The 55,576-nt window shown below is 66.7% G+C and carries 55 protein-coding genes and 1 tRNA gene; 21 read left to right on the top strand and 35 right to left on the bottom strand.

What is annotated here, in order from left to right:
* Window positions 1-79 precede the first annotated feature (79 nt).
* Window positions 80-562, bottom strand: coding sequence for an SET domain-containing protein (locus tag ACPYOD_RS11860; RefSeq protein ID WP_167021922.1), 483 nt, complete (start codon window positions 560-562; stop codon window positions 80-82).
* 156 nt (window positions 563-718) lie between these two features.
* Between ACPYOD_RS11860 and ACPYOD_RS11855 the strand changes: the two genes are divergently transcribed.
* The 3 genes from ACPYOD_RS11855 (at window position 719) to ACPYOD_RS11845 (ending at window position 3,585) form a co-directional block, all read left to right on the top strand.
* A complete protein-coding gene (locus ACPYOD_RS11855) occupies window positions 719-1,219 on the top strand; it encodes a hypothetical protein (protein ID WP_481301935.1) in 501 nt (166 codons plus the stop codon).
* Window positions 1,220-1,251: 32 nt separating this feature from the next.
* Window positions 1,252-3,027, top strand: coding sequence for an acyl-CoA dehydrogenase C-terminal domain-containing protein (locus ACPYOD_RS11850; RefSeq protein ID WP_481301934.1), 1,776 nt, complete (start codon window positions 1,252-1,254; stop codon window positions 3,025-3,027).
* Between the two features lie 81 nt (window positions 3,028-3,108).
* Entirely contained in the window at window positions 3,109-3,585 is a 477-nt protein-coding gene (locus ACPYOD_RS11845; RefSeq protein ID WP_481301933.1) for an N-acetyltransferase family protein, read from the top strand.
* Between the two features lie 150 nt (window positions 3,586-3,735).
* Here ACPYOD_RS11845 and ACPYOD_RS11840 read toward each other — a convergent pair whose 3' ends face one another.
* Window positions 3,736-4,494 (bottom strand): SapC family protein, encoded by a 759-nt coding sequence (locus ACPYOD_RS11840; RefSeq protein ID WP_481301932.1) that lies wholly within the window; start codon window positions 4,492-4,494, stop codon window positions 3,736-3,738.
* A 272-nt stretch (window positions 4,495-4,766) separates the two neighbouring features.
* Here ACPYOD_RS11840 and ACPYOD_RS11835 point away from each other — a divergent pair, with 272 nt between their 5' ends.
* Together ACPYOD_RS11835 and dxs are read left to right on the top strand one after the other, a co-directional pair.
* Window positions 4,767-5,369 (top strand): HNH endonuclease, encoded by a 603-nt coding sequence (locus ACPYOD_RS11835; RefSeq protein WP_481301931.1) that lies wholly within the window; start codon window positions 4,767-4,769, stop codon window positions 5,367-5,369.
* 123 nt (window positions 5,370-5,492) lie between these two features.
* A complete protein-coding gene (dxs, locus tag ACPYOD_RS11830; protein ID WP_481301930.1) occupies window positions 5,493-7,388 on the top strand; it encodes a 1-deoxy-D-xylulose-5-phosphate synthase in 1,896 nt (631 codons plus the stop codon).
* Between the two features lie 3 nt (window positions 7,389-7,391).
* Here the strand turns inward: dxs and prmC are convergent, their stop codons facing one another.
* Complete coding sequence (prmC, locus tag ACPYOD_RS11825; protein ID WP_481301929.1) at window positions 7,392-8,207, bottom strand: peptide chain release factor N(5)-glutamine methyltransferase; 816 nt, start codon at window positions 8,205-8,207, stop codon at window positions 7,392-7,394.
* A 38-nt stretch (window positions 8,208-8,245) separates the two neighbouring features.
* Between prmC and ACPYOD_RS11820 the strand changes: the two genes are divergently transcribed.
* Window positions 8,246-9,136, top strand: a complete 891-nt coding sequence (locus ACPYOD_RS11820; protein ID WP_481301928.1) for an alpha/beta hydrolase — start codon at window positions 8,246-8,248, stop codon at window positions 9,134-9,136.
* A gap of 126 nt (window positions 9,137-9,262) precedes the next feature.
* Here ACPYOD_RS11820 and ACPYOD_RS11815 read toward each other — a convergent pair whose 3' ends face one another.
* The 4 genes from ACPYOD_RS11815 to ACPYOD_RS11800 form a co-directional block, all read right to left on the bottom strand.
* Window positions 9,263-11,947 carry a M1 family metallopeptidase gene (locus ACPYOD_RS11815; RefSeq protein WP_481301927.1) on the bottom strand — a complete coding sequence of 895 codons (2,685 nt, stop codon included), beginning with the start codon at window positions 11,945-11,947 and terminating at the stop codon, window positions 9,263-9,265.
* A gap of 107 nt (window positions 11,948-12,054) precedes the next feature.
* Window positions 12,055-12,414, bottom strand: coding sequence for a DUF1428 domain-containing protein (locus tag ACPYOD_RS11810; RefSeq protein ID WP_481301926.1), 360 nt, complete (start codon window positions 12,412-12,414; stop codon window positions 12,055-12,057).
* A 76-nt stretch (window positions 12,415-12,490) separates the two neighbouring features.
* Window positions 12,491-13,033, bottom strand: coding sequence for a carboxymuconolactone decarboxylase family protein (locus tag ACPYOD_RS11805; protein WP_481301925.1), 543 nt, complete (start codon window positions 13,031-13,033; stop codon window positions 12,491-12,493).
* 184 nt (window positions 13,034-13,217) lie between these two features.
* Window positions 13,218-13,766, bottom strand: coding sequence for a peroxiredoxin (locus tag ACPYOD_RS11800; protein ID WP_413624141.1), 549 nt, complete (start codon window positions 13,764-13,766; stop codon window positions 13,218-13,220).
* A 132-nt stretch (window positions 13,767-13,898) separates the two neighbouring features.
* Between ACPYOD_RS11800 and oxyR the strand changes: the two genes are divergently transcribed.
* On the top strand, window positions 13,899-14,858 hold the full coding sequence (oxyR, locus tag ACPYOD_RS11795; RefSeq protein ID WP_481301924.1) for a DNA-binding transcriptional regulator OxyR: 960 nt from the start codon (window positions 13,899-13,901) through the stop codon (window positions 14,856-14,858).
* A gap of 16 nt (window positions 14,859-14,874) precedes the next feature.
* The gene (locus ACPYOD_RS11790) at window positions 14,875-15,480 is read left to right on the top strand and encodes a hypothetical protein (protein ID WP_481301923.1); all 606 of its coding nucleotides are present in this window, start codon (window positions 14,875-14,877) and stop codon (window positions 15,478-15,480) included.
* A gap of 19 nt (window positions 15,481-15,499) precedes the next feature.
* Here the strand turns inward: ACPYOD_RS11790 and ACPYOD_RS11785 are convergent, their stop codons facing one another.
* Together ACPYOD_RS11785 and ACPYOD_RS11780 are read right to left on the bottom strand one after the other, a co-directional pair.
* Window positions 15,500-16,018: an adenine phosphoribosyltransferase gene (locus tag ACPYOD_RS11785; protein WP_481301922.1), complete on the bottom strand. Its 519-nt coding sequence runs from the start codon at window positions 16,016-16,018 to the stop codon at window positions 15,500-15,502.
* A gap of 54 nt (window positions 16,019-16,072) precedes the next feature.
* Window positions 16,073-16,345, bottom strand: a complete 273-nt coding sequence (locus ACPYOD_RS11780; protein WP_481301921.1) for a putative signal transducing protein — start codon at window positions 16,343-16,345, stop codon at window positions 16,073-16,075.
* A gap of 90 nt (window positions 16,346-16,435) precedes the next feature.
* On the opposite strand from ACPYOD_RS11780, the gene ACPYOD_RS11775 reads away from it, so the two are divergent.
* The 10 genes from ACPYOD_RS11775 (at window position 16,436) to ACPYOD_RS11730 (ending at window position 26,278) form a co-directional block, all read left to right on the top strand.
* A complete protein-coding gene (locus tag ACPYOD_RS11775) occupies window positions 16,436-18,163 on the top strand; it encodes a glutamine--tRNA ligase/YqeY domain fusion protein (protein ID WP_481301920.1) in 1,728 nt (575 codons plus the stop codon).
* Window positions 18,163-18,720, top strand: a complete 558-nt coding sequence (locus tag ACPYOD_RS11770; RefSeq protein WP_481301919.1) for a nucleoside deaminase — start codon at window positions 18,163-18,165, stop codon at window positions 18,718-18,720. The genes ACPYOD_RS11775 and ACPYOD_RS11770 overlap by 1 nt, the downstream gene beginning before the upstream one ends.
* 16 nt (window positions 18,721-18,736) lie before the next feature.
* The gene (locus tag ACPYOD_RS11765) at window positions 18,737-19,444 is read left to right on the top strand and encodes a TVP38/TMEM64 family protein (RefSeq protein ID WP_481301918.1); all 708 of its coding nucleotides are present in this window, start codon (window positions 18,737-18,739) and stop codon (window positions 19,442-19,444) included.
* A 75-nt stretch (window positions 19,445-19,519) separates the two neighbouring features.
* Window positions 19,520-21,433, top strand: a complete 1,914-nt coding sequence (locus ACPYOD_RS11760) for an ATP-binding response regulator (protein WP_481301917.1) — start codon at window positions 19,520-19,522, stop codon at window positions 21,431-21,433.
* 88 nt (window positions 21,434-21,521) lie between these two features.
* Window positions 21,522-22,208 (top strand): LuxR C-terminal-related transcriptional regulator, encoded by a 687-nt coding sequence (locus ACPYOD_RS11755; protein WP_481301916.1) that lies wholly within the window; start codon window positions 21,522-21,524, stop codon window positions 22,206-22,208.
* 2 nt (window positions 22,209-22,210) lie between these two features.
* A complete protein-coding gene (phnD, locus tag ACPYOD_RS11750) occupies window positions 22,211-23,206 on the top strand; it encodes a phosphate/phosphite/phosphonate ABC transporter substrate-binding protein (RefSeq protein ID WP_481301915.1) in 996 nt (331 codons plus the stop codon).
* 105 nt (window positions 23,207-23,311) lie between these two features.
* Window positions 23,312-24,697, top strand: coding sequence for a sensor histidine kinase (locus ACPYOD_RS11745; protein WP_481301914.1), 1,386 nt, complete (start codon window positions 23,312-23,314; stop codon window positions 24,695-24,697).
* Window positions 24,698-24,776: 79 nt separating this feature from the next.
* The gene (locus tag ACPYOD_RS11740) at window positions 24,777-25,721 is read left to right on the top strand and encodes a DedA family protein/thiosulfate sulfurtransferase GlpE (protein WP_481301913.1); all 945 of its coding nucleotides are present in this window, start codon (window positions 24,777-24,779) and stop codon (window positions 25,719-25,721) included.
* 64 nt (window positions 25,722-25,785) lie between these two features.
* A tRNA-Lys gene (locus tag ACPYOD_RS11735) sits at window positions 25,786-25,861 on the top strand.
* Between the two features lie 108 nt (window positions 25,862-25,969).
* A complete protein-coding gene (locus tag ACPYOD_RS11730) occupies window positions 25,970-26,278 on the top strand; it encodes a hypothetical protein (RefSeq protein WP_481301912.1) in 309 nt (102 codons plus the stop codon).
* Window positions 26,279-26,340: 62 nt separating this feature from the next.
* Here ACPYOD_RS11730 and queC read toward each other — a convergent pair whose 3' ends face one another.
* The 20 genes from queC to clpB all read right to left on the bottom strand — a co-directional run bounded on the left by queC (window position 26,341) and on the right by clpB (window position 45,603).
* Window positions 26,341-27,027 (bottom strand): 7-cyano-7-deazaguanine synthase QueC, encoded by a 687-nt coding sequence (gene queC / locus ACPYOD_RS11725; protein WP_481301911.1) that lies wholly within the window; start codon window positions 27,025-27,027, stop codon window positions 26,341-26,343.
* A 16-nt stretch (window positions 27,028-27,043) separates the two neighbouring features.
* Window positions 27,044-27,736, bottom strand: coding sequence for a 7-carboxy-7-deazaguanine synthase QueE (gene queE, locus ACPYOD_RS11720; protein ID WP_481301910.1), 693 nt, complete (start codon window positions 27,734-27,736; stop codon window positions 27,044-27,046).
* Window positions 27,737-27,740: 4 nt separating this feature from the next.
* Window positions 27,741-28,601: a tol-pal system protein YbgF gene (ybgF, locus tag ACPYOD_RS11715; RefSeq protein WP_481301909.1), complete on the bottom strand. Its 861-nt coding sequence runs from the start codon at window positions 28,599-28,601 to the stop codon at window positions 27,741-27,743.
* Between the two features lie 3 nt (window positions 28,602-28,604).
* A complete protein-coding gene (pal, locus tag ACPYOD_RS11710) occupies window positions 28,605-29,114 on the bottom strand; it encodes a peptidoglycan-associated lipoprotein Pal (RefSeq protein ID WP_481301908.1) in 510 nt (169 codons plus the stop codon).
* A gap of 244 nt (window positions 29,115-29,358) precedes the next feature.
* Complete coding sequence (gene tolB, locus ACPYOD_RS11705) at window positions 29,359-30,675, bottom strand: Tol-Pal system beta propeller repeat protein TolB (protein ID WP_481301907.1); 1,317 nt, start codon at window positions 30,673-30,675, stop codon at window positions 29,359-29,361.
* Between the two features lie 121 nt (window positions 30,676-30,796).
* Window positions 30,797-31,741, bottom strand: a complete 945-nt coding sequence (locus ACPYOD_RS11700) for a cell envelope integrity TolA family protein (protein WP_481301906.1) — start codon at window positions 31,739-31,741, stop codon at window positions 30,797-30,799.
* Window positions 31,728-32,171 (bottom strand): protein TolR, encoded by a 444-nt coding sequence (gene tolR / locus ACPYOD_RS11695; protein WP_481301905.1) that lies wholly within the window; start codon window positions 32,169-32,171, stop codon window positions 31,728-31,730. Before tolR ends, ACPYOD_RS11700 begins: the two co-directional genes overlap by 14 nt.
* Window positions 32,172-32,186: 15 nt before the next feature.
* A complete protein-coding gene (gene tolQ, locus ACPYOD_RS11690) occupies window positions 32,187-32,870 on the bottom strand; it encodes a protein TolQ (protein WP_481301904.1) in 684 nt (227 codons plus the stop codon).
* Window positions 32,871-32,902: 32 nt separating this feature from the next.
* Window positions 32,903-33,307 carry a tol-pal system-associated acyl-CoA thioesterase gene (gene ybgC / locus ACPYOD_RS11685; protein WP_481301903.1) on the bottom strand — a complete coding sequence of 135 codons (405 nt, stop codon included), beginning with the start codon at window positions 33,305-33,307 and terminating at the stop codon, window positions 32,903-32,905.
* A complete protein-coding gene (gene ruvB / locus ACPYOD_RS11680) occupies window positions 33,304-34,344 on the bottom strand; it encodes a Holliday junction branch migration DNA helicase RuvB (RefSeq protein WP_481301902.1) in 1,041 nt (346 codons plus the stop codon). Before ruvB ends, ybgC begins: the two co-directional genes overlap by 4 nt.
* A 59-nt stretch (window positions 34,345-34,403) precedes the next feature.
* Complete coding sequence (locus ACPYOD_RS11675) at window positions 34,404-35,198, bottom strand: hypothetical protein (protein ID WP_481301901.1); 795 nt, start codon at window positions 35,196-35,198, stop codon at window positions 34,404-34,406.
* A gap of 344 nt (window positions 35,199-35,542) precedes the next feature.
* A complete protein-coding gene (locus ACPYOD_RS11670) occupies window positions 35,543-37,444 on the bottom strand; it encodes a potassium transporter Kup (protein WP_481301900.1) in 1,902 nt (633 codons plus the stop codon).
* Window positions 37,445-37,446: 2 nt separating this feature from the next.
* Complete coding sequence (gene ruvA, locus ACPYOD_RS11665; RefSeq protein WP_481301899.1) at window positions 37,447-38,043, bottom strand: Holliday junction branch migration protein RuvA; 597 nt, start codon at window positions 38,041-38,043, stop codon at window positions 37,447-37,449.
* Window positions 38,040-38,561, bottom strand: coding sequence for a crossover junction endodeoxyribonuclease RuvC (ruvC, locus tag ACPYOD_RS11660; protein ID WP_481301898.1), 522 nt, complete (start codon window positions 38,559-38,561; stop codon window positions 38,040-38,042). The genes ruvA and ruvC overlap by 4 nt, the downstream gene beginning before the upstream one ends.
* Window positions 38,562-38,575: 14 nt before the next feature.
* Complete coding sequence (locus tag ACPYOD_RS11655) at window positions 38,576-39,319, bottom strand: YebC/PmpR family DNA-binding transcriptional regulator (RefSeq protein WP_481301897.1); 744 nt, start codon at window positions 39,317-39,319, stop codon at window positions 38,576-38,578.
* Between the two features lie 172 nt (window positions 39,320-39,491).
* Window positions 39,492-40,121, bottom strand: coding sequence for an esterase/lipase family protein (locus ACPYOD_RS11650; protein WP_481301896.1), 630 nt, complete (start codon window positions 40,119-40,121; stop codon window positions 39,492-39,494).
* Between the two features lie 13 nt (window positions 40,122-40,134).
* The gene (gene aspS / locus ACPYOD_RS11645) at window positions 40,135-41,907 is read right to left on the bottom strand and encodes an aspartate--tRNA ligase (protein ID WP_481301895.1); all 1,773 of its coding nucleotides are present in this window, start codon (window positions 41,905-41,907) and stop codon (window positions 40,135-40,137) included.
* Between the two features lie 73 nt (window positions 41,908-41,980).
* Window positions 41,981-42,538, bottom strand: a complete 558-nt coding sequence (locus ACPYOD_RS11640) for a DUF3011 domain-containing protein (RefSeq protein WP_481301894.1) — start codon at window positions 42,536-42,538, stop codon at window positions 41,981-41,983.
* 87 nt (window positions 42,539-42,625) lie between these two features.
* On the bottom strand, window positions 42,626-42,940 hold the full coding sequence (locus ACPYOD_RS11635) for an FmdB family zinc ribbon protein (RefSeq protein WP_481301893.1): 315 nt from the start codon (window positions 42,938-42,940) through the stop codon (window positions 42,626-42,628).
* Window positions 42,941-43,020: 80 nt separating this feature from the next.
* Complete coding sequence (gene clpB, locus ACPYOD_RS11630; protein WP_481301892.1) at window positions 43,021-45,603, bottom strand: ATP-dependent chaperone ClpB; 2,583 nt, start codon at window positions 45,601-45,603, stop codon at window positions 43,021-43,023.
* Between the two features lie 170 nt (window positions 45,604-45,773).
* On the opposite strand from clpB, the gene otsB reads away from it, so the two are divergent.
* Both otsB and otsA read left to right on the top strand, forming a co-directional pair.
* Window positions 45,774-46,559 (top strand): trehalose-phosphatase, encoded by a 786-nt coding sequence (gene otsB / locus ACPYOD_RS11625; protein WP_481301891.1) that lies wholly within the window; start codon window positions 45,774-45,776, stop codon window positions 46,557-46,559.
* Complete coding sequence (gene otsA / locus ACPYOD_RS11620; protein ID WP_481301890.1) at window positions 46,556-47,974, top strand: alpha,alpha-trehalose-phosphate synthase (UDP-forming); 1,419 nt, start codon at window positions 46,556-46,558, stop codon at window positions 47,972-47,974. Before otsB ends, otsA begins: the two co-directional genes overlap by 4 nt.
* Here the strand turns inward: otsA and pgeF are convergent.
* Together pgeF and rluD are read right to left on the bottom strand one after the other, a co-directional pair.
* Entirely contained in the window at window positions 47,971-48,747 is a 777-nt protein-coding gene (gene pgeF / locus ACPYOD_RS11615) for a peptidoglycan editing factor PgeF (protein WP_481301889.1), read from the bottom strand. The genes otsA and pgeF overlap by 4 nt on opposite strands.
* Window positions 48,748-48,749: 2 nt before the next feature.
* A complete protein-coding gene (rluD, locus tag ACPYOD_RS11610) occupies window positions 48,750-49,724 on the bottom strand; it encodes a 23S rRNA pseudouridine(1911/1915/1917) synthase RluD (protein WP_481301888.1) in 975 nt (324 codons plus the stop codon).
* 69 nt (window positions 49,725-49,793) lie between these two features.
* Here rluD and ACPYOD_RS11605 point away from each other — a divergent pair, with 69 nt between their 5' ends.
* Window positions 49,794-50,621: an outer membrane protein assembly factor BamD gene (locus tag ACPYOD_RS11605; RefSeq protein ID WP_481301887.1), complete on the top strand. Its 828-nt coding sequence runs from the start codon at window positions 49,794-49,796 to the stop codon at window positions 50,619-50,621.
* Window positions 50,622-50,726: 105 nt separating this feature from the next.
* Here the strand turns inward: ACPYOD_RS11605 and ACPYOD_RS11600 are convergent, their stop codons facing one another.
* From ACPYOD_RS11600 to ACPYOD_RS11585, 4 genes are all read right to left on the bottom strand, one after another.
* The gene (locus ACPYOD_RS11600; RefSeq protein WP_481301886.1) at window positions 50,727-52,343 is read right to left on the bottom strand and encodes an NAD+ synthase; all 1,617 of its coding nucleotides are present in this window, start codon (window positions 52,341-52,343) and stop codon (window positions 50,727-50,729) included.
* Between the two features lie 153 nt (window positions 52,344-52,496).
* A complete protein-coding gene (locus ACPYOD_RS11595; RefSeq protein WP_481301885.1) occupies window positions 52,497-53,534 on the bottom strand; it encodes a serine hydrolase domain-containing protein in 1,038 nt (345 codons plus the stop codon).
* 2 nt (window positions 53,535-53,536) lie between these two features.
* Complete coding sequence (locus tag ACPYOD_RS11590) at window positions 53,537-54,235, bottom strand: M15 family metallopeptidase (RefSeq protein WP_481301884.1); 699 nt, start codon at window positions 54,233-54,235, stop codon at window positions 53,537-53,539.
* Window positions 54,195-55,576, bottom strand: a 1,382-nt coding sequence (locus ACPYOD_RS11585; protein ID WP_481301883.1) for a serine hydrolase domain-containing protein, incomplete at its 5' end; no start/stop codon positions are given. The genes ACPYOD_RS11585 and ACPYOD_RS11590, both read right to left, overlap by 41 nt.

Genomic DNA, 55,576 nt, shown 5'->3' with positions numbered 1-55,576 from the left:
TCCGCACAGCTTGGTCGGCGGGCCATCAGGGTGATGTCGCGATGGCGTCGGCGGCCCGTGGGCAAAGGTGAAGGCGGGATCAGTCCGCCTTCTTGCGCTTCGGCTTCAGCATGGTGCCGATGCACTTGGGCGAACCGCAGCGGCAAGCCCAGATCTTCTTCAGCCGGGCCGTATGCGGCATGTCCAGCGTAATGCCGTAGTCGTAGACCAGCTCTTCGCCGGGCGCGATGTCGCGGATGGCCTCGATCAGCACGCGGTCGTGCTTGGACGGCTTTCCTTCCACGGCTTCCTCGATGAGGGCCTGGCAGTTCGGATCGCAACCGTGGTTGATCCAGCGGGCCACGTTGCCGTGGCTGTTGCCGTCGACGATGTAGCGTTCGTTGAGCGTGAAGAGGAACGTGTGCCCCGTTTCGCCGCCGTCGCCATAGCGTTTGTCGGCCTGCGCATGGGTAATGCGGTCGCCCTTGTATTCGATGATTTCCTCACCGGCCTTGATCGGTGCGGTGGCGAAGACGCCATTTCCATGGATGGGCGAACGTCGTGCGGCGATGCGTCGGGTCATTGTGAAATCGGATGCGAAGGAATAATCCCGGATGATGCCTGCTCGCCCGCCGCTTGGGAACCGCGTTTGAAACGCATGGCTCGCGCGCACGCCCCGCCGGGCGCTACCATCGAACGACCGTTCGACCTTCAAGGGCACTCACCGGAAGCCATGGGAATGACTCCGATCGTCCGTCATCCGCTCGTCCGCGCCGCGCTGGTCGCGGGCGTCGCTCTCCTCGCTGCCTGCGGCCCCGCCAAGAAAAGCGTGTTTCCGCCCGCGGTCACCCTGCAGGAAGTGGCCGCGAAGCCCGGCGGCCCATGGCACGTCACCCTGCGCATCCGGAACAACAGCTACGGCGGCATGTCGTTCGACACCTTCCAGGGCACGCTCCGGGTAGGCGACCTGGGCGGTGTGCTGCTGGACGCGAAGATCGACCAGGACATTCCCTCCTTCGCCGCCGACGTCGCCACGATCGACCTGCTGCCGACGCCGGAGATGTCGAAGGCGCTTGCCGAACTCGCCACCAAGGGCAGCTCCGGTGCCCTGCCCTACAGCATCGACGGAAGCATCACCGCCACGCCGGAGAAGGAAAAGGAATCGCACGCCTATCCCGTGCGCGGCAAGAGCTGGCTCTCGCCGGTGCCCGGCATTCCCGACACCTATCGCTCGCCCTGACCCCTGCCACCGACCGTCGCACAGGATTCACCATGACGCTTTACAAAGCCCCGCTCGACGACATGCGTTTCGCGCTCTACGACGTACTTGGCGCCGAGGCCGTGCTCGGCCGCCTGGAGGGTGGCGAGGCGCATACGCGCGACCTCATCGATGCCGTGCTGGACGAGGCCGCCCGCTTCAACGAGCAGGTGCTGGCCCCGTTGAACGCCTCCGGCGACGCCGAGGGCTGCCACTACGACAAGGAAACCGCCACCGTCACTACACCGGCAGGCTTCAAGGAGGCCTACCGCCAGTACGCGGAAGGCGGCTGGGCCGGCCTCACGGCACGCGAGGCATTCGGCGGACAGGCGCTGCCCGCGGTAGTGGGCGCGCTCACAAAGGAAATGATCGACTCGTCCAACCTGGCCTGGGGCATCTACCCGCTGCTGTCGCACGGGGCCACCGATGCGCTGGAACACCATGGCGACGACTGGCAGAAGGACGTGTTCCTGAAGCCTTTGGTGGAAGGCCGTTGGACCGGCACCATGTGCCTCACCGAGCCGCAGGCCGGTTCCGACCTCGGTCTGCTGAAGACGCGTGCCGAGCCGAACGGCGACGGCAGCTACCGGGTCACCGGCACCAAGATCTTCATCAGCGCGGGCGAACACGATTTCGCCGAGAACATCGTGCATCTCGTGCTGGCGCGACTGCCCGATGCACCCGCCGGCAGCCGCGGCATTTCCATGCTGGTGGTGCCCAAGTTCAAGGTGGGCAAGGACGGCAGCATGGGCGAGCGGAACGCCGTCGCCGCGGGGGCCATCGAGCACAAGATGGGCATCAAGGGCTCGGCCACCTGCGTCATGAACTTCGACGACGCCGAGGGCTGGCTCATCGGTCCCCCGCACAAGGGCCTGATGGCGATGTTCACCATGATGAACGCGGCGCGCCTCGCCGTGGGCATCCAGGGGCTTGCCGTCTCCGAGCGCGCGCTGCAGAACAGCCTCAATTACGCACGCGAGCGCCTGCAGATGCGTGCGCTGTCCGGCCCGAGGCTTCCCGACAAGCCGGCCGATCCGCTCACGGCCCACCCGGACGTGCGGCGCATGCTCCTGACGCAACGCGCGTTCGTGGAAGGCGGCCGTGTGCTTGCCGCCTACGCGGCCTTGCAGGGCGACATCGAAGCGCGCGCTCCGGACGCACAGGAGCGCAAGACGGCCGGCGAGTTGCTCTCGTTCCTCATTCCGATCGCGAAGGGCCTGCTGACCGAGGCGGCGCAGGAATGCACGAAGGAGGCGCTGCAGATTTTCGGCGGGCACGGCTACATCGCCGAGCACGGCATGGAACAATTCGTGCGCGACGCACGCATCATCACGCTGTACGAAGGCACCACGCAGATCCAGGCGCTGGACCTGCTCGGGCGCAAGATCATGCAGCTGCAGGGCGCCGGCCTGAAGCACTTCCTCGGCGAAATCTCCGCCTTCTGCCAGGCCAACCAGGCCAACGATGCCGTGAAGGCCTTCGTGGGCCCGCTGGCGGTGGCAGCGAAGGCCTGGGGCGACCTCACCCAGGCCGTGGCGCAGACGGCCCAGGCGAATCCGGAGGAACTTGGCGCCGCGGCGGTCGACTACCTGTACTTCTCCGGTTACGTCACGCTCGCGTACTTCTGGGCACGCAGCGTGCTGGCCGCGGAAGGCTCGCGCCTGTCACCGGAGCGGCGCCAGGCCAAGCGCGACACGGCCAGTTTCTACTTCGCCCGCATCCTGCCGCGCATCCACGTGCACAAGGCCGCGATCGAAGCCGGGGTGGCCACCTTGCCGGAAATCCTCTGAAAGGCGGGACTTTCCCCCGCCCGCGCGAAGGTGTAGAAAAAGGCTCTGCACGGACCTTCGACCGAGACGGTGCCCGATACGATGAGTGATTCCCCGTTCCTGATCCGTCTCGCCGAGAGCGACGACGACGAATTCATCCTCGGCCTGCTCCACCGTTTCGTCGACTTCCCGCTTCCAAACGGGCGCACGCGCGCCGACTGCCTGAGGGGCATCGAGACCGACCTCGTGAAGCACCTCGACGAGCAGCCGTCGAACAGCTACATCTTCGTCGCGGAGAACGAGGATGGGGAGCCTGTCGGTTTCGTCCATCTGCAAAAGACGAAGGACTTCTTCACCCATCGCGACAACTGCCACATATCTGACATCGCGGTGGCGGAAGAATTCGAAGGTGCGGGCGCCGGCAAATTCCTGCTCGACCATGCCTACGCATGGGCCAAGGAACACCGCTGCCAGTTCGTCACGCTGGCGGTATTCCCCGGCAACGAGCGAGCTCGCGAGATGTACGCGAAGCACGGCTTCGACACCGACCTGATGCGCCTGGCCAAGCCGGTACGATGAGGTTGTGGGAGCCGGCTCTGCCGGCGATCCCGCGGTAGCGGGCAAGCTTGCCGCTGACGCCCGTCGCCGCTGAAGCGGCTCCCACACAAAGCACACAAAAAAAGCCGCCCGAGCAAGGGCGGCTTTCCTCGGCATGGGAAACCCGAAGGCTCAGGACTTCGCCGTCGCCGCTTCCTGCTGCTCGCGGGCGTCGAGGCGCGCGGCCATGCGGTCGATGTTCGCCAGCGACACGAGGTGCGCGTAGATCCAGCCGAGCGCGCCTTCGCGCAGGAATTCCTGGGCGGTCTTCTCGTCGAGGGCGCGCAGCTTTTCCTCGTTGATGACGAAGAGGCCGTTGAGGTTGATGCCCTTGCCTTCCTTCTGCAGGGTGATGGTGCGCGGCTCGAGCAGGTCGTGCTCGCGCAGCTTGCCCATGAACCACTGCGTGCGGGCCACGTGGTCCTGGAATTCGCCCAGGAAGTTCACGGCGTTCGTAAGGGCCGGCGCATCGGTGCCGTCCTCGTTGAACAGGCGCTCGCCTTCCTCGTTGTTGAAGCCTTCATAGGCCTCGTCGAGGAACACGGTGAAGTCGTCGCCTTCCGTGCCCGCCGGCTTCTCGGCCAGCACGAACGGATAGCGGCGCACGAAAGCGGGGATGTAGATGCCCTGCTCCCAGAAACCGTTGTCGCCGACGAGCAGGTTCTCGCCCTGGCGCAGGCCCAGGAGGGCCATCGGACCGGCTTCCTCCATGGAGTTGCCGGCGAAGAGGATCGGGAAGTCGCGCGCGGCGGGTGCGAACTCGACGCCCGTGAGCGGGACGGAGTGCGCGGCGGCGGCGAAACGGATGTTGTTCACGGCCTTGAGACGCAGGTCGCGGTGGGCGGTGCGGTTCAGCGGAACCGGACGCTCGTAGAAAAGCACTTCTGCCACTGTGTAACCCTCATGGACCCGTCGGACCTGGGAAGCCACCCCGGCCCCCCTTCCAAACCCGCCGGGCTCGAATGCGAACCCCCACTATAGCAGTGGCCGGTGACAGTAAAAGCCCCGCAAGAACCATACCTGCCGAATGCTTTTCCTTCGCGATTATCGGCTATGCTCGGGCCAAAGCCCCTACCAGGGGCCCGGGTCGGACAGCCGATCCGCACGGAGTTCGGCTTGCTGGAACGCTCTTTCGCTTATGTGAAGGACGAGACACGATGACGATGGAAGTGCTCCAAGAAGACCTGCCGAGGGTGACCGCGCTGCATGCGACGCGGGTGCTGTCCCTCGATGCGGCGGGTCGCATCCTGGACTGGATCAGTTGGCAGGACGCCGTCTGCCTTTATGTCCGGGGCGTGGTCGCCTGGACCCTCGGCGACCCCTGCGTCACCGTCCGTGGCGGCATCAGCCGGGCCAGCGGCCTGCGCAGCAGCCTCGAACTGCACCCGATCGTGGCCAGCACGGGCCACTGCCGCGAACACGCCATCGACCCGGCGCCGGCCCTCACCAATACCGCCCTCTTCGCCCGTGACCGGCACATCTGCCTGTACTGCGGACACCAGTACACCCGGCACGAACTCACTCGCGACCACGTGGTCCCCCTGTCGAAAAAGGGTGCCGACGAGTGGGAGAACGTGGTCAGCGCCTGCCTTGCCTGCAACCTGCGTAAGAGCAACCGCACGCCGCAGCAGGCCAATATGCCGCTGCTGGCCGTGCCCTACCGCCCGAGCTGGGTGGAGCACCTGATCCTCTCCAACCGCAATATCCTGGCGGACCAGATGGAATTCCTGGTGAGTCACCTGCCGCGGGACCGCCGGCCGGCCTGAAGCGGCCCCGCGGCGTCTCGCCGCATGGCGCGATCCACAGATTTCGAAGCCGGCAGGCCTTCGCCACCGGCCGTTCACCGTTTGTCCCTTGCCCCGCCCCGTCCGTCGGCGAACAATACGGAAATGACCGACCTTTCCCGCTACCCCTATCTGGCGCAGATCGATTCGCCGGAGGACCTCCGGCGCTTTCCGGTGGACGAACTGCCGGCCATCGCCGACGAACTGCGCCGCTACCTTATCGAGGCCGTCGCCTCGTCGGGCGGCCATTTCGGCGCGGGGCTTGGCGTCGTGGAGCTCACCGTGGCCCTGCACCACGTGTTCGAGACACCGCACGACCGGCTGGTCTGGGACGTCGGCCACCAGTGCTATCCGCACAAGATCCTGACCGGGCGTCGTGACCGCATCACGACGATCAAGAAAAAGGACGGCCTGGCGCCGTTCCCGCGTCGCGAGGAAAGCGAATACGACACCTTCGGCGTCGGCCATTCCTCCACGTCCATCTCTGCCGCCCTCGGCATGGCCCTGGCGCTCCAGCGCCGCGGCGACCCGCGCAAGGTGGTGGCCGTGATCGGCGACGGCGCGATGACCGCCGGCATGGCGTTCGAGGCCCTGAACCACGGCGGCGACATCGAGCCGAACATGCTGGTGATCCTCAACGACAACGGCATGTCGATCAGCGAGAACGTGGGCGCGATGACGAAGATGATGGCGCGCGCCATGTCCAGCCGCACGCTCAATGCCTGGCGCGAACGTGCGAAGAAGGCGATGCCGCGCGAATCCTTGTTCGGGCGCTTCTTCAAGCGCTGGGAGGAACACGCCAAGGGCATGTTCGTGCCGTCCACGCTGTTCGAGGAGCTGGGCTTCCACTACACCGGTCCCATCGACGGCCACAACATGGCCCAGCTGGTGAACGCGCTGGAAACCGTGAAGGCCCTTCCCGGCCCGCAACTGCTCCATGTGATGACCACCAAGGGCAAGGGTTACGAGCCCGCGGAGAAGGCGCAGATCGAATACCACGCGGTCGGCCCGTTCGACCCCGTGGCCGGCCTCGTGAAGAAAGGCGCGCCGGCCAAGCCCACCTATACCGACGTGTTCAGCGACTGGCTCTGCGACATGGCCGCGGCGGACGAGCGGCTGCTCGGCATCACGCCCGCCATGCGCGAGGGTTCCGGTCTTGTCCGCTTCTCCAAGGAATACCCGCAGCGGTATTTCGACGTGGCGATCGCCGAACAGCATGCGGTGACGCTTGCCGCCGGCATGGCCGTCGAGGGCGCGAAGCCGGTGGTGGCCATCTATTCCACCTTCCTGCAACGCGCCTACGACCAGGCCATCCACGACGTGGCCCTGCAGAACCTCGACGTCACCTTCGCGATCGATCGCGCGGGCGTGGTCGGCCCGGATGGCGCTACGCATTCCGGCAGCTTCGACCTGTCGTTCATGCGCTGCCTGCCGAACATGGTGATCATGGCACCGGCCGACGAGAACGAGTGCCGCACCATGCTCAGCACCGGCTTCCACTACAACGGCCCGGCCGCGGTGCGCTATCCGCGTGGCACCGGCCCCGGCACGAAGCTGGCCGAGACGCTGGGAACCTATCCGATCGGCAAGGCCGAGGTGCGTCGCCGCGGCCACCACGGACTGGCGATCCTGTCGTTCGGCACCATGCTCGCCCCCGCCGCCGTCATCGCCGCCGAAGTCGACGCCACGCTGGTGAACATGCGCTTCGTGAAACCGCTGGACGAGGAATTGATCCTCGAACTCGCACGCACGCACAAGGCCTTCGTCACGATCGAAGACAACGCCATCGCCGGCGGTGCCGGCGCCGGTGTGGCCGAGTGCCTGGCGGCCCACGGCATCACGCTGCCGATCCAGCACCTGGGCCTCCCCGACGTGTACCTCGAGCACGGCAGCCGCGAGGAAGTGCTCACGATGGCCGGCCTCGACCTGCCGCAGATCCGTGAGGCGATCCGCAAGCGCTTTTCGCAGTTCTGCGCGTCGCCGGTGGCGAGCGCGGGTTGATGCTCAGTCGGCCCGCGCTCCGGTCACACGGTCGCGGGCTTCGAGATCTTGCGCAGTGAACGCATGGGAAAGGCCCGCACCGACGAAGATGTCGCGTACTGCCGCCCCCTGATTCCAACCGTGCTCCACGAGCAGCCAACCGCCGGATACCAGCCGCGCGGCACCGCTGGCGATACGGCGAATGTCGTCCAGACCGTCAGGCCCGGAGGCAAGCGCCGAGGCTGGCTCGAAACGCAGATCGCCTTCGCCCAGATGCGGATCGCCGGCTTCCACGTAAGGTGGATTGCTCACGATCAGATCGAAGCGTTGCTCGTCGAGCGCGGCATACCAGTCGCTTTCCAGCATGACGACGCGCTGCAGGCCGAGACGAACCGCATTGCTCATTGCAACCGCAAGAGCCGACGCGCTCGCGTCGACCGCGACGACCGACGCGTCCGGGCGCTCGTTTGCTATGGCCAGGGCGATGGCACCGCTGCCGGTACCGAGGTCGAGCACGCTCCCGCCCTTGGGCAGGCGCTCGAGGGCCAGTTCGACCAAAAGCTCGGTCTCCGGGCGAGGTATCAACGTCGCCGGCGTCACCTCGAGCGGCAGCGACCAGAAATCGCGGCGGCCCAGGATATAGGCCACGGGTTCGCCACCAGCGCGCCGCGCCAGCAAGGCGTCGAAACGTTCGATAGCCGCTGCCTCCGGCCGATCCTCGGCATGCGCAAAAAACCACGCACGATCCACGCCGAGCGCATGCGCCAGCAACAGCTCGGCTTCGAGCCGGTCGCCCAGCAGAAGGGCGGCCTTGCGCAAGATCGTACGGATATCGGTCATTCCGCCATTCTAGCGGCCCGCGCGCCTACAATCGCGCGATGCGCGCACCCGCCCTCCTCCTTTCCACCCTGCTGCTCGCCGGTTGCCACGCCACCTTCTTCGGCACGGTGAACGCGGTGCAGCCCAAGGAAGCTGTCGTCGCGCATCGCGACAACGTATTCGATGCGACCGACGGACTCTCGTTGGACGTCTATGCGCCCACTCATGCCGACCATGCTCCCGTCGTGGTGTATTTCTACGGTGGCGATTGGACGACCGGCAAACGGCAATGGTACCGATGGGTGGGCGAAGCGCTGGCCGCGCAAGGCATCGTCGCGATGATTCCCGACTACCGCCACTGGCCCGCCGTGCGAATGGACGGCTTCCTGCACGACGGCGCGGAAGCCGTCCGGTGGGCTCGCGACCACGCGGCGGCATTCGGTGGCGACTCGGCACGTCTCTTCGTGATGGGACACTCGGCAGGCGGGCATATCGCCGCGATGCTCGCGGTCGACAAGCAATGGCTTGGCACAGTGGGAATGAAACCCCGCGACCTCGCCGGGTTCATCGGTGTCGCCGGCGCGTACGATTTCCTGCCACTCGACGAACCGAGGTATGTCGCCATGTTCGGCGACCCGCCCGCAGAGCAGGCCAAGTCTCAACCGATCAACTTTGTCGATGGCGACGAACCGCCTGCACTACTGCTGCAAGGTGAAGAAGACACCGAAGTGTTCCCCTCCGAAGCCCTATCCATGGAAGGACGCTACCGCCAGATGGGCGAGCCTGTGGAGTTGAAGCTGTATCCGGGACTCGGACACGAATCGCTCGTCTTCGCCCTTGGTCCGCTGCATCGCAAGGCGCCGGTGATGCAGGATGTCGTTACATTCGTGCACCGACAATCGGCCACATCCCTTAAGACCGAAACAAACAATCCGGCCCCATATCTGTAGGAGCCGCTATAGCGGCGAGAGCGCGTCTCGCCGCTATAGCGGCTCCTACAGGGTGCGCCCGCGACGGGCGATAAAAAAGCCGGGCGATCGCTCGCCCGGCTCTTCGTTACACGCAGTGACGAAGGATCAGCGCAGGATGGCCTTCGGGTCCTGCTTGGCCTTCTGTGCGGAGCACAGGAGGATTTCCTCGCTGGTCTGCGCCAGGCCGCGCTCGGCACCGCTGATCTGGCCCAGGCGCGGCTTGAAGAACGCGTTCAGGCGATCTGCTTCTGCCTTCGAGCAACCATCGCCACCGGCGAGGGCCGGGAGCCGGCCGCCGGCGAAGCTGCCCGTGCGCTCCACGATCTTGTCGTAGTTCGCGAGGAACCACTGCCACATCTGCGTACGCGAGGCTTCCGAATCCCGGCCGCCGCGCAGCACCATCGCCATCTCGCCCACCTTCACGTCCTTGCCGAGCGCGAAGTCGCGAGCCTTGTTGGCCAGCGCCGGATCCTTGATCTCGGCGAGGGCCGACAGCATGGCGTTGCGCTTGGCCGGGTCCGAGGTCTTCGGAATTTCGGCGATCAGCGCGTCGACGGCCGGAGCACCACGCTCCTGCACCGCCACGCCCAGGGCGAAACCCAGCAGGTTGGAATCGGCGGCGTCGAGGTCGAGGTGACCATCCTTCGTCTTAAGCGCGGCATCGCCCTGCTTCAGGAGTTCGGCGCGAACTTCGGGCACGCCGATGTCCTTGTCGGTAAGGAACCCGGCCAGCACGGTGCGCGTGAGCGTGTCGTTGTCGGGTTCGCCGGCCTTCTTCCGATAGCCGAGTTCCTTCAGCTTCGGCAGGTAAGCATCGGTGGCCCACTTGCGCAGATGTTCGCGCTGGGCGTCCGTCTGCGCTTCGTTCGCGAGGATCCACTGGAAGGTGCCCATCGGTGCCGTGAACACCTCGCGGGTCTTCGACGCAGTGAGCGGCTTGTACGCAGCAAGCACGTCGCCGGCATCGAGGTCGCCGTGCTGGAAGCCGGCGCGAACCGCGTCGGCATAGGCCAGCTGCTCGGCATCGCTCAGGCTGCCCACGACCTTCGAGAGCGCGGCAAGGTCGGCCTTGCTCTGCGCGAAGCGATAGTAGCCGCGACCGTCGGCATTCGGCAGCACCCAGCTGTTCTTCGCCGCGCCGTCGAGCACCATCGTGCCCGTCGCCTTGTCGAACAGCTCGCACTTCACCTTATTGCCGCCGCCGTCGGTGCCGTAGCGCACGCACATCGGCACGCCCCACACACGGCTGGCATCGCCGGTGCTGCCCAGCGGCAGGTAACGGCTCTGGGCAAGATGGAGCACCGTCTTGCCGCCTTCGGTCTTCACCTCGGTGGCGACGTAGGGCACGCCGGACTGGTCGAGGAAGCTGCGGAAGGCCTTCTTGAACGCATCGCCCTGGCCAGCGGCCTCGGCGATGGCGTCGATCAGGTCGTCCGCCGTGGCGTTGGCGAACTTGTGCTTCTGGATGTAGGCACGCATGCCCTTCTGGAACACCGGATCGGTGACGTAGCCCTCGAACATGCCGAGGACGGCGGCGCCCTTCTGGTACGTGATGCCGTCGAACGCGGTCTCGATGTCGCCGTTGCCGGTGATCGGCTGGCGGATCTTGCGCGCGCTGACCAGGCTGTCGTTGGTCATCGCGCCCTGCGCACCGCGAACGCGGTCGAGATCGGCGCGATATTCCGGATGCACCTTCGTGGTGACCTTTTGCTGCATCCAGGTGGCGAACGCCTCGTTGAGCCAGAGGTCGTCCCACCATGCCATCGTGACGGTGTCGCCGGTCCACTGGTGGGCCAGCTCGTGCGCGTTGACGTTGAACGAGCCGCGTACGTACTGTGCGGCGGAATCCGGATCGATCAGCAGCAGCCAGTCGCGGAACGTGACCAGGCCGGCGTTCTCCATCGCGCCGGCGCTGAAGTCGGGCGCGGCGAGCAGGTCGAGCTTGTCGTACGGGTAACCGAAACCGTAGTAATCCTCGAGCGTGTGGATGATCGAGTTCGTCTCGCCCAGCACGTGCTGCATGCGATGGCCTTCGCCCTTGGCGGCGATGCCGCGCAGCGGCGTGGGCGTGGAGCGGTACTGGGTGGGCGTGATGTCCGGACCCTTGACCACGTCCCAGGGACCCACGGCGAACGCGACGAGGTAGGTCGGCAGCGGCTTGGTGGTGGAGAACGTGAGCGTCTTCCAGCCCGCGCCCGCCTTCTCTTCCTTGATCTGGGCGGTATTCGCCACGCCCTGGTCGTCGGAAGGAATCGTCAGGCTGATGTCGAACGGCACCTTGAACGAGGGCTCGTCGAAGCCCGGGAAGGCGTAACGCGCCGACACGGGCTCCATCTGCGTCATCGCATAGGGGACGCCTTCGTGCGAGACCTTGTACAGGCCTTGCAGCTGTTTGTTCAGCGGAGCGGTGAAGTCGATCGCAAGGGTGATCTCACCCTCGAGCTTCGCACCCAGGTCCACCTTGGCGACGCCTTCCTTCTCGGCGGCCACGGTGTACTTGCCCTCGTGCTTCTTGCCCGCGGCGTCGGTCACGGTGACCTTGGACACCTTCAGGTCCTTGCCGTGCAGCCAGATGAAATCGGACGGCTGGGCAAGCTTGATGCGAATCGTCGTGGAACCGGAGTAGTTCTCCTGCTTCGGATCCACCTTGAACGATAGCTTGTAGGATTCCGGCTGGGCCCAGGTGGGCAGGTGGCCGAGCGGCGGCGCGGCGTCCGTGCCGGCGGCAAGCGCAGCGCCACAGCAGGCGGCGAGCGCGGTGAGAACGAGGGGACGGACGAAACGACGCATGGCAGGTGGGACTCCCTGTGGGTAATCCCCGCATCGTGAGAACAGGGTGACTTCCGACACAGTGCCAGAAGGCACCCCTGGTTTCGCTGCGGTGCGTCAGAAGTTACTTAAAACTCGACGATCGGCTTGAAGCCGCCAAAGAACATCCGCTTGCCGTCGAAGGGAAGGTTCTTGGGGTCGGCGAAGGCCGCAAGCCTAGGATCTTCCATCACTTTCTTCATGATGCGGTCGCGGTCCCGGCGGTTCTTGTAGACGATCCAGGAGAACACGACCACCTCGTCCGGCTTGAGCTTCACGGACTGGGGAAAGGACGTGACCTTGCCCGGCTTCACGTCGTCCCCCACGCACTCGGAATAGGCGATTGCCCCGTACTCCATCCAGATCTTGCCGGCCAGGCGGGCCATCTTCTTGTATTCGCCCAACCGGGCGGCGGGAACCGGAGCCACAAAACCGTCGACGTAACTCATGACGACCCTCCTCGCGTGGATGTCGCGCGAGAGTCGCCAATACCATGCCCTTTCGCAACACCTGTCGCGGACAGGGTCAGCCCGCGGCGTCGGCCTGCTCGAGCACCACGGCCACCGCGTGGATCACCGAAGCGATGCGCACCGCGCTCTGGATCGCCTGCACGCTGATGCCGCCTTCGCGCAGGACGCGGTCGTGCGAATCGATGCACATGCCGCAACCGTTCACCGCCGACACCGCAAGGGACACGAGTTCGAAGTCGTTCTTCGCATCGCCCTTGTAGCCGCCGATCACGTTCATGCGCAGCTTCGCCGGCAGGGTCTCGTATTCCGGATGGCTCACGAGGTGCTGGAAGCGGTAGTAGATGTTGTTCATGCCCATGATCGCGGCAGAACCCTTGGCGGCCGTGAGCTGCTCCGGCGTGGCGTGTTCCGCGGCGAACGCGGCGACGGCCTCGGTCAGCGGCTTGAAGCGCGCGGCATAGGCCGAACCCAGGGCGACCATGGCGATCTGGGCCATGTTGAGGCCCGGCGCGCCTGCTTCGGTCAGCACCGTGTCGAGGTTCAACTTGAGATCTTTCGCGTATTCGGGGAGTTTGCTGCGCAGGTCGGCGACGCTCATGGATGCACCTTTGTCTTCTGATTTGAGGAATAGGGGCACGGAATGTCTCGGCGCCGGCGGCACCGGTTCACGTGGGAACGCGAAGGGCGTGTATCGGAAGAGGGGGCGGTGAAGCAAGCTTCACCGCCGGGTTGCCCACGCCGCGCGTGAGGGAGGGGGACGCGGCGTGGGACTTTGACTTGTCTTAGGCGACCTTCAGGGTCTCGTCGCCGGCCTTCCAGTTGCAGGCGCACAGCTCGTCGGTCTGCAGGGCGTCGAGGACGCGCAGCACTTCGTCCGGGTTACGGCCGACGGAACCGGCGGTCACGTACACGAACTGGATTTCGCCGTTCGGATCGACGAGGAAGGTGGCGCGCTGGGCAACGCCTTCGCTCGTGAGGATACCGAGCGCACGGCAGAGATCCTTGTTGATGTCAGCCAGCATCGGGAACGTGAGGTCCTTCAGGTCGGCATGGTCCATGCGCCAGGCGCGGTGGACGAACTCGGAGTCGGTCGACACGGCCAGGATCTGGCAATCGCGGTCGGCGAACTTCTCGTTGAGGTCGCTGAAGCCCTTGATCTCGGTCGGGCAGACGAAGGTGAAGTCCTTCGGGTACGAGAAGACCAGCTTCCACTTGCCCTCATAGGACTTGTCCGTCACGTCGACGAAGGCGTCCTCGATCTTGTTGGCGAGCGGGCCACCGGCCACGGCCTTCAGGTTGAACTGGGGGAACTTGTCGCCAATGCTCAGCATTTAGACTCTCCGTTGAGGGGTTGGGTGAACTTCTGCTACCAAGCTTACCGGCCTGGTACACATATTCCAAATCGATTGTAGGCATGAATGTGATAGGCTGCACCTATCACGAGCTCCTGCGAGGCAGCCACCATGAACCTCCGCGACCTGTCCTATCTCGTCGCGCTGGCGGAGTATCGCCATTTCGGCCGGGCGGCCGAAGCGAGCTTCGTCAGCCAGCCCACCCTCTCCACCCAGATTCGCAAGCTCGAGGACGAGCTGGGCGTGGCGCTGGTGGAACGTACACCACGGAAAGTCCTGCTGACGGAAACGGGACGTGAAATCGCCCGGAGGGCGCGCGGCGTGCTTTCGCAGGTCGAAGAGATCAAGTCGATCGCCCAGCGCACGCGCGACCCGGAATCCGGCACCATCCGCCTCGGCATCTTCCCCACGCTGGGCCCGTACCTGCTGCCGCACGTGATCCCGCACCTCCGCGAGCGCTTTCCCCGGCTCGAGCTTCTGCTGCGCGAGGAAAAAACCGAGCAGGTGCTGCACATGCTGCGCGAGGGCACGCTGGATGCCGGCATCCTGGCCCTGCCGGTGCACGACGATTCCCTGCACACCGAGTTCCTTTTCGAGGAGCCCTTCGTGCTGGCCGTGCCCGGCGGCCATCCCCTGGCCTCCCGAACCAGGCTGCGCATGGAAGACCTGGCCGACCAGGACCTGCTGCTGTTGGAGGACGGCCATTGCCTGCGCGACCAGGCCCTCGAGGTCTGCCACCTCGCCGGTGCCGGCGAGAAGTCCGGCTTCCGCGCCACCAGCCTGGAAACGCTGCGGCAGATGGTGTCGGCGAACGTGGGCATCACGCTCCTGCCCGCGCTGGCGGTGAAACCCCCGATCGCGCAATCGCCGAACGTGCAGCTCGTGGAATTCCAGGCCCCGGCGCCCAGCCGGCGCATCGCCATGCTGTGGCGGAAGAGTTCCGCGATGACGCCATTCTTCGAGGCGCTGGCCGAGGTGATCCGCGACGTTCCCGCCGACCTCCTGAGCACGCACGGTTGCGCCGCGGGTCAACCGGGCGCGGGCACAGCCGTTGCCCTTCCCTCCCCCTGAACGGTTCCGCTGCCCGATGCGCGTCTGGATTGTCGTCCTGCTCCTGGTCTGTGCCTGGGGCGGTTATTCCTGGTGGCAGCACCGGCCCCTGCACCACCGGCCCGGCGTCCTCGCCGCGGAGGTGCCCGACCAGGAACCTGTCAGGAGCGGCACCACGCTGAGCCGCGGACACTTCACCCTGAGTCCGCGCGCCACGTTCGCCATGACGGGCCGGGTGTTGTCCCGCGAGGACTACCAGCTCGACGACCTGGCCCCGATCGCACCGACCGACCTGGCGATGGGCTGGGGCCGCATGTCCGACAACGCGGTGCTTGACCGCATCCGCATCTCGCAGTCGAACCGCTTCTACTACTGGTACACGGACCAGTTCCCGATTCCCCGCCACGAGATCGAGGATTCGAGCGCGAACATGCACATGATTCCGGCCAACGACGAAGCGGCCCGCGCCTTGCGCGGCGTTCGCCCGGGCGAGGTCATCCACGTGGAAGGCTTCCTCGTGGACGTGAAACGCGATGATGGCTGGTACTGGAACACCTCGCTGACGCGCGAAGACACGGGTGCCGGCGGATGCGAGATCGTGCTGGTCGAAAGCCTGCGGGATGAAGCCGTCGTCGCCCAGTAGCGGTTTCGCCGTCGCGGGATCAGTACCGAAGCAGCACGTGCAGCGGCACCTCGGCCGGCCAGCGGGCGCGCCCGTTGAGGCCGGCCAGCTCGATCGCCACGCTGGCGCCGACGACTTCCGCGCCGAGCCGCTCGACCAGCCGGCGCGCGGCCTCGAGCGTGCCGCCGGTGGCGAGCACGTCGTCCACGACCACCACCTTCTCGCCGGGAGCGACGGCATGCGTGCCGATCTCCAGGCGGTCGAGCCCGTACTCCAGGCCGTAGTCGACCCCGACCACCGGCGGCGGCAGCTTGCCGGCCTTGCGCAGCGGCACGAACCCGGCGCCGAGCGCCCGGGCCATGGCCGCACCGAAGATGAAGCCGCGCGATTCGATGCCACAGACGGCGCCGATGTCGCTGCCGCGCCACGGTTCGCACAGCGCGTCGATGCAATCCGCGAATGCGGCCGCGTCAGCGAGCAGCGGCGTGATGTCCTTGAACACAATGCCGGGGCGCGGGAAGTCCGGCACGTCACGGACGAGGTCGAGAATGGCCTGCATGGGGTTCCTGGAGAGGTGGAGCCAGGGATGCTCTGAACAGAGCATCCCTCGCGATCAGGCCGGCATGGTAACCGTACCGAAGTCGTCGTCGGAGGCGGCCGCCGCGCGGGCCTCGGCCAGTTGGGCGTCTACCTGGCGCACGATACCTTCCGCCGCTTCGGCGGCGGCTTCCGGAACCATCACGGCCAGGAAGTCGCGCGCGGGCAGCTGGCCTACCGCGCCGGTGAGGAACTCACCCGCGATGAACGCCGGGATCTCCGCACGCTCGAGCGCATCCTTCACCAGATGGGCGTCGATGAGGGATTCGGCGTGATAAGCGATGCGCATGGCAGCACGCTACCCCGCCGACAGGGCGCTCGGCAAGCTCCCTGGGGTAAACTCGGCGTTTTGCCGCGCCCCACCTTCGAGCCCCTCGCGATGTCGACCGAAACGCCCGTCCTGCAGCAGCACTTCATCCGCCAGATCGTCCGCGACGACCTCGCCTCCGGAAAGCATGCGCAGATCCGCACGCGGTTCCCGCCCGAGCCGAACGGCTACCTGCACCTGGGCCATGCCAAGTCCATCTGCCTCAACTACGGTCTTGCCGCCGAGTTCGGCGGCGTGTGCAACCTGCGCTTCGACGACACCAACCCGTCGAAGGAAGACTTGGAGTTCGTCGAGGCCATCCAGCGCGACGTGAAGTGGCTGGGCTTCGACTGGGCGGAACTCCGCCACGCCTCCGACTATTTCGAGGTGTTCTATCGCTCGGCGCTCAAGCTGATCCGCCTCGGCGTCGCCTACGTCGACGACCTCAGTGCCGAGGAAGTGCGCGAATACCGAGGCACGCTGACGGAACCGGGCCGCAATTCGCCGTACCGCGACCGCAGCGTGGAAGAAAACCTCGACCTGTTCCAGCGCATGCGCGCCGGCGAGTTCGCCGACGGCAGCAAGACCCTGCGCGCGAAGATCGACATGGCGTCGGGCAACATCAACCTGCGCGATCCGGCCCTGTATCGCATCCGCAAGGTGCACCACCAGAACACCGGCGATGCGTGGCCCATCTATCCGATGTACGACTTCGCGCATTCGCTGTCCGATGCGCTGGAAGGCATCACGCATTCCCTGTGCACGCTTGAATTCGAAGACCATCGTCCGTTGTACGACTGGTGCGTGGACAAGGTAGATCTCGCCAACGATCCGGCATTGTGGGAACCCCTGGTGCAGGCCGGCCTGCCGACCTCGCCAAGCAAGCCTCGCCAGATCGAGTTCTCGCGCGGCAACCTCAACTACACCGTGATGAGCAAGCGCAAGCTCATCACGCTGGTGTCCGAGAACCTCGTCGACGGCTGGGACGATCCCCGCATGCCCACGATCGCCGGTGTGCGCCGCCGCGGCTTCACGCCCGCGGGCATCCGCCTGTTCTGGGAGCGCATCGGGGTCAGCAAGCAGAACAGCACGATCGACATGAGCGTGCTCGAGGGCGCCGTGCGCGAAGACCTCGACGGCACGGCACCGCGCCGGCTCGCCGTCATCGATCCGCTGAAGCTCGTGATCACCAATCTCGACGAGACCCATGCCGAGACGCTCACGTTCCCGAACCATCCGAAGGACGAGTCCTTCGGCAGCCGCAGCGTGCCGTTCTCGCGCGAACTGTGGATCGAGCGCGAGGATTTCGCCGAAGTGCCGCCGAAGGGCTTCCATCGCCTCAAGCCGGAAGGCGAGGTGCGCCTGCGCGGCGTCGGCATCGTGCGCTGCGACGAAGTGGTGAAGGACGCCGATGGGCAGGTGACGGAACTGCGCTGCACCCTCGACACGGAAACGCGTACGGGTATGCCAGGCTCCGATCGCAAGGTGAAGGGCACCATCCACTGGGTGAGCGCGCGCGACGCCGTGCCCGCGATCATCCGCCTGTACGACCGCCTGTTCGACGTCACCGACCCGGATGACGACAGCGACGGCAAGACGTACAAGGACCACATCAATCCGCACTCGCGCCGCATCGCGCACGGTTACGTGGAACCGGCGGCCGCTGCCGCCGTTCACGAAGACCGCATGCAGTTCGAGCGCCTCGGCTATTTCGTGGCCGACATGCACGACCACACGCACGCCGCACCCGTGTTCAACCGCGTGGTAACGCTGCGCGACTCCTGGGCGAAGCAGGCCTGATGTTGTACGCACAGGTGCATCTCACCCTTCCCGCCTGGGTGCACGAGGCGGTGAACACCTCGGTGGACTATGCCGGGGACGAAGCCAAGGTGGGCCTGGCCATCGAGTTGTCCGGGCTCAATGTCGACCTGGGCACCGGTGGCCCGTTCGGCGCTGTCGTGTTCGACGGCAACGACCGCATCGTCGCGGTGGGCGTGAACCGGGTGGTGCCGCACAACTGCTCGGCTGCGCATGCCGAGATGATGGCGTACATGACGGCCCAGCAGCGCCTGCAACGGTTCCGGCTCAACGAGGACGGCAACCGCTTCGTCCTCGCGACCAGTTCCCAGCCCTGCTGCCAGTGCTTCGGCGCCACGGTCTGGGCGGGCATCGACGAATTGCTGATCGGCGCGCGCGCCGAGGATGTGGAAACACTCACGCCGTTCGACGAAGGCCCCCTGCCCGAGGACTGGGTGGGCGAACTGGAGCGCCGCGGCATCGCCGTGCGACGCGACATCCGCCGCGACGAAGCGTGCGACGTGCTGCGCCGCTACGGCGAGTCGGGCGCGGCGTATTGAGCCTGGGCCGCCTCCGGTGAACAGCCGTTGGCGTGCCCTGCTGCCGCTGGGCGTGCTGCTCCTGGGCGGCGTGGCCCTGTTTGCGAGCGGCACGTTCGACCGCTTCGAACCACACCGGCTGCTTGCCGACGAAGGGCACCTGCGCACCGCCATAGCGGCCCATCCGTTCGCGGCGCGGTTCCTTTACTCGGGCCTGCTGGCCCTGGCCATCGCCACCGGCGTGCCGGGCACCATCGTGATCGTGCTTGCCGGCGGCCTCCTGTTCGGCGCGGTGGAAGGCACGGCACTGTCGTCTGTATCGCTGGTGCTCGGCTCGCTGGCGCTCTACCTCGCCAGCCGCCATGCATTCGCCGCGGGGCGCCGCGCGCCGCCGGCACTGGCGCAACGGCTGCGCGCGCGATTCGCCACCCATCCGGTCACCTATACGCTCGCGCTCCGCTTCGTTCCCGTGGTGCCCCTCGGCGCCATGACCGTGGCGCTGGCATGGCTGCGCTGCCCGCTGTGGCTGTTCGTCGGGGCCACCTGGCTCGGCGGCACGGTGTCGCTGTTCGTGGAGAGTTCCGTTGGCGCGGGACTGGGCGAGACCTTCGCCGCGGGCCAGCCGGTCAGCGCGGCCGGGTTGCTCGACCAGCGCATTCTGCTGCCGCTCGCCGCCTTCGCCGTCCTGACGGTGCTGCCGCTGGTGGTGCGGACGCTGGCCGCGCGCCTCCGCCGCCGCACCTGACACCCGTTCCAGCCGATCTGCGCTAGGCTAATGCCTCGCGCCGCCCTGGAGGGGCCGCGCAAGGGGAAAGCCGTAATGAGCGACGTATCGACTCCATGGTTGGAAAAGGTCTGGCGACGCACCTCGCTCGTGCAGCGCCTGACCTGTGTCGCCCTGGTGCCCACCGCCATCAGCGCCGTGCTCCTGGTCACGCTGCTCACGCGGCACCAGATGGACACCCTGCACGAGATGGGCCGGTCGACGGCGGATGCCATCGCGCAGCAGGCCGCCACCGTTTCCGGCGACGCGCTCCGCACCGGCGAACGGCGCGAGTTGGGTCGGATCGCCCAATCCATCGTGCAGTTGCCGCAGGTGTCGCGCGTGCGCATCAGCGACCGCGACGGCGAGATCGTCGCCGACCGCGTGAACGGCTCCATCGCGAACGGGGACGACGACAGCCTCACGGTCGCCCGCGAGATCCTCGACCCGCTCACGCGCCGCGCGGTGGGCTCGGTCATCGTGGACGTGAGCGTGGAGGATGCCATCGCCGCGCAGCGCGCCAGCGTGCACAACGCACTGGTGTGGCTGGCGCTGAGCCTGCTCATCGCGGTGATGATCGGCTGGTCCACGGCGCGCTGGCTGAGCGCACCGCTGCGCAATCTCGCCATCGCGGTGCGCCAGTTGGGTCTTGGCGACCGCACGGTCGTCGTCCCCGTCACCGACGACACGGAAATCGGCGACCTGCAACGTGGCTTCAACGGCGCGGCCTCCAAACTGCTGCACGCGCAGATCGGCATGGAACGCGAGATCGCCACCGCCACCGATGAACTGGCGCGCAAGAACGCGGCGCTGGAGGCGGCCAGTGTGGCCAAGGCCCGTTTCCTCGCGGCCGCCTCGCACGACCTGCGCCAGCCGCTGTACGCGCTGACCCTGTTCTCGTCGGGGCTCGCGGTAGACGAATACGACCCGGTGCGGCTCAACCGCATCGCGCACATCCAGGAATGCGTGGAGTCGCTCGACCACCTCTTCGGCGAACTCCTCGACCTCTCCCGTCTCGAAACCGGCGCGATGCCGGCGGCGATCCGTGACGTGCCGCTGGACGAGGTGTTCGAGGACGTGAGCGTGAACTTCCGCATGGTGGCGGAGCAGCACGACCTGCGCCTCGTGGTCCGCACCACGCGCCTGTGGGTCCGTTCGGACCGCACGATGCTCGCCCGCATCCTCAACAACCTGGTGAGCAACGCGCTGCGCTACACGCGCTGCGGCGGCGTGCTGGTGGGTGCCCGGCGCCGGCTGGACGGCACCGTGCGCGTGGACGTGTGGGACACCGGCCTCGGCATCGCCAAGGAGCACGTCCAGCACATCTTCGACGAGTTCTACCGCGTGGAGGGAGGGCCGGATACCGGCCGTCCGGAAGGCACCCGCCGCGGCCTCGGCCTCGGCCTGTCCACGGTGCAGAAGCTTGCGGGGCTGCTGGGCACCCGCGCCTCGGTCCGGTCCCGGCCGGGAAAGGGCACGCTTTTCTCGATCGTCCTGCCGGAAGTGCAACCCGGCATGATGGAAATTCCGCCGACGCCGCCCCCGGATCCGGGCATTCCCCGCGACATCGTGGGCATGCGCGTGCTCGTGATCGACGACGAGCCGACCATCCTCGCCGGTATCAGCTACCTGCTCGGGAGCTGGGGTTGCGAGGTCATGACGGCCGAAGACGCCCAGCAGGCCATGGAGGCCGTGCACCAATGGATGCAGCCGCCCGACATCGTCATATCGGACCTTCGCCTGCGGGAGGGCACGGGGCTGGACGTGATCGCGCTCCTGGACCGTTATTACCGCCGCCGCCCCGGTGACCCGCCGCCGTTCGCGCGCGTATTGATCACGGGCGAGACGCGAGGCGAATTCCTGAACCATGTCGACCAGACGGACACCCAGGTGCTGTTCAAGCCGGTTTCGCCCGAGCGCCTGCACGAAGTAATGGTTTCCGCGTGGACTGTCCATCGGGCAGCCGTCTGAGCCGTATGGCCTGCTTGCCCACCGAGGCGCGTAGGGCTATGGTCCGCTCAACGGGGTGGCTCGCACGCCTGGCGGGCGGAGGAAAGGCATGCGTGTTCTGATCGCGGACGATCATCGACTCATCATCGAGGGCGTGAAGCTCAAGCTTCGCGAACTGGGCGACGATGTCGAGTTCGTCGAAGCCGAAACCATCAAGGAGCTCCAACGGCGGCTGGAGGAATCCCCTCTGCCCGATGTGGCCCTGATCGACATGGCCATGCCGGGAGCCGACGGCGTCGAGCACATCAAGAACGCCGTGAAGGCCCTGGGCGGCTCCGACGACGACGGCGCGGCGCGCGGGCGCCCGGTCGTCGTGCTTTCCGGCACGGAAGACCCCTCTGCGATCCGCCACGTGCTGGACCTCGGCGTGCAGGGCTACATTCCCAAATCTTCGCCGCCCGACGTGATCCTCAACGCCGTCCGCCTGGTCATCGGCGGTGGCATCTATGTGCCGCCCGAGGCCATGAAGTCGGCCGCCGCCACCGTGGCGCCCACGTTCGCGCTGTCGCACGGCAATGACGGGCTGACCACCAAGGAGCGTCTGGCCACGGTACTCACCGACCGCCAGATCGACGTCCTGAAGCTCCTGGCAAAGGGACGGCCGAACAAGCTCATCGCGCGCGAACTGCAGATCAGCGAAGGCACGGTCAAGATCCACCTGGCCGCGATCTTCCGTGCCCTGCACGTACGCAACCGGCTCGAGGCGCTGGTCGCCGCCCAGCACCTCGGCGACTGACGATGCGCGCGTGGCTGGCCGCCTGGCTGGTCTTCGCGCTCGCCGCCGCGCCCGTCGCTGCCACGTCGCAGGGCGACGTCGACCCGAGCGCTCCGCTCACGTTCGGCATCCTCCCCATCGGCGGCCCCGCGGAATCGCTGGAAGCGTGGCGGCCGATGCTCGACGATCTGCACAAGGCGATCGGCCGACCGGTGCGCGCCGTGTCGGTCACCACCTATGAGGGCATCGCCCAGGCCATCAGCGAACAGCGGGTGGACATCGCCTTCCTCTCCGGACGCCTCGCGCTCGACGCCGTAACCCAGCAGAACATGCAGGTGGTCGGGCGACTGACCCGCGGCGACGGGTCGCGCGGTTATCGCGCCGTGCTGTTGGTGGCGGCGGATTCGCGCCTGCGTAGCCTGGACCAGCTTTTCGCCCACCCCGGTAAATGGCGCTACGCCCGCGGCGAGGCGCTGTCCGTGTCGGGTTACCTGGTGCCGGAAACGCAGTTGTTCGCCGCGCGGGGCGTGGATTCGGACACGTTCTTCGCCAGCGTGCACGTGGACAACCACCAGAACAACGCCCTCGCCGTGAGCAACGGCGAAGTGGACGTGGCCACCAACAACACTGCGGACCTGGAACGCTTCCAGCAGCATTTTCCGGAGCAGTACGCGCGCCTGCGCATCCTCTGGACTTCGTCGCTCATCCCGCATGCGGTGATCGTCATCCGCAACGACCTGCCCCAGGCATTGCGTGCGCAGGTGGCCGCCTTCATCACCGGTTACGGCAAAGGCAAGGACGGCGCGCGCGAGGAAGCGAACCTGAAGCGGATCCACGACATCAGCGGCTTCGCTCCCGCGGACAACGCCGACCTCATTCCGTTCGCCGACATCGAATATGCGCTGGAGCAACGGCGCGCCACAAGCGCGCAATGGGTAAGCGAAGGCGCGCGCGACGCAAGGTTCCGCAAGATTCGCGTCGACCATGACAGCCTCGTCGCCCGCCTTCGCGAGAAGTGATAGGCCGAACGACATAGGCCGCCGGGGTTAGCTCCCCTTGTCTATCGCGTGGCCGTGCCGCGTTGCATAAATTCCGTCATGAGACCAAGTGCCACAAGGCCCCTCATGACCGTGTCATTGCGATCGCCAGGAAGGCCTGCACCCCTGCGAAGGCAGCTGATCCTCAAAGGACTGCTGCCGACGACGGTCGTCGCGCTCGCCATGGCCGGCGCCCTCGGCGTGCTGCACATGCGCGCAGCGGACGCGGAGGCCCATGCGGTGGCGCGCATACAGGCAGCGCGCATTGCCGCCGCGGTGGCCGACGCGAGCAACGACGATGCGATCCGCGATGCGCTGAGCCGGGCACTTCTCCGTACCGCGCCGACGCAACGGGCGATCCTGCATCGCGACCTTGCCGGCGACATCATGGTGGACAGCGGCCGCCGCCTTGCGCCGAAAAACCAGTTGCGCACATGGATGAGCACCGAAGACGGCGAGCTGGAAACCGTGAGCGATGCGTCCGCGCTGCACGAACGGCACGTCGCGGGCCTCCTGATGACGTTGCTCCTGTGTGGTGGCATCGTCTGGCTGTTCACCATCGCACGCCGCGGCCTCGAGCATGACATCGTGGCACCGGTGGAAAACCTGCGGGCACGCATCGATCGCTTCCTCCATCCGCGCGGCGCGCAGGCATCGCCGGATGACGATGTGCTGCATGCCATCGATTCGCTGCTCGACGAGCTCGTGGAATTGCGCGCACGCCACGACGCAGCCATGGCCGAGGCACTGCGTCAGCGCCTGCAGGACATCGCCAGGCATACACGCTTCGTCGAACAGGTGGGCGACCATTTCCGCCAGCCTCTCCAGGCGCTCGCGCTCTTCGTCGCCGGCATGCAGCCCGGCGACGACCTGCGCCAGCGCGCGGTCCTGGGGCAGATGCGCAGCAGCCTCACCCGGCTGAACGAACTGCTGGACGGCCTGCTCGAGATGGCGAGGTTCGATGCAGGCGCGGTGGAACCGGCACCGGTCGACGTCATCGCCTCGGACCTCTACGTGCGCGGACGCGCCGCGATCGAGGCAGACGCCGCCCGTCTCGGCGTGGACGTGCGCTGGCGGGGCGGGCGCCTGCCCCTGCACGTCGATCCGGTGCTGTTCGGCGAGTTGCTGCACAAGCTGGTTTCGAATGCGGTCCTCAGCACGCCGCATGGCCGCGTGCTCGTGGCCGTTCGCCGCCGCGGACGCGCCATCAGGCTGGAAGTGCGCGACAACGGCATGGGCCTCGACCCGGGCGTGCAGGCGCGAGTGTTCGAGGACTTCACGCGGCTGCCCGGGCATCCCGGCTATGGCCTGGCGCTCGCCGTCGCCCGCCGCATCGCCGACACGCTGGGAGGCCGCATCGGCATCCGTTCGAGTCCCGGCCGCGGCACCCTCTTCTGGGCCGAATTCGATGGGGCGGCCGTGCTCCCCGCAGCGAAGTCGCCGGCCGAACTGCACTGGCATCCGGCCTGGTAGGCGCGCCGGGGCCCTGTCACGCGCGCAAGGACCAGCGTATCGTTGGCGGCAGACGGAACCCGCTTCGAGGAACACGGCCGTGGCGAGCATCAACTGGTCGGATACGGCGCCCATCGTGGCGTTCCTCGGCGTGTTCGCCGGCGCCATCGGACTTCCCGTTCCCGCCATGCCCACCCTCATCGTGGTCGGCAGCACGCTGGTGGCGGCACGCGATCCCCTCCTGATCATCGGCACCTTCATGGCGGCACTGGCCGGCGCCTTCCTCGGCGATGCCGCCTGGTTCCTGACGGGCCGCCGCTTCGGCTATCGCGTGCTGGACGGCCTCTGCCGCATCTCGCTCTCGCCCGACACCTGCGTGCGGCGCGCGAGCGGCTTCTTCGAGAAGCGCGGCGTGAAGCTCCTGCTGGTTTCACGCTTCATCCCCGGGCTCTCGCTGGTGGCCATTCCCATCGCGGGTGCCGGCGATACGCGCTTCTCGCGCTTCACGATGTACGACCTCCTCGGCGCCGCCTTGTGGATCGTCGTGGGCCTGTCCGCCGGCATGCTGTTCTACCGGCAGATCGACGCGGTCCTCGCATTGCTCAAGGAGTTCGGCATCGGCATGTTCGCCGTGGCCGCCATCGGCCTCGCGCTGTGGATCGGCTTCCGCTACGCACGCCGCGCGCTGCTGCTCACTCGCCTGCGCAAGAGCCGTATCTCCGTGGACGAGTTGTCGCGCCTGCTCGCGAACGAACCCGGCGCGCTCATCGTCGACGTGCGCTCGGCGATAAGCCGCCGCGACGACCCGTACGTGATCCCCGGCTCCCGGCTGTTCGACCTGGCGACCGCCGACCAGGAGCTCGCCACCCTGCCCCGGCACAGCGCCCTCGTGATCTACTGCTCGTGCCCCAACGAGGTGTCCGCCGCAAAGGTGGCGGAACGCCTGAGCAAGCTCGGGTTCTCGAACGTCCGCCCCCTCACCGGCGGCCTCGGCGCCTGGCGCGACGCGGGCGGCGACGTGGAAGCGATCGTCCTCACGACCTGAACCGAACGTCCTTTCGGGTTGTGCCGCCCGCCGCCGCCTCGTAAACTTGCCGGTTCTCGCGTTTGGGTCGTTAGCTCAGTTGGTAGAGCAGCGGACTTTTAATCCGTAGGTCGCCGGTTCGAATCCGGCACGACCCACCATTCGCTCTCGCATCAAGCGCCCATCTCTGACAGCGATTGAGCACTTTTCTCAAGACCGTCAAGCCTTCCTCCAGGTAAAGTCGACCTCGGTCCACTCGAGGGAACACGATGAACATCGAATCCGGCAACGGCATCGGCCATTCTTCCGAGGCGCTGAACGCGAACCTGCGCCAGGCGGACGAGGCGTCGCTGCGCGAGATGCTCGCCGTGCTTTCCGAGCGGATGCGACACCTCGCCACGAGGTCCGAAGTGCGCGAAGTGGCGGGACGGGTCGCCGTTGTCGAGGAGCGCATGTCGCACATGGCCACGAAGGCCTGGGTGCTGAGCGGCTTTGCCGCTGTACTCGTGGCGGTGCTCGGCGGTTTCTGGTGGATCGTACAGCAGTACCTGTCGCCGCTGCTGCGCGCGGCGAGCTGATGATCGTGCTCCCCGCCCGTACGCCTGACACGCCCCTCGCCAGGCTCCCCGCCTGAGCAGCGCTAGCGCGCGTAGCGCGTCGGGTCCGGCACGCCGGCCTTGGCGAACCCTTCGGCACGCAGGCGGCAGGCGTCGCAATGACCGCATGCGCGGCCCTCGGCATCGGCCTGGTAGCAGCTGACCGTCGCCGCGAAATCCACACCCAGGCGCATGCCTTCGCGCACGATATCGCCTTTGCCCATCTGCATCAGCGGCGCATGAATGCGAATGCCCGCGCCTTCCACGCCCGCCTTGGTGGCGACGTTGGCGAGCGATTGGAACGCCTCGATGAAGGCGGGACGGCAGTCGGGATAGCCGGAGTAATCCACGGCGTTGACGCCGCAGAAGATGTCGTTCGAGCCGAGCACTTCCGCCCACCCGAGCGCGATCGAAAGCATGATGGTGTTGCGCGCCGGCACGTACGTGACCGGAATGCCTTCGCCGCCGTCTTCCGGTACGTCGATATCGGCAGTGAGCGCCGAGCCGCCGATGCTGCGCAGGTCGACGTGCACGGTCTTGTGCACCACGGCGCCGAGCATGGTCGCCACGCGCTCGGACGCTTCCAGTTCCGAACTATGCCGCTGCCCATAGGCGACGCTCAGCGCATACACCTCGAAACCCTGCTCGCGTGCCATGGCAATCGTCACGGCAGAGTCCATGCCGCCGGACACGAGGATGACGGCCTTGCGGGAAGCGTTCGAAGCGTTCATGTGCATTACCTTGGAATCAATGACCCGCTGCGTCGTTCCACAGCAGTTTGTGCAGTTGGAGCTGGAACCGCACGGGCAGGCGCTCGGCGAGGATCCACTCGGCCAGCTCGCGCGGCTCGACCTTGGACCACACGGGCGAGAACAGGACCATCGCCTTGCGATCGAGCGCGCGTTCGCGCACGACATCGCGCGACCATTCGAAGTCGGCGCGGCTCGCGATCACGAACTTCACCTGGTCGTGCGGCAGCAGATGGTCCAGATTGCTCCACAGGTTGCGTCCGCTCTCGCCGGAATCCGGTGCCTTGAGGTCCATCACCTTGCGCACGCGCGGATCGACCAGGGACACATCGAGCGCGCCGGATGTCTCCAGCGACACTTCGTAGCCCGCGTCGCACAACTTGCGCAGGAGGATGAGGCAACGCTTCTGTGCCAGGGGCTCGCCGCCGGTGACACAGACATGGTGTGCGCCGTGGCTGGCGACCTCCGCGAGGATCGCGTCGATGTCGTGCCACTGGCCGCCATGGAAGGAATATTCCGTGTCGCACCAGACGCAGCGCAACGGGCAGCCGGTCAGGCGAACGAAAACAGTGGGCCAGCCGATGGCATCGGCTTCGCCCTGTACGGAGTGGAATATCTCGGTGATGCGCAGCCGCTCCCGGACGGGCGAGGCCGGCGAGACGTCCGCCGGCGTTGCGGTGCTGCCGTTCATGGGATCAGTTGGCCGTCTGGCGCTGCAGGCGGCGCAGGCGTTCCTGTGCGAGGCCGGCGGCCTTCGTGCCCGGATACTTGGCGGTGACCTGCTTGAGCGTGGCGATGGCCGCGTCCTGCTGCTTCAGTTCGATCTGGCAGTAGCCGACCTTGAGCAGGCCGTCGGACACCTTGTCGCTCTGCGGGTACTGCTTCACGAGGCGCTGGAAGGCCTCGATGGCCACCGGGTAGTTCATGGTGACGTAGTACGACTCGCCCAGCCAGTAATAGGCGTTCGGCGCCAGCGGGCTGTCGGGGTACTTGACGAGGAAGTCGCGGAAGCCGCGCGAGGCGCTGACGTAGTCGCCGGCGCGCAGCGACTTGAAGGCGGCGTCATAGGCAGCCTGCTGGTCGGGGTCCGCGTGGATCGGTGCGGCGCCGGCGGGTGCCTGGGCCGATGCTGCCGCACTGGCGGCTGCGGCCTGCGCTGCCGCCGGGGCGGCCGAAGGAGCGGAAGGGCCTGGCGCGCTGGCCGGGGCGGCGGGTTGCTGGCCCTGTGGCGCCCCACCCTTCTCTATACGGCCCAGTCGCGAATCGATGTCCGCGTACTGCGCCTTCTGGGAATCCTGGAGTTGCTGGTTCTGGTGCTGCAGTTCTTCGATCTGGCCCTGCAGCTGTGACAGCTGCTGCTGCAGATCGTTGACCTGGTTCACCAGCGACGTAGTGCCGGCCTGCGCCTGCGACTGCTGCTCCAGCCGCGACACACGGTCGGCGAGGCTGAGGCGGGTGTCCTGGGCGGCGGCAGGCAGTGCAAAAAGCGTGGCGGACGCGATTGCGCCCGCCACGCCAAGCCTGGCCATGTAACTGGTAGCCAGAGTCTTCTTCATTACTTACTTCGCGGTGTAGACGATCTCAACGCGACGGTTCTTCGACCAGCAGTCTTCGTTGTGCTCACGGCAGGTCGGCTTTTCCTTGCCGTAGCTGGTCACGTTGACCTGGCCAGCCGAACCACCAGCAGCCTGGAGGGCGCTGGAGACGGCATTGCCGCGGCGCTCGCCGAGGCCCAGGTTGTACTCGCGGGTGCCGCGCTCGTCGGTGTTACCCTCGAGGGTCATGGCCGACTGCGGACGGTCCTGCAGGTACTTGGCGTGGCAGGCGATGATCTGCTGGAACTCCGGCTTGACATCATTCTTGTCGAAGTCGAAGTACACGACGCGCTGACGCAGGCAAGCGTCGGTGTCGAGATCGGACGGCTGGTACTTGCCGTCGCTGGTCGGGGCCTGGGTCTGGGCGACCGGCTGCTGTTCCGGCATGGGAGCCGGCTTGGTGTTCTTCTTCGAGCACGCGGCGGCGCCAACGCAGAGCAGGGCAGCCAGGGTGACGGTAACGGTCTTATTCATGGGACGTTCCTTCAACAGTTGAGTTCCGACAGTCGGTTTTCGGTTTCGGGACAGGCACCGCCGGTTGTCCGGCTGTTTTTCTACTTACATCTACGCCGACGGGGCGCTGTCCCGCACCCGGCGTCTTCGCTCCGGCAGGTACCCATGGGCACTTGCCGAAAAACCTTTGGCCCGCGGAAAAGGCGCGGCCAGGCCGCGCCCCTCCCTGGACGTTGCCGATGTCGCCGCCCGGCAGGGCGCGCCATCAGCGCTGTCGATAGGGTCCCCAAGACGGCTCACGCACGTCGCCGTCGGACAGGACGAGACGCTGACGCACGAGGCCATCGGCTGAAACCGCATACAGGACGCCGCGCGTACCCTGCGATGCCGCATAGAGCAGCATGCTGGCATTGGGCGCGAAGCTGGGCGAATCGTCCACGTTACCCGGGGAAACGAAACGCACCTGGCCACCCAGACTACGGTCCATGATGGCGATACGATACACGTTCCCGTTGCCCTGCACCATCGCAATCTGCTTGCCGTCGTAGCTTACCGAGGCGCTGGCGTTGAAGCCGCCCTGGAAGGTAAGCCGCTGGGCCGAGCCGCCCGAGGCCGACATCTGGTAGAGCTGCGGCTTGCCCGAGCGGTCGGAGGTGAAGATGATGCTCTGGCCGTCCGGCGTGAAGGTGGGTTCGGTGTCGATGGCGAAGTTGTTGGTCACCCGGGTTTCCGTCCGGCTGGCCACGTCGATGACGAAGATTTCAGGGTTGCCCACGTACGAGAGGCTGACCGCGAGCTTGCTGCCGTCGGGCGACCACGCCGGGGCGCTGTTGATGCCACGCGGGTGCGAGGCGATCAGGCTGCGCGAGCCCGTCGAGATGTTCTGCACGTACACCTGCGAGTTGCCGCTCTCGAAGGAGACATAGGCGATCTTGCTGCCGTCCGGCGACCAGGCCGGACCCAGCAGCGACTCGCGCGAGCGGGCCACGACCTGCGGGTTGTAGCCGTCCGAGTCCGCCACGATGAGCGAATAGGTGGTGTTGTTACCCACGCCCACCGCCGTGATGTAGGCGATGCGGGTCCAGAAGGCACCGCGCACGCCGGTGATCTTTTCGTAGATCTGGTCGGCGATCTGGTGCGCGACGCCGCGGAGGTCGCCGGCAGGGGCGGTGAACGACTGCGCGAGCAGGCTCTGCTGGCGGTTCACGTCCCACAGTTCGTATTCCACCTTGAGCATGCCGCCGCCGGCGTCGCTGATGCGGCCGATGGTCAGGTAGTCCTGCTTGAGCAGGCGCCAGGTGGCAAACTTGATGTCCGAGCCCTGGGACGGCGTCTCGACGATGTCGTTCTTCTCCAGGGAGCGGAACTTGCCCGAGCGGTTGAAATCGGCCCGGATGACGTCGGCCACGTCGGTCTGCAGCGGCGCGCCGCCTGCCTGGGCGAACGGGACGACGGCGATGGGAATGGCCGTTTTCAGCCCGCCGACGATTTCCACGTTGAGCGACTGGGCGGCGGCCGGACCCGCCACGAGGGCGGCCAGCGCGGCCAGGAGGAGGACGAGACGGGAAAGCGTTCTGCGCATGGGCGGATTCATTGCGACCTGGATAGTGGGACAGCGGCGAAATGTTAACGCGACGGTCACGTCCTGAGTGACCCGAATCTGAACCGCCCCTCCCCGGCATGGGCCGGGACGGGGCGCTACATCATTGCGGCCTGAACGTGAACGTTAGGTTGCGCTGGAAGACGTCTTCGAAGCCTTGGTACGGAAGCGGCTGGGCGCGCAGCACGGCGTTCTCCACCGACGCGCGTCCCGCGGCGTCGTACGGGCAGCTCGAGTCGACCTTGGCGCTCAAGACCTGCCCGCCGGGCACCTGCACGATGTGCACGACGCACGACGTGGCCGGCATGCTGTCGGGCCTCAGCCAGTTCTGCGTGACCGAGTTCTGGATAGCCGCCAGGTACTGGCCCAGCTTCCCGGTGTCCCGGCCGTTGGTGCCCGACTGCTTCTGGTCGGCAGGCGGCAGGTCCGGAAGTCCGTCGTCCTTTGCGTTCTGCAGGTCTTTCAGCTGCTGCTCGGCCTGCTTCTTGGTCGTGTCGGCCTTCTTCGTCTGGGCCTTGGCGGCGTCGAGCTGCTTGAAGATGTCGTCGATTTCCTTCTGCTTTTCTTTCTTCTTCTGCTCCTGCTCGGCGTCCAGTTCGGCCTGGCGCTGGCGCTGTTTCTCTTCCTGCAGGCGCTTGGCGTCCTCCGCCTTCTGCACGGCGTCGTCGACGACCTTCTCCTGGTCCTTGAGGTCCGGCTGCTTGGGCGGCGGCGGGAGCGTCTCGACCTTGGGCTTTTCGGGCTGCGGCGGGGGCGGCGTCGGAACCACGGGCGGTGGCGGCGTGGTGTCCGGCACCGGCTTGACCTTGGTCGCCTTCGGCGGCGGGCTGCCGGTCGGGCCGACCAGGGTCGCCTCGATGATCTGGCCGGGCAGCTCGAGGGGCGCGGGGCACTTCAGGGGATTCCACTCGGCCGGGAGGCCGATCGCCTCCGCCCATTTCTCGTAATCCGAGCACGGAATGATCGCGAGGCCCAGGAAGGCCACGATACCGATGTGCAGGAGCGCGGCGAGGAAGACCGCGCGAGGCGTGCCGTTACGGTTTTCCATTCTGCGCCGACTGGGGCTGGCTCATCAGGCCGATCTTGGAGACACCGGCCTCCTGCAGGATCGGGAGGATCGAATAGACCTTGCCGTAGCCCACGCGCTGGTCACCGGCGACCAGGACCTGGAGCTCCGGGTTCGCGTCATGGAAGGCGGTGATCTTCTTGCGGAATTCGTCCTCGCTGACCGGCTCGCGCTTCGCGCCGTTCGCCGTGAGGTAGATCTGGCCGGCCTCGTCGACCGACACGACGACCGGGTCCTTCTTGTCCTGCAAGGACTTGGCGTTGGTCTGCGGCAGCTGGATATCGACGCCGAGGTTCATCATCGGCGTGGTGACCATGAAGATGATCAGCAGCACGAGCATTACGTCGATGTACGGCACGACGTTGATCTCGGATTTCAGTTTCCGCTTTTGCCGGCGGTAGGTAGTGCGCATGGCGTACGCTCCCGCTCAGGCGACGTCGTCGGTGTGGATCTGCCGCTGCAGCACGGAGGAGAACTCTTCCTGGAACACCTCGTAGCGGGAGGCGATGCGCTCGACCTTGTTGGCATAACGGTTGTACGCCCAGACGGCCGGAATGGCGGCGAACAGGCCCATGGCAGTGGCGATCAGCGCTTCGGAAATGTGCGGGGCCACCACCGAAATGGTGACGTCCTTCATTTCGCCCAGGCCCTGGAAGGCGCCCATGATGCCCCACACGGTGCCGAACAGGCCCACGTAGGGGCTGATCGAACCGACGTTCGCGAGGAATTCCAGGTTCTGCTCCAGCTTGCCGATCTCGCGGGTGCCGGCCACGCGCATGGCGCGTTCCGAGCCCTCGATGACGCGGTTGGCGTCCGTGACGCGGCGCTGGCGCTGGCGGGCGAACTCACGGAAGCCGGCCTCGAAGACGTTTTCGATGCCATGCTGGCCGTCGCGGTTACCCACCTCGCGGAAGAGCGCGGCGAGGTCGGCGCCCGACCAGAAGCGGTCCTCGAAGGTTTCGGCGTTGTCGTGTGCCGTTTTCAGCTGGCTGTACTTGCGGATGATGATCACCCAGGACAGGAACGAGAACACCAGCAAGAGGAGCATCACCAGTTGTACGGGCAGGCTCGCTTCCGACACCAGCTTGAAAATGTTCAGTCCACCGTTCATCGCTTGAGGGCTCTCCGCCGGGTATCTGGCTTTCAGGTAATGGGGAATTCGTTGGCAAACAGACCCGCGGGGATCTGCGCCGGGCGCATCGTGTCGAGGTTTACGCAAGCCACGCGCACCTGCGCGCGTACCAGTGCCGCATCCCCCCGCACGATCTCCTGACCGAACAGCATACTGGCTGAACGACGTTCTTTGACGCTTACCGTGACCCGGAGTTCATCATCCAGACGGGCCGGGCGGTGGAAATCCAGGTGCATGTCGCGAACCACGAAGCCCAGCGAGGTCGACTCGCGCAGGGTCAGCTGATCGATGCCCTGGGCACGCAGCCACTCCGTCCGCGCCCGTTCCATGAAGCGGATGTAGTTCGCGTGGTAGACGACGCCACCGGCGTCGGTGTCTTCCCAGTAGATGCGGACGGGCCAGCTGAAAACGCTCATGCCCCGTCCGGGAAAAGGTCCGGCGTGGCCGCCTGGCGCGGCGGCGGACTGAGCCCCAGGTGCCGCCAGGCCTTGGCGGAGGCCATGCGGCCGCGTGCCGTCCGGATCAGGTACCCCTGCTGGATCAGGTAGGGCTCGACCACGTCCTCCAGGGTGCCGCGGTCCTCGCTGAGGGCGGCGGCCAGCGATTCCACGCCTACCGGACCCCCGTCGAAATTCTCGATGATCGTGCTGAGCAGGCGGCGGTCCAGGTCGTCGAAACCCTCGGCGTCCACCTTCAGCATATCGGTGGCGGCCCGGGCCAGTTCATGGGTGATCCGGCCGTCGCCACGCACCTCGGCGAAGTCGCGCACACGACGCAAAAGGCGGTTGGCGATGCGCGGGGTGCCGCGCGAGCGCCGGGCGATCTCCACTGCCCCCTCGAACTCGCATTCGATGCTGAAGATTCGCGCCGCGCGACGCACGATGGCCGTCAGCTCCTCGACGCTGTAGAACTCCAGGCGCTGGATGATGCCGAAGCGATCGCGCAGCGGCCCGGTAAGCAGGCCCGCGCGCGTGGTCGCGCCGATCAGCGTGAACGGCGGAAGGTCGAGCTTGATCGAACGCGCCGCCGGCCCCTCGCCGATCATGATGTCGATCTGGAAATCCTCCATCGCCGGATAGAGCACTTCCTCCACCACCGGCGACAAACGATGGATCTCGTCCACGAAGAGGACGTCGTTCGCCTCGAGATTGGTCAGCAGCGCCGCCAGGTCGCCCGCGCGCTCCAGCACCGGCCCCGACGTGGAGCGCACGCTCACACCCAGTTCGTTGGCGATGACATGGGAAAGCGTGGTCTTGCCGAGGCCGGGCGGCCCGAAGATGAGGGTATGGTCCAGCGCCCCGCCACGCCGCCGCGCCGCCTCGATATAGATGGCCATCTGCTCGCGCACCGTCTGCTGGCCGAGGTACTCGGCCAGCCGCTTCGGCCGGATGCTTGCCTCCAGCGCCTCGTCGTCCATGGCGGCGGCAGAGGAAATGATGCGGTGTTCGGACATGGGCCGCATTATGGCAGGTCTTGGCCGCGGGACGGCTCGCCCCGCGGCCCGAATGACAGTCACCCGCCCAGGCTGCGCGCCAGCGCCAGCAGCGATTCCTCGTTCGCTTTCACCGCCGCAGGGTCGAGCGGCTGCAAGTCCATGCGGAACACCGTGCTGTCAGTGAACCATGCCAGCGACACCAAGCCCTTACCGAGACGCTCCCGCTTCGTCTGGATTGAGGCGGGGCTACCGTTGACATCGGCGTTGAGCCATTCCTGCGCTACGGTGATAGAGCCACCGCTCTCGCGGTACTCCGACTCGTCCAATTGCACATATCCAAATCCAGGGACCTCCCATGCCCGCGTGACGCCTGTCCAACGCCCATCGCGAAGCCCCCCGGCTGTCGTGGCTTCGGCAAGAGGTGTCTTCTCGAGAATGGTGCCCCGCACGGAAATCGGGTCGTAACGCAGGCGCGGACGAATCGATTCCAGCGACCGGTGCGGCACGTCGGAGACAGCCGCGCGGCTTCGACCATCCGGCCGTCGACCGGCGGCGCGAAGATCAGGCACGTCCCCCGATCGGGCGACGTGTGCCCCCTTCGCCGCTTGATCCGCGAGTTCGCGTGCAGCCTGCCGCGCAGCGGGACCCACAAAGGGCGACTGGTCGAGCGGAACGATATGCAGCCCGGGAGATGCCGGCACCCGGGTCATGTCGATGCCGGCCGCTTTGGCTCGCTTGACCGCCTCCTGCAGCATATGAGCTTCGGCCGCAACTGAATCGACAGGAACCGCCTCTTCGGCGTGAACGCCCGTCACGATGCCGCACCCGGCCACGATAGAAACCGCAAGAAACTTACGAATAGTCCGTTTCATGTCACCACTCCGTCAGATTGCAGTCCGTGGCCGATGAGGAGGTCCTCCAGTCGGACGTATTTCAAACTAGAAACTCAGCGAGCAAGACAGCAGCGGGATCAGGAGGCGTTCCATGAAGGTGCGGAGTTCGCAGTCCGCGCGGGCAGCAACGACTTCAAGCACTTTTCTCCGACGCCTGCTCCGGCCCGGACAGTCATCGCCATCCATACGGCGACGAAGCCGCTTGAGGCACGAACCCGCGCTAGCGGGTTGTCCGATTAGTTAGCGGCGGACGGACTTCGCGCGCCCTAAAGTCGCTGGGCCCCTGCCTTCGCAGGGGCGACGGGAGGGCCTAGGGAGCAACCTCAAATCTCGACTTGCGCGCCCAGTTCGATCAGGCGATTGCCCGGGATCTGGAAGAACGCCGTGGCCGGCATTGCGTTACGCGCGAGGAATGCGAACAGCTTGTCGCGCCACAGGGCCATGCCTGGGCGGCGCGCGTCCGCGACGATCGTTTCCCGCGACAGGAAGAACGTGGTGTCCATCATGTCGAAGTCCAGACCCAGTGCGCCCGCGCGCGCCAGCGAATTGGGAATGTTCGGGTCCTCAGCGAAACCGTAGCGCAGCTGCAGGCCGTAGAAGCCATTGCCGTACTCGATGACTTCCATGCGCTCGTCGCTCTCCGCGACGGGAGTCTCGAGCATTTCCACCGTCAGCAACACGTTCCGCTCGTGCAGCACCTTGTTGTGCTTCAGGTTGTGCAGCATCGCGTGCGGCACCGCGTTCTGGTTCGCGGTGAGGAATACCGCCGTGCCCGGGACGATCAACGGCGGATGGTCCGCGATGTTCGCCACGAACGGCTCCAGCGCCAGGCCCGACTGCTTGATCTCGCGCACCACCAGGTCCCTGCCCCGGCGCCAGGTCGTCATCACCGTGAAGATGATCACGCCAAGCACCAGCGGGAACCAGCCGCCATGGGCGATCTTCAGCGCGTTCGCGCCGAAGAACGAAAGGTCGGTGATGAGGAAGATCACGCCCACGGTGATGACGGCGGACCAGTGCCAGCCCCAGCGCCTGCGGGCCACCACCAGCGCCAGCAGAGTCGTCATCGTCATCGTGCCGGTCACCGCGATGCCGTACGCCGCGCCAAGGTTGTTGGACGAGCGGAAACCGATCACGGCGAGGAACACCAGGACCAGCAGCAGCCGGTTCACCCAGGGCACGAAGATCTGCCCCGACATCTCGTGCGACGTATGCACCACAGCCATGCGCGGCGAGTAGCCGAGCGACATCGCCTCGCGGGTCATCGAAAAGGCACCCGAGATGACGGCCTGCGACGCGATGATCGCCGCCATCGTCGACAACGCCACCATCGGATAGAGCCACTCCTCCGGCACCATGCGGTAGAACGGATTCTCGATGGCGCTGCGGTCGTGCAGGAGCAGCGCGCCCTGGCCGAAATAGTTGATCAGCAGGGCCGGCAGCACGAACCCGAACCAGGCGAGCCGGATCGGACGCTTTCCGAAATGGCCCATGTCCGCATACAGCGCTTCCGCACCCGTGAGTGCCAGCACCACGCCGCCCAGGGCAATGAAGGACAGCTTGCCGTGTTCGCGGAAGAAGGCGACCGCGTACCAGGGATTCAGCGCAACCAGCACTTCGGGATGCGCTACGAGCTGGCGCAGGCCGAGGAACGCCAGTACGAGGAACCAGAGCACCATGACCGGCGCGAACGCCTTGCCGACGATGTTCGTACCGTGCCGCTGCACCGCGAACAAGATGAAGATGATGACCAGGCAGATCGGCAGCACGTAGGTGTCGAGCTGCGGCGCGGCGATTTCCAGGCCCTCCACGGCGGAAAGAACCGAGATGGCCGGTGTGATCACGCCGTCGCCGTAGAACAGCGACGCGCCGAAGATGCCGATGGCCGCCAGCACCCAGCGTGCCCGGGGCGAGCCGCTGACGCTGCGCTGCGCCAGCGCCATCAAGGCCATGATGCCGCCCTCGCCCTTGTTGTCCGCGCGCATCACGAAGGTGACGTATTTCAACGACACCACCATGATCAGCGACCAGAAGATCAGCGAGAGCACGCCCAGCACGGCGGCCGGGTGCGGCGTCATGCCGTGCGTGCCCAGCGTTTCCTTCATGGCGTACAGAGGGCTGGTGCCGATGTCTCCGAAGACGACGCCGATGGCGCCGAGCGCGAGCGCGCCCAACCGGCGGCCGTGCGCGTGCTGTACGTCTTCGGCGTGGTTTTCCGATTTCACTTTCAACCTCCGAGCGCCGCGCGCAGCGCCTTGCGGATGATGGCCTCGGCGGAATCGCCTTCCGCCGCCGCCTTCTGTACCAGCCGCGAAGCTTCCACGGGCTTGTAACCGAGTTGTTGCAGGGCGACGGTGGCTTCGCCCACGGGATCGGCGGGTGCAACCTCGCCCACCGTGCCAATGGGCAGGCGTACGCCCGCGGCATCCACGCGATCGCGCAGTTCCACCACCATGCGCTCGGCGGTCTTCTTGCCGATGCCCGGAATCTTGGTCAGCGCCACCACGTCGCCGGCATGCACCAGCCGTGACAATTCGTCGGTGGCGACGCCGGACAGCACGGCCAGCGCGATCTTCGCGCCAATGCCGCTCACCTTGAGCAGATTGCGGAACATCGCCCGCTCCGCCTCGCGCAGGAAACCATAGAGCGCCACGCCGTCTTCCTTCACCGCGTAGTGGGTGAGGAGCGTCACTTCCTTGCCCGTGGCGGGCAGGTCGTAGATGGTCGACATGGGCGCGTCGACGTCGTAGCCCACGCCACCCACTTCGATCAGGAGCGACGGGGGCTGCTTGCTTATGAGGGTGCCACGCAGGCGGCCGATCATCGGCGGCGTCTCCATGCGGTGCGCGGGATGCCCACGCGTTCGATGCTGGAACGGGTGTGCGCATGGGCGATGGCGATCGCCAGCGCGTCGGCGGCATCCGCCTGCAGCGGACCCTTGATGCCGAGGATCATCCCGATCATGTGCTGGACCTGGGCCTTGTCGGCGCGGCCGGTACCGACCACCGCCTGTTTCACCTCGGTCGCTGCGTACTCGTGCACGACGATTCCCTGGCTGACCACGGCACACACGGCCGCGCCGCGTGCCTGCCCCAGCTTCAGGGCCGAATCCGCGTTGCGCGCCATGAACACGCGCTCGATCGCGGCTTCCGCCGGACCATGCTCGCCGATGATGCCGCACAGCTCGTCAAAGATGCGTTTCAGGCGCAGCGGGAAGGTGGCCTCGCCGGAGACGAGCAGCGCACCGTGCCATACATGGCTCACCGCGCCGTTGTCCGCCACGTCGATGACACCGACGCCGGTACGCTGGCTGCCCGGATCGATACCGAGGATGCGGATCATGGGTCGACGGGGCGTCAGCCCTCGTCGTGGGCCGGCAGGACGGCGTTGTGGTAGACCTCGTCCACGTCGTCGAGCGAATTCAGGCGGTCCAGCAGCTTTTCGAACTGCTCGAGCGCCTCGCCGGTCGGCGTGACCAGCGGCCCGTTCGGGCGCATGACCACGTCGGAACCGTCGATGTCGAAGCCCGCGGCGGCCAGCGCCTTGCGCATAGCTTCCACGGCGATCGGATCGGGTGCCAGCAACACCGTGCCGATGCCGTTTTCGATCACGATGTCTTCCGCATTGTTCTCGATGGCGGCTTCTTCGAGCTTCGCCTCCACGTCGGCGTCGCCACCGGTGTGCACCACCACCTGGCCCACGCGGGTGAACTGGAACGCCACCGAGTTGGTGGTGCCCATATTGCCGCCGAGCTTGTTGAGCGCGGCACGCACGTCGGCCACGGTGCGCGTCTGGTTGTCGGTGACGCAGTCGATGATCAGCGCGGTGCCCGCCGGGCCGTAGCCCTCGTAACGGATTTCGTGCATGTCCGCGCCGCCTTCGGCGCCCGAGCCGCGCTTGATGGCGCGCTCGATCGTGTCCTTCGTCATGTTGGCCGCAAGGGCCTTGTCGACGGCGGCGCGCAGGCGCGGGTTGCCGTTGGGATCGGGTACACCGCCACGGGTGGCGATGGTAATTTCGCGGATCAGCTTCGTGAACACCTTGGCGCGCTTGGCGTCTTCGGCATTCTTGCGACCTTCGATGGACGGGCCTCTACCCATGTTCGATTCCTGGACCTACCGGACGGACAGGGGCGCGATTCTAACGTAGGAGCGAGAAATTTGTGGGGGTCCGCTTTGTGTGGGAGCCGCTTCAGCGGCGATGCCGCGACTGCGGGCGTCCCCGCCGAGGGCAGAGATCGCCGCTGAAGCGGCTCCCACAAAGGCACGGCACTTACGCGGTATCGAAGCGGCCTTTGCGCAGGAAAAATGCGACCTGGCGGGCCACGTCGGCCGAGACCAGCATGCCCGTGTGGCTGGTTTCCAGGACGCAATGCGCGGTGAGACCCGGCAACCGGGTTTCCTCCACGCCGACGGAACCGTCGTGCTCGCTGCCCACGTCACCGACCAGCGACCCGAGGCCCACGGGCTGTCGCCCCGCGATCACGCCCACCTCGCGCCGGCCGTCCCAGCGGTCGAGACCGTGCTCGAGCAGTTCTTTCGAGCGCCCCAGCAGCATGTCGCCGCCCCAGCGATGGGTGAGGCCGCGTGCGGCGCCGCTGCCGTTGAGCGGTGAGCCCAGGCAGACGATGCGCCCGTCGGGCAGGTCGTCGTCGTGGCAGGCCAGCAGGGCCAGGATGCCGCCCAGGCTGTGCCCCACCACGTGCACCGGCCCGGGCGCCAACGCACGGATACGCTTGCGCAGCCGCGCGATGGCCTGCTCGGGCGGCGCGGCCACGCTCATGTACTCGAACTGGTGTACCTCGAAGCCTTCCTCGCGGAGGCGCCGGTGCAACATGGCCATGGCGAACCCGCGCATCCACAGCCCGTGCAGCAGCAGGACGTGGGCCTGGGAGGCGATCATCGGGGCATCCGGATCAGGCCTTCGCCGGCTCCGCGGCGGCCACGCGAACGTGCAGTTCCTTCAGCTGCGGCTCCGATACCTGCGACGGCGCGTCGGTCATGAGGTCCTGCGCGCTGGTGGTCTTCGGGAAAGCGATGACGTCGCGGATGGATTCGGTACCGGCCATCAGCGCGGCGATACGGTCGATGCCGAAGGCCAGGCCACCGTGCGGCGGCGCGCCGAGGCGCAGGGCCTTCAGCAGGAAGCCGAACTTCGCCTCGGCCTCGGCCTCGCCGATGCCGAGCAGGTCGAATACCGCGCTCTGCATGTCCGGCCGATGGATACGGATGGACCCGCCACCGATCTCGTTGCCGTTGAGCACCATGTCGTAACCGCGGCTGACGGCCACGGCGGCGTTGGCGCGCAGGTCGGCGATGTCGTCGACCTTCGGTGCGGTGAACGGATGGTGGAGCGCGACGAAGCGCTTTTCTTCCTCGTCGTATTCGAACATCGGGAAGTCGGTGACCCACAGCGGCTTCCAGCTGTTCTCGACCATGCCGCGGTCGCGGCCCAGTTTGATGCGCAGCGCGCCCATGAAGTCGGTGACGGTCTTCCAGGGGCCCGCGCCGAAGAACACGATGTCGCCCGTGGTGGCGCCCGTAAGCGCCAGCACCTGCGCCAGCGCGGCGTCGTCGAGGAACTTGGCCACCGGCGAATTGATGCCTTCGCGGCCCTTGGCGGCGTCTTCCACCTTCAGCCAGGCAAGACCCTTCGCGCCGTACTTGCCGGCGTACTCGGTCAGCCCGTCGATGTCCTTGCGCGAAAGTTCGGCGGCGCCCGGCACGCGCAGCGCGGCCACGCGGCCAGCGGGGTCGTTGGCGGGGCCGGAGAAGACCTTGAACTCCACGTGCTTCACCGCGTCGGCGATGTCCACCAGTTCCAGCGGAATGCGCAGGTCCGGCTTGTCGGAGCCGAAGCGCCGCATGGCCTCTTCGTACGTCATGCGGGGGAAGACGGCGTCGAGTTCCACATGGCGCACTTCGCGGAACACGTGGCGGATCAGGTTCTCCACGAAGTCCTGCACGTCGCGCTCTTCCACGAACGCGAACTCGAGGTCGAGCTGGGTGAATTCCGGCTGGCGGTCGGCGCGCAGGTCTTCGTCGCGGAAGCAGCGGGCGATCTGGTAGTAGCGGTCGAAGCCCGCCATCATCAGGATCTGCTTGAACAGCTGCGGCGACTGCGGCAACGCGTAGAACTGGCCCGGGTGCACGCGGCTCGGCACGAGGTAGTCGCGCGCGCCCTCGGGCGTGGCCTTGGTGAGGATCGGGGTTTCGATGTCCTGGAAGCCGGCGGCATCGAGGTAGCGGCGCAGCTCGCGCACCAACGCGGTGCGCGTGCGCATCATCTTCTGCATCTCGGGACGGCGCAGGTCGAGGTAGCGGTAAGTCATCCGCATATCCTCGTTCGGCGACTCGTGCAGAGCGAACGGAAGATCGCGCGCCGCGTTGAGGATCTTCACCTTGTCCGCCAGCAGTTCGACCGTGCCCGTCTTCAGCTTGTCGTTCGCCGAGAGACGCTTGCGGATCTGCCCCGTGACGCGCACCACGAACTCATAGCCCAGCTCGCCGGCAATGGCGAACGCCGCCGCGTTCTCGCGCTCGATCACCACCTGGGCCACGCCCTCGTGGTCGCGGAGGTCGACGAAAGCCACGTGGCTCTGGAGGCGAAGGGTGTTGACCCACCCGCAAAGGGTGACGTCCTGGCCGATCAGCGACTCGTCGATGAGCCCGCAAAGATGGGTGCGCATGCGCTGGTAACTCTGGAGAAAAGACCCCGGATCGTACCACGAGCCGGGGTCCCGTCAGAGCCTGGACGGCCGCTCAGCGGCCGATGTCGAACTTGCCGCGGCAGCCCCGATCGGCCCAGATGCCGTCGCGGGTGAAACCGTAGCTGTAGCCTTCACGGCAGTCGCTCTGCGAGGTCTGCTCGACGAGCCGGGCGCCACGTCCGATCGGCCAGCGGCAGAACACGCGCTTGTTGTCGTTGCTGTCGCAGGAAACGATCTGGCCACCGCCCCCGGGACCGCCACCCCAACCCGGACGACCATCGTCCCAGTCCGGGCGGCCGCCATGGTCGCCCCAGCCAGGCCGACCGCCACCGCCCCAACCGCGCGCTTCCTGGAAGATGCCGCGGCATCCGTCGTCGACCCAGAGGCCGCCGCGATCGATGTCCCAGGTACGGCCACGGATGCAGGCCGTCTTGGAGTCCTGGCGCACGAGGCGGGCGTCGCGCCAGGGCACCCGGCAATACGACCGCCGCCCGTTGTCGCTATAGCAATTGACCGTGTCGCCGCCGCGCTGCGCGTGCGCGACATGCGGTGCCATGAAGGCCGCCGCGCCGAGCGCCACCGTCGCCGCCATTCCCAGGATCGCTTTCATTTCCCTGTCCCTCCGATATAGGTGGCCTCAAATTATCGGAGGAAGGCGCAATGATGTTTGAACGGATCGCAAGAATCCGCGGGCCGTTCAGGTGGTGGAGGAAGTGCCACCCGACGAAGACGACGACGAAGAGGCCGCGGGTGCTGGAGCGGGCGCGGGGGCCGCGGCCGGCGCCGGCGCGCCCGACGAACCTTCGGCGAGGTTCCGCTTCTTGTCGCCTTCCTTCTTGAAGTCCGTTTCGTACCAGCCGCTGCCGGCGAGACGGAACTGCGGGGCGCTCAACATCCGGCCCACGCGAGGCTCGCCGCAGCTCGGGCAGGTGGCCGGATCGGGATCGGACATCTTCTGCAGGCGGTCGAAACGATGGCCGCAGGCCTGGCACTGGAATTCGTAGATGGGCATGGCAGGTGGATCCTGGATGTTTCAGCCGGGCATTATCGGGCGGAGCAGCCGATTTTCAATGTGTCTGACTCCCACAATGATCATGCCGCCTCGAAAACCAGGCGGCTGCCATCGGAATCGACGCGTACCGTCTGGCCGGGCGAGAACGCACCTTGCAGGATGCGCTGCGCCAGCGGGTTCTCCAACTGCTGCTGGATCGCCCGCTTCAGCGGCCGGGCGCCGTACACCGGATCGAAGCCGGCGCTACCCAGCAGGTCGAGCGCCTTGTCCGTGACGTCCAGCGACAACTGGCGGTCGGCCAGGCGGCGCGCCAGGTAATCGAGCTGGATGCGCGCGATGGCGCGAATCTGCTTCTTGTCCAGCGGACGGAACACCACGAGGTCATCCAGGCGGTTGATGAATTCCGGACGGAAGTGCGCCTGCACCACACCCAGCACCGATGCCTTCATCTGCAGGTAGTCGGCCTCGCTGTCGCCGGCCTGCTCCTGGATGAGGTTCGAGCCGAGGTTCGAGGTCATCACGATGACGGTATTGCGGAAATCCACCGTGCGGCCCTGGCCGTCGGTAAGCCGGCCGTCGTCGAGCACCTGGAGCACGATGTTGAAGACATCCGGATGGGCCTTCTCCACCTCGTCGAGCAGGATCACGCTGTACGGACGGCGGCGCACCGCTTCCGTGAGGTAACCGCCTTCTTCGTAACCCACATAACCCGGAGGCGCGCCAACCAGCCGGCTTACGGAGTGCTTCTCCATGAACTCGCTCATGTCGATGCGGACCATCGCGTCCTGCGTGTCGAAGAGGAAGTCCGCCAGGGCCTTGCACAGCTCCGTCTTGCCCACGCCCGTGGGGCCGAGGAACAGGAACGAACCGTACGGACGGTTGGGATCGGACAGACCCGCGCGAGCGCGCCGGATCGCATCCGACACCGCGCGTACCGCTTCCTCCTGCCCCACCACGCGCGCATGCAGCGCGTCTTCCATGTGCAGCAGCTTCTCGCGCTCACCCTCGAGCATCTTCGCCACGGGAATGCCCGTCCAGCGGGCCACCACTTCGGCGATTTCCTCGGCGGTGACACGATCCTGCAACAGCGTGAAGTCCTGCTTCTCCGCCTTCTGCGCGGCAGCGAGCTGCGCTTCCAGCGCCGGCAGGCGGCCGTACTGGATCTCGCTCATCGCGCCATAGTCCTGGCGGCGCTGCGCCGATTCCAGTTCCAGGCGAGCCTGCTCGATCTGCTCCTTGATCTTCGTCGCGCCCTGCAGCGTGGCCTTCTCGGACTTCCATACCTCGTTGAGGTCGGAGAACTCGCGGTCGAGTTTCTCGATGTCGGCTTCGAGATTGGCGAGGCGCTGCTTCGATTCCTCGTCCTGCTCTTTCTTCAGCATCTCGCGCTGGATCTTGAGCTGGATGAGCCGCCGCTCCAGGCGGTCCAGTTCTTCCGGCTTGGAATCGATCTCCATGCGGATGCGCGACGCCGCTTCGTCCATCAGGTCGATGGCCTTGTCGGGAAGCTGGCGATCGGGAATGTAGCGCGCGGAGAGCGTAGCAGCCGCGACGATGGCGGGATCGGTGATCTCCACACCGTGGTGCACCGCGTACCGTTCCTTCAGGCCACGCAGGATCGCGATGGTGTCTTCCACGCTCGGCTCGCCCACGAACACCTTCTGGAAGCGGCGCTCGAGCGCGGCGTCCTTTTCCACGTACTTACGGTACTCGTCGAGCGTGGTCGCGCCGATGCAATGCAGCTCGCCACGCGCCAGCGCCGGCTTCAGCATGTTGCCGGCATCCATGGCGCCATCGGCCTTGCCTGCGCCCACCATCGTGTGCAGCTCGTCGATGAACAGGATGACCCGCCCTTCCTGCTTCGACAGGTCGCTGAGCACGGCCTTCAGGCGTTCCTCGAACTCGCCGCGGAACTTCGCGCCGGCGATCAGGGAACCCATGTCGAGCGACAGCACGCGCTTGTCGCGCAGGCCTTCCGGCACCTCGCCATTGACGATGCGCTGCGCCAGGCCTTCCACGATGGCCGTCTTGCCCACGCCGGGCTCGCCGATGAGCACCGGATTGTTCTTCGTGCGGCGCTGCAGGACCTGGATGGTGCGGCGAATCTCCTCATCGCGACCGATCACCGGGTCGAGCTTGCCGCTCTCGGCCCGTTCGGTGAGGTCGATGGTGTATTTCTCCAGCGCCTGGCGCTGGTCCTCCGCGTTTTCGGACTGCACTTTCTCGCCGCCGCGCAGCTTGTCGATGGCGGCTTCGAGGTTTGCCTTCGTCGCACCCGCGGCTTTCAGCGCGCCGCCGGTTTCGCCGCGGTCTTCCAGCGCCGCCAGCAGGAACAGTTCGCTGGCGATGAACTGGTCGCCACGTTGCTGGGCCAGTTTGTCGGTGAGGTTGAGCAGACGGTTCAGATCGTTGCCGAGGCTGATGTTGCCTTCCTGCCCGCTGACCCGCGGCATGCGCTCGAGGATCTCGCCCAGGCGCTGGCGCAGCGCCGGTACGTTCACCTGCGCCTGCGTGAGCAGCGGTGCGGTCGAGCCGCCCTGCTGGTCGAGCAGCGCCGCCAGGAGGTGCGCCGGCTCGAGGATATTGTGGTCGCGGCCGACGGCCAGCGACTGCGCGTCGGCCAGGGCCTGCTGGAATCTCGACGTGAGTCTGTCCATTCGCATCTTGGTTGTCTCCGAAAGTACGGCGTGCCCCGGGCCCTCCCCGCGACCGCCTCTGGCGACACAGATGCGGGTTCCCGCCTGTGCCTTCAACGGTAACCTACGCCGGAGTGCAGCGGATTCTTCACGATCCGGCATGCATCCTTGCAGGAATCACCGAACCTGGAGCCGCCGTGACCGCCACCAGCGAAAGCCTGCCGCGCCCGCCTGCCGACCTCGTGACGACCGCCACCGCTCTCTTCCTCGACGCCGACGGCACCCTGCTCGCCTTCGCCGACGACCCCGAAGGCGTGGCGGTGCCCGAAGGCATGCTCGACACCCTCGACGCCCTCCACGAGGTGCTGGGCGGTGCCCTCGCCCTGGTCAGCGGGCGCGCCATCGCGAGCCTCGACAGCATCTTCGGCCGTCCGCGCTGGGCCGCGGCGGGCCAGCACGGACTCGAACGTCGCGACGCAGACGGGCGCACGAGTACCGTGCCGGTAGACGCCGCCGAACTGGCCCGCCTCCGGGACACGGTGCACGCGGCCGCGCTGGCCATGCCCGGCGTGCGGGTGGAGGACAAGAGCTGGTCCGTCGCCCTGCACTGCCGCGAACATCCCGAATACATGGCGGAACTGGAACGCGTGGCGCCCGCCATCGCCGCACGGTTTCCCGGGTTCGAACTCCAGCCCGGCAGCTACGTCTACGAATTCAAGCCGCGCGGCATGGACAAGGGCGTGGCGGTAGCGGCCTTCCTCGAATCGCCCCCGTTCCAGGCGCGGCATCCGGTCTACCTGGGCGACGACCTCACCGACGAGCACGCTTTCGCCCTCGTCAACGACCGTGGCGGCGCGTCGGTGCGCGTGGGTGCAAGAACACCGTCATCAGCCGTGTTCACATTGTCTAGCCCAGGCGATGTCCATGCTTGGCTCGATTCCGTGAAAGCCGCATTGACGCAAGGAGCCGCAAGGAGACAATGAGTCGACTAGTCGTCATATCGAACCGCGTCGCGCTGCCGAAACAGACGCAGACCGGCGGACTGGCCTCCGCGATGAACGCGGCATTGCAGGAAATGGGCGGCCTGTGGTTCGGATGGAGCGGCAACATCGCCGCCGAAACCGGCAAGGAACTGCACGAGGTCCAGGAAGGAAACATCAGCTACGCCACGATCGACATGTCCAAGACGGACCATGACGACTACTACAGCGGTTTCGCCAATCGCGCGCTGTGGCCGCTGTTCCATTATCGCGGCGACCTCGTTGACTATCGCCGCGACCACCTGGAAGGCTACCTGCGCGTCAATCGCGCATTCGCCAAGCGCGTGGCGAAGCTCATCCGCAAGGACGACATCGTCTGGGTGCACGACTACCACCTGATTCCTCTCGCCGCGATGCTGCGCGAACTGGGTGTGGAGAACCGCATCGGCTTCTTCCTGCATACCCCGCTGCCCGCAGCGGGCCTCCTGATCACGCTGCCGCGCCACCAGGAAATCCTCGAGCCGTTGGCCTCGTACGACCTCGTCGGCGTGCATACCCAACGCGACCTCCGCGCGCTCGAAGATTATTTCCTGCACGAACTGGGCGCCGCCATGCGCACCGGCGGCCGCATTCGCGCCGCCAACGGACGCATTTTCCGCGCCGGCGTGTTCCCGATCAGCATCGACACCGCCGAGGCCGTGGAGCTGGCACACCGCGCGGAGGACAGCGGCGCCGTCTCGAAGCTCAAGGCATCCATCGATGACCGCGCCCTGATCATCGGCGTGGACCGCCTGGATTACTCGAAGGGCCTTCCGGAACGCTTCGAAGGCTTCGCGCGCCTCCTGCGCGACCACAAGGAAATGCGCGGCCGGGTGTCCCTCCTGCAAATCGCACCGCCTTCCCGCTCGGACGTGCCGGAATACCGCTCGCTGCGTCGCGAACTGGAACGCAGCGCGGGCCACATCAACGGCCAGTATGCGGAACCGGACTGGGTGCCCATCCGCTACGTGAACAAGTCGTTCGCGCACAAGGTCCTGGCCGGCTATTTCCGCGTGGCGAAGGTGGGCCTCGTCACGCCACTGCGCGACGGCATGAACCTCGTGGCGAAAGAATACGTGGCCTGCCAGGATCCGCAGGACCCCGGGGTCCTGGTGCTCTCGCGCTTCGCGGGCGCGGCGCAGGAACTCGATGCGGCCCTCCTGGTGAACCCGTCCGACCTGGACGAGGTGTCGGAAGCGCTGAAGCGCGCGCTCGAGATGCCGCTGAAGGAACGCCGCATGCGCTGGCAGTCGATGATGGACGTACTGGAACGCAACGACATCACCACCTGGCGCAACGCCTTCCTCCACGCCCTGACCGAACCGCCGCGGGTAAAGCCCGAGATCTACATGCCGTCGCCGGTACCGCTCAGCTCTTAAGCTTTTCGCATCGTAGGGCTCAGCGTGCGTGTCCAGATCAGCGAGGCGAAGCGGCCGCTGGCGGCGCCGTCGCGGCGGTACGAATAGAGGCGCGCATCGCGGAACGTGTCGAAGCCGCCGCCGGAGACCCGCGTGACGCCCGCTGCCGCCAGCCTGAGTCGCGCTAGCCCGTACAGGTCGCAGGTCCAATGGCCCGGACGCGTTGCGCAGAACGCCGCTTCCGCTGCCGGGTCGCGTTCGACGAAAGCCGCGCGGACTTCTTCGCCTACCTCGTACGACGGCCCGCCGATCGCAGGGCCCAACCAGGCGACCAGCGACGCGGGCGACACGCCCATCCGTTCCACCGTGTTCTCGAGCACGCCAGCCGCGAGGCCACGCCATCCCGCGTGCGCCGCACCGATCGTGCGCCCGTCGTCGCTGGCGAACAGCACCGGGAGGCAATCGGCGGTCAGGATCGCCAGCACACGGCCCGGGCCGTGGGCCACCGCGGCATCCGCCACCGGCTCATCGCCGGACGCGGGCACGGTGTCCGCGTCGGCGACATCGGTGCCGTGTACCTGCCGCAGCCAGAGCGGCGCGGCCGGCAGGTTCAGCGCCAGGGACAATGCCGCACGGTTCGCGATCACCAGCGCCGGATCGTCGCCCGAACGCAATCCCAGGTTCAGCCGGTCATAGGGCGGCAGCGACACCCCCGGGCCATGCCGCGTGGACACCGCGGACCCGACGGTGGAGGGAACCTCCCAGTCGGGAACGATCCATGCCTGGCCGCCCATGCTCAGTCCTCGATCGGATGCAGCGCGGTGTCGGCCCGCAAGGCCTCGATCAGCGCCTCCTGGTCGGCAGGGCGAGGGGAGTCGAATTCGAGGTAGTCGCCTGTGATCGGATGCTCGAAAGCCAGCTTCTCCGCGTGCAGCGCCTGCCGGCGGAAGCCGCGGAGAGCGTCGATCAGCTCCTGGCTGGCCCCGCGCGGAAGGCGCAGGCCGTTGCCGTAGAGCTGGTCCCCCACCAGCGGGTGGCCCAGGTGGGCCATGTGCACGCGGATCTGGTGGGTGCGGCCCGTTTCCAGGTTGCACTGGAGGACGCTGTGGGCGCGGAAGCGCTCGCGCACCCTGTAGTGGGTGATTGCTTCCTTGCCGCCGTCTTCCACGTCGCGCACACCCTGCTTCAGGCGGTCGTGCTGGTGGCGGCCGATCGGCTGGTCGACAGTACCGCCGGCCACCATCGTGCCCAGGACCACCGCCTCGTACTGCCGGTGCACGTCGTGCCGGGCCAGCATCGCCACCAGCGCGGTATGCGCCGCCATGCTCTTCGCCACCACCATCAGGCCGGCGGTGTCCTTGTCCAGGCGGTGGACGATGCCGCCGCGCGGCAGCTCGGCCAGCGCGGCGCTGTGGTGCAGCAGGGCATTCAGCAGGGTTCCCGCCGGATTGCCCGCACCGGGGTGCACGACCAGCCCCATGGGCTTGTCGATCACCATCAGGTCGTCATCCTCGTAGCGGATGTCCAGCGCGATGTCCTCAGGCTGGGCATCCACCTCCGCCTCCAGCTCGGCTTCCAGGGCCACCTGCTCCCCGCCGCGCACGAGGTGGCGCGGGGCCACGCGGGCGCCGTCCAGCAGCACCTTGCCCTCCTTGATCCAGCCGGTAAGGCGGGACCGGGAGTATTCGGGGAACATCTCGGCCAGGGACTGGTCGAACCGCCGACCCGCCGCCGCCACCGGCACGGTGGCCTCGTGTCTGACCGTCGTCATACCGCCCCGCCCGGCCCAAGGCCGGTTTCGGCTATCATGCCCTTTCGCTCAAGCATCCGAACTCTCTCAATGCGTGCAACCAAGATCACCATTCTGCTCGTCCTCGCCTTGTCGATGAGCGCCTGCTCGATGTTCCGCAGCAAGAAGGAGACGATCGACACGATGCCGGTCGACCGGCTCTATGCCAATGCCCACGAGTCACTGGAGCACTCCGACTTCGCTGCGGCCGAGAAGGCCTACGAGCGCCTCATCGCGCGCTTCCCGTCGGGGGACATCAACGAACAGTCTCAGATCGAACTGGCTTACGCGCAGTACAAAGACAACAAGCCGGACGACGCGTACTCGACGATCAATCGCTTCATCAAGACGTTTCCGACCCACAAGCATGCCGATTATGCCTATTACCTGCGCGGTCTGATCAATTTCGACCGCACGGCAGGCTTCATCGAACGCTACCTGTCCCGCGGCGAAAGCTCCGCCACCCGTCGCGACCAGGGCTTCAACCTCACCGCGTTCGACGATTTCAGCCAGCTGACGCGGCGTTATCCGAACAGCGCCTATGCCACGGACGCCCGCCAGCGCATGATCTTCCTGCGCAACCAGCTGGCCCAGTTCGAGATCAACGTGGCCGAGTATTACCTGCGCACGAAGTCGTATATCGCCTCGGCCGATCGCGCGCAGTACGTCATCGAGCATTACCAGCAGTCGCCGCAGACGGCCGATGCGCTGGCCATCCTCACCCGCAGCTACATCGCGCTCGACCGCAAGCCGCTGGCCGACCAGACCCGCCAGGTGCTGGCCCTGAACTACCCGGACCACCCGTACCTCGCGGACCCGGAATGGCCGCACCACCCGTCGATCTGGCGCAAGGCCATCCCGTTCTCCGGGCATCACTGATTGCCCCATGTGGGAGCCGCCATGGCGGCGAGAAGCCCATGGAGCATTGAAGCGGCGAGGTGAATTCCCCTCGCCGCTATAGCGGCTCCTACAGTTATCGCCCAGTTATCGCCAGCCCGAGGTGATCGGGTAGCGACGTTCGCGTCCGAAGGCTTTCGTGGTCACGCGTGGCCCCGGGGCCGCCTGGCGGCGCTTGAATTCGTTCACGTAGACCATGCGGATCACCCGCCGCACGGTCGCGTCGTCGTAGCCGGCGGCGATGATGTCTTCCGCGGAGGCCTCGCCTTCGATGAACATGTCGAGGATGGCGTCGAGCACGTCGTACGGCGGCAGCGAATCCTGGTCGGTCTGCTCGTGCCGCAGTTCGGCCGAGGGCGGACGATCGATCACCGCCACGGGAATCGCGCCGTCGATGGCCGCGCGCCAGCGTGACAGCGCATAGACGGTGGTTTTGTACACGTCCTTCAACGGCGCATAGGCACCGCACATGTCGCCGTAGAGCGTGGCGTAACCCACGGCCATCTCACTCTTGTTGCCGGTGGACAGCAGCAGCTTGCCCGTCTTGTTCGACATCGCCATCAACAACACGCCGCGCGTGCGCGATTGCAGGTTCTCTTCCGTGATGTCCGGCTGGCGGCCGGCGAACACGGGCGACAGCGCATCGGTGAATGCCCCATAGATCCCCTCGATCGGCAGCACGTGATATTCCACACCAAGCTGCTCGGCCTGGGCCTGGGCCTCCCGCAGCGACAGGCCGGATGTGTATTCGGTGGGCATCATTACGGCCGTGACCTTGTCCTTGCCCAGCGCGTCGACCGCGATGGCCAGGGTGAGCGCGGAATCGATACCGCCGGAAAGGCCCAGCAGAACGCCGGAGAAGCCATTCTTGCCGATGTAATCGCGCACGCCGCGAACCAGCCCGGCGTACATGATCGCTTCCGGCGAGCGCGTGTCCGGCGCCGGCCAGTCGATCGCCGTGAGCCGCTTCGTTGCCGTGTCGTATTCCACGGCGAGCAGCATTTCCTCGAACGACGGCGCACGCGCCGCGATGTCGCCATCCGCCTGCACCAGCAGCGAATGGCCGTCGAAGAGCAGGTCGTCCTGCCCGCCAACCAGGTTCACATACGCGATGGGCACGCCGTTCTCGGTGGCGCGCCGGCGCAGCAGTTCCTCGCGCGTGGCGGCCTGGCGACGGTCGTAGGGCGACGCGTTGATCACGAGGATCAGTTCGGCGCCCGCTTCCGCCGCGTGGGCGGCCGGCTCGGCTTCCCAGATGTCTTCGCAGATGAGCATGCCCACGCGCACGCCCTCGATGCTGAAGACGCGCGTGGACTCGCCATGCTGGAAGTAGCGCTTCTCGTCGAACACGGTGTAATTGGGGAGGGCCTGCTTGTGATAGGTCCACTCCGCCCTGCCCTCGCGGATGAGCGTGGCCGCGTTGAACACTTCGCCGCGCGTATCCGGGTGGCCCACCACCGCGGTGATGCCCTGGATCTTCGGCGCAAGGGCGGCGAGTTCCTTCGCGCAGGCCTCGAGGAAGCTGGGCCGCTGCAGGAGGTCTTCGGGCGGATAGCCCGAAAGGGTGAGCTCGGGAAAGGCGATCAGCGTGGCGCCGAGGCGGTCGCGCGCTTCCTCGGCCAGCGCCTGCGCCCGCCGGGCATTGGCGGAGGCGGCACCCACGGGGAAGTCGAACTGGGCCAGGGCGAAGCGGAACGTGGACATGGGGGATCCGTGCAGTCGCGGGGAAGCCCTATGATATGCCAACGCGGATCGAGGCCTCCTGTGGGAACCGGCTTTGCCGGCGATCCCGCGGTAGCGGGCAGGCTTTCCGCAAGCACCCATCGCCGCTGAAGCGGCTCCCACACAAAACCCGGCCTACATGTATAGACGAGCAATCGCGAGGGCGGTGTTGTACGGCTCCGGGTCGTTGCGGTTGGTCAGCAGGATCACCGTCAGGTGACGCTTCGGGTAACGGACGATCACGTTGCGGAACCCGATGGTCTCGCCCGAGTGCCACACCGAATCGCCCGTGATGCGCCAGCCGTAGCCGTACTCGATCGTCGGATCGTCGGTGCGGGTCTTGGGCGTGAAGGCCGCCGCACGCGAGGCGTCGCTGAGCAGGCGGTCGTCGTACAGCGCCGCGTCCCAGCGCGCCATGTCGTCGATGGACGAATAGATGCCGCCGTCGCCGAGCACCGAACTCGTCATGCTCTGATCGGTCCGCACCCAGCGGCCGTTTTCCTCGCTGTAGCCGAACGCACGGTGGGGCACAGGCGGTCCCTCCTGCACGTACGCAAGCGTGTCGTTCATGCCCAAGGGCAGGAATATGCGTTCGCGCAGGAAGTCCTGGAAGGTCATGCCGGAGGCTTTCTGCACGATCAGCGCGAGCATCGCGTAACCGCCGTTGCTGTAGCGGTACGAGGTACCCGGCGCGAAATACAGGCGATCCGTCTTCGCCATCAGGTCGAGCACGTCCTTGTCGCGTAGCGGTACCTTGGTATCCGCCGGCATGACGTCCTCGTAGTCGACGAGTCCGCCCTGGTGGCTCAGCAGCTGGGAGATGGTAATGGCATCCGCCGCAGTGGGAAGTTCGGGCAGCCACTTGCGCGCGCGGTCGTCGAGCGAGAGCTTGCCGTCCTGCGCCAGTAGCAGGATCGCCGCCGCGGTGAATTGCTTGCTGACGGAAGCCAGCCGATAGTCGGTCTGCGGCGACGCCGGCACGCGGTGTTCGAGATCGGCAAACCCGTAGCCTCGCCGCACCAACGGCACGCCGTCGCGCACCACGAGCAGCGAGGCACCCGGGCCGTCGCCGTCGTAGCGGGCCATCAAGGCGTCCACCGAAGAAACGGGGGGCCGGTGTGTCGCGCAGGCGACCAGAAGGATGCAACCGGCAAGCACGATGACGAGACGCATGCTCACTCCACGGGAACGTCGAAAAGGGTGTCGGCGGCCGCGGAAGGCAGCGTGTAGTGCCACCATTCCTGCGGGTAGTTCACGAAGCCCTGCCCCGCCATGGCGCGCAGCAGGCGCTGGCGATTGGCGCGCTGCGCGTCATCGATGCCGGGGAAGTCGGTATGCGCGCGGGGATCGAAGAAGTCGAAATCCGTGCCCATGTCCAGGGGCTTGCACGTGTTGCCGTCGCAGCGCATGAGCGTCAGGTCGACGGTCGCGCCGCGGCTGTGCCCGGAAACCGGTGCGATGTACTCGCCCAGCAGCGTGTCCTTGCCGAGGTTCGGATAGTGCGCGGCCTTGGTACTCGTGTCCGCGAGATCGCCCGCCCAGTGGACGAAGTTCGCGACGGCGCGCGCCGGGCGGTAGCAGTCCCAGATCCGCAGCCGGTAGCCTTCCTTGCGCAGGTCGCGTTCCACCCGCGCCAGGGCCTCGGCGGCAGCGGTGCGCAGGAAGCACTTCGGCGCGCGATAGCCATCCACGGGAGCGCCCGTGAAATTGTCGCTGCCGGCGTAGTGGATGGTTTCGGCGATATCGGGCACGAGGGTGCGGATGTCGGTCAGTCCCGCTTGCGCAGCGGTGCGCGCCGGTGAAACGCGCGGCGGCGCATCCGCCGCGTGGGCGCTAAGGGCAAGCACGCACGCGAGCGAAATCCAGGTCTTCATAGTCGTTGCTGAAGTCGGCATCGGGATCGACCTTGGTCAGGCGCAGACGGTCGGGCGCGGACAGCTCGAGCCAGGGCTCGGCATCCATCCGCTCGTCCTTCCACTGTACGAGGTAACGGCCGCCCACGCGCTCGAGGGTGCCGGTCATCGCCGGGGAACGTGCCGCCACGAACGCCACGCCTCCCTTCGCGGGACAGATGCTCACCTCGCCGAACCACGGGTCGCGCCACACGCCGAGGAAACCCTTCGCTTCGTCGGCCGAGGCGGCGACCCGCGACGAGGTGTCCGGTGCGCGCGAGCTGCCGGGCGCGGTGGCTTCCGCGGCGATGCGGTCGGCGTATTCGCCCACCGTATGTCGCTCGCCTGGCACCGTGAAGCGCTTCAGGATGGCTTCGGCGAGCGTGTCGCGCGCATCCTCACCGCCACCGTTCATCATGATGACGAAGCCGCTGCGCTTCTCCGGCAGCAGGCTCAGCGTGGAATACATACCCGACAACGTACCGGTGTGCGACACGCTCCACTGGCCGTCGACGTCGGCAAGGCGCCAACCGTACCCATAGCCGTAGAGGTGCGTGTCGTTCCACGCCTTGCGGCGCTGGCCGACCGGCATGGGGTTCTGGATCGACCACAGCGGCTCGCGCTGCTTCGCGTCGAGCCAGACGAGTTGGGACGCGTCGGGACCGAGCCAGTTGGACGCCCAGCGCAGCATGTCGTCGAGGTCGCAGCGCACGCCGCCCGCTGCCGCGGAAGTGATATCCGGAATCGTGGCCGGATCGGCGTTCGTCACCACGTTGCCGTGTTCGCCATGGTAATGCGGCTGGGCCACGTTGCCCACGCCGTCGCGCGACCAGCTGCCGATCTGGCAGCGGGAGAGCCCCAGGGGCGCGAAGACTTCGCGGCGAAGCAGGGTCTCGTAAGCCGCGCCGCCGGCCGCGGCCGCTACCTCGCCCGCCACGACATACAGCAGGTTGTCGTAGGCATAGCGCGAACGAAAGCTATGCTCCGGCTTCAGGTAGGCAAGGCCAGCGAGGATGTCCTTGCGCGTGAAGCGGTTCGGTTCCGGCCAGAGCATCAGGTCGCCCGCGCCCTCGCGCAGTCCGCTGTTGTGGATCAGCAGGTCGCGCACCTGGATCTCGCGCGTGACCCACGGATCGTTCATGCGGAAGTCCGGCAGGTACTTCGTCACGGGGTCGTCCCAGCGCAGCTTTCCCGCGGCGACAAGGCGCGCGAGCAAGGCCGTGGTCATGGCCTTGCTGTTCGAGGCGATCTTGAACAGCGTGCGGTTGTCGACCTTGCGCCCCGATCCGGCCGCCAGCGTGCCGGCGGTTCGCGTGTAGACGA

The organism is Luteibacter sp. HAY1-4A, from assembly GCF_056755355.1.
The sequence above is the reverse complement of the archived record's forward strand: the minus strand, read 5'-3'. Positions and strand labels throughout refer to the sequence as shown.

What these genes read in the sequence shown, in the direction of transcription:
- ACPYOD_RS11860 (WP_167021922.1), bottom strand. Translation starts at nt 562, where the DNA reads ATGACCCGACGCATCGCCGCACGACGTTCGCCCATCCATGGAAATGGC.
- ACPYOD_RS11855 (WP_481301935.1), top strand. Translation starts at nt 719, where the DNA reads ATGACTCCGATCGTCCGTCATCCGCTCGTCCGCGCCGCGCTGGTCGCG.
- ACPYOD_RS11850 (WP_481301934.1), top strand. Translation starts at nt 1,252, where the DNA reads ATGACGCTTTACAAAGCCCCGCTCGACGACATGCGTTTCGCGCTCTAC.
- ACPYOD_RS11845 (WP_481301933.1), top strand. Translation starts at nt 3,109, where the DNA reads ATGAGTGATTCCCCGTTCCTGATCCGTCTCGCCGAGAGCGACGACGAC.
- ACPYOD_RS11835 (WP_481301931.1), top strand. Translation starts at nt 4,767, where the DNA reads ATGGAAGTGCTCCAAGAAGACCTGCCGAGGGTGACCGCGCTGCATGCG.
- dxs (WP_481301930.1), top strand. Translation starts at nt 5,493, where the DNA reads ATGACCGACCTTTCCCGCTACCCCTATCTGGCGCAGATCGATTCGCCG.
- prmC (WP_481301929.1), bottom strand. Translation starts at nt 8,207, where the DNA reads ATGACCGATATCCGTACGATCTTGCGCAAGGCCGCCCTTCTGCTGGGC.
- ACPYOD_RS11820 (WP_481301928.1), top strand. Translation starts at nt 8,246, where the DNA reads ATGCGCGCACCCGCCCTCCTCCTTTCCACCCTGCTGCTCGCCGGTTGC.
- ACPYOD_RS11815 (WP_481301927.1), bottom strand. Translation starts at nt 11,947, where the DNA reads ATGCGTCGTTTCGTCCGTCCCCTCGTTCTCACCGCGCTCGCCGCCTGC.
- ACPYOD_RS11810 (WP_481301926.1), bottom strand. Translation starts at nt 12,414, where the DNA reads ATGAGTTACGTCGACGGTTTTGTGGCTCCGGTTCCCGCCGCCCGGTTG.
- ACPYOD_RS11805 (WP_481301925.1), bottom strand. Translation starts at nt 13,033, where the DNA reads ATGAGCGTCGCCGACCTGCGCAGCAAACTCCCCGAATACGCGAAAGAT.
- ACPYOD_RS11800 (WP_413624141.1), bottom strand. Translation starts at nt 13,766, where the DNA reads ATGCTGAGCATTGGCGACAAGTTCCCCCAGTTCAACCTGAAGGCCGTG.
- oxyR (WP_481301924.1), top strand. Translation starts at nt 13,899, where the DNA reads ATGAACCTCCGCGACCTGTCCTATCTCGTCGCGCTGGCGGAGTATCGC.
- ACPYOD_RS11790 (WP_481301923.1), top strand. Translation starts at nt 14,875, where the DNA reads ATGCGCGTCTGGATTGTCGTCCTGCTCCTGGTCTGTGCCTGGGGCGGT.
- ACPYOD_RS11785 (WP_481301922.1), bottom strand. Translation starts at nt 16,018, where the DNA reads ATGCAGGCCATTCTCGACCTCGTCCGTGACGTGCCGGACTTCCCGCGC.
- ACPYOD_RS11780 (WP_481301921.1), bottom strand. Translation starts at nt 16,345, where the DNA reads ATGCGCATCGCTTATCACGCCGAATCCCTCATCGACGCCCATCTGGTG.
- ACPYOD_RS11775 (WP_481301920.1), top strand. Translation starts at nt 16,436, where the DNA reads ATGTCGACCGAAACGCCCGTCCTGCAGCAGCACTTCATCCGCCAGATC.
- ACPYOD_RS11770 (WP_481301919.1), top strand. Translation starts at nt 18,163, where the DNA reads ATGTTGTACGCACAGGTGCATCTCACCCTTCCCGCCTGGGTGCACGAG.
- ACPYOD_RS11760 (WP_481301917.1), top strand. Translation starts at nt 19,520, where the DNA reads ATGAGCGACGTATCGACTCCATGGTTGGAAAAGGTCTGGCGACGCACC.
- ACPYOD_RS11755 (WP_481301916.1), top strand. Translation starts at nt 21,522, where the DNA reads ATGCGTGTTCTGATCGCGGACGATCATCGACTCATCATCGAGGGCGTG.
- phnD (WP_481301915.1), top strand. Translation starts at nt 22,211, where the DNA reads ATGCGCGCGTGGCTGGCCGCCTGGCTGGTCTTCGCGCTCGCCGCCGCG.
- ACPYOD_RS11745 (WP_481301914.1), top strand. Translation starts at nt 23,312, where the DNA reads ATGACCGTGTCATTGCGATCGCCAGGAAGGCCTGCACCCCTGCGAAGG.
- ACPYOD_RS11730 (WP_481301912.1), top strand. Translation starts at nt 25,970, where the DNA reads ATGAACATCGAATCCGGCAACGGCATCGGCCATTCTTCCGAGGCGCTG.
- queC (WP_481301911.1), bottom strand. Translation starts at nt 27,027, where the DNA reads ATGAACGCTTCGAACGCTTCCCGCAAGGCCGTCATCCTCGTGTCCGGC.
- queE (WP_481301910.1), bottom strand. Translation starts at nt 27,736, where the DNA reads ATGAACGGCAGCACCGCAACGCCGGCGGACGTCTCGCCGGCCTCGCCC.
- ybgF (WP_481301909.1), bottom strand. Translation starts at nt 28,601, where the DNA reads ATGAAGAAGACTCTGGCTACCAGTTACATGGCCAGGCTTGGCGTGGCG.
- pal (WP_481301908.1), bottom strand. Translation starts at nt 29,114, where the DNA reads ATGAATAAGACCGTTACCGTCACCCTGGCTGCCCTGCTCTGCGTTGGC.
- tolB (WP_481301907.1), bottom strand. Translation starts at nt 30,675, where the DNA reads ATGCGCAGAACGCTTTCCCGTCTCGTCCTCCTCCTGGCCGCGCTGGCC.
- ACPYOD_RS11700 (WP_481301906.1), bottom strand. Translation starts at nt 31,741, where the DNA reads ATGGAAAACCGTAACGGCACGCCTCGCGCGGTCTTCCTCGCCGCGCTC.
- tolR (WP_481301905.1), bottom strand. Translation starts at nt 32,171, where the DNA reads ATGCGCACTACCTACCGCCGGCAAAAGCGGAAACTGAAATCCGAGATC.
- tolQ (WP_481301904.1), bottom strand. Translation starts at nt 32,870, where the DNA reads ATGAACGGTGGACTGAACATTTTCAAGCTGGTGTCGGAAGCGAGCCTG.
- ybgC (WP_481301903.1), bottom strand. Translation starts at nt 33,307, where the DNA reads ATGAGCGTTTTCAGCTGGCCCGTCCGCATCTACTGGGAAGACACCGAC.
- ruvB (WP_481301902.1), bottom strand. Translation starts at nt 34,344, where the DNA reads ATGTCCGAACACCGCATCATTTCCTCTGCCGCCGCCATGGACGACGAG.
- ACPYOD_RS11675 (WP_481301901.1), bottom strand. Translation starts at nt 35,198, where the DNA reads ATGAAACGGACTATTCGTAAGTTTCTTGCGGTTTCTATCGTGGCCGGG.
- ruvA (WP_481301899.1), bottom strand. Translation starts at nt 38,043, where the DNA reads ATGATCGGCCGCCTGCGTGGCACCCTCATAAGCAAGCAGCCCCCGTCG.
- ruvC (WP_481301898.1), bottom strand. Translation starts at nt 38,561, where the DNA reads ATGATCCGCATCCTCGGTATCGATCCGGGCAGCCAGCGTACCGGCGTC.
- ACPYOD_RS11655 (WP_481301897.1), bottom strand. Translation starts at nt 39,319, where the DNA reads ATGGGTAGAGGCCCGTCCATCGAAGGTCGCAAGAATGCCGAAGACGCC.
- ACPYOD_RS11650 (WP_481301896.1), bottom strand. Translation starts at nt 40,121, where the DNA reads ATGATCGCCTCCCAGGCCCACGTCCTGCTGCTGCACGGGCTGTGGATG.
- aspS (WP_481301895.1), bottom strand. Translation starts at nt 41,907, where the DNA reads ATGCGCACCCATCTTTGCGGGCTCATCGACGAGTCGCTGATCGGCCAG.
- ACPYOD_RS11640 (WP_481301894.1), bottom strand. Translation starts at nt 42,538, where the DNA reads ATGAAAGCGATCCTGGGAATGGCGGCGACGGTGGCGCTCGGCGCGGCG.
- ACPYOD_RS11635 (WP_481301893.1), bottom strand. Translation starts at nt 42,940, where the DNA reads ATGCCCATCTACGAATTCCAGTGCCAGGCCTGCGGCCATCGTTTCGAC.
- clpB (WP_481301892.1), bottom strand. Translation starts at nt 45,603, where the DNA reads ATGCGAATGGACAGACTCACGTCGAGATTCCAGCAGGCCCTGGCCGAC.
- otsA (WP_481301890.1), top strand. Translation starts at nt 46,556, where the DNA reads ATGAGTCGACTAGTCGTCATATCGAACCGCGTCGCGCTGCCGAAACAG.
- pgeF (WP_481301889.1), bottom strand. Translation starts at nt 48,747, where the DNA reads ATGGGCGGCCAGGCATGGATCGTTCCCGACTGGGAGGTTCCCTCCACC.
- rluD (WP_481301888.1), bottom strand. Translation starts at nt 49,724, where the DNA reads ATGACGACGGTCAGACACGAGGCCACCGTGCCGGTGGCGGCGGCGGGT.
- ACPYOD_RS11605 (WP_481301887.1), top strand. Translation starts at nt 49,794, where the DNA reads ATGCGTGCAACCAAGATCACCATTCTGCTCGTCCTCGCCTTGTCGATG.
- ACPYOD_RS11600 (WP_481301886.1), bottom strand. Translation starts at nt 52,343, where the DNA reads ATGTCCACGTTCCGCTTCGCCCTGGCCCAGTTCGACTTCCCCGTGGGT.
- ACPYOD_RS11595 (WP_481301885.1), bottom strand. Translation starts at nt 53,534, where the DNA reads ATGCGTCTCGTCATCGTGCTTGCCGGTTGCATCCTTCTGGTCGCCTGC.
- ACPYOD_RS11590 (WP_481301884.1), bottom strand. Translation starts at nt 54,235, where the DNA reads ATGAAGACCTGGATTTCGCTCGCGTGCGTGCTTGCCCTTAGCGCCCAC.